This is a genomic window from Nocardioides sp. NPDC057772, assembly GCF_042798075.1.
In the GTDB taxonomy this organism is placed as follows: Bacteria; Actinomycetota; Actinomycetes; order Propionibacteriales; family Nocardioidaceae; genus Nocardioides.
This window is the reverse complement of record NZ_JBHVKN010000027.1, coordinates 1-41,000: the sequence shown is the minus strand read 5'-3', so window position 1 is coordinate 41,000 and position 41,000 is coordinate 1. Positions and strand designations below refer to the sequence as shown.

The window sequence follows — 41,000 nt, the reverse complement described above, 5'->3', positions numbered from 1 at the left end:
CGACGCCGGCGCAGAGGGCGCGTCCGGCGCCTCTGAAAGTGATACCCCCCATGGTTCACGGGATAGCACCGGCAGGCACCCCGCGCCATAGCCCGAGCTACTCATACCGCGGGTCATCCGTGCCTCAGTCGACCTCGACCGCGGCTTGCCCGGCGGCGTACGCACGCGCGCCGGAGGGGCGCCGCAGCACCACGCTCAGCGAGGCGATGATGCCGAGTCCACCGAGGATCGCGGCGGCGTAGAAGGCCTCGCGCATCCCCGGCACGACCTCGCCGGGAGTGCCGTTGGCGACGTAGACCGAGGCGATCACGGCCAGACCGATCGAGCCGCCGAGCTGCTGCATCGTCTGCACCAGGCCCGAGGCCGAGCCGGCGTGGGCCGCGTCGACACCCTCCAGGCCGAGAGCCGTGGTGGAGGTGAAGACGAGGGAGGCGAAGGCGCCGTTGAGGAGGAACGGGGCCAGGACGGCGCCGGCGTACGTGCTCGTCTCCGACAGCGTGCTCAGCCACAGGAACGACACCGTCAGGCCGGCGGCGCCCAGCACCAGCACCCGCGACATCCCGATCCGCGACGCGATGCGAGGCGCGATCCGGGACATCGCGAAGATCATCAGGGTGAGCGGCAGGAACGCCAGCCCGGAGGCGAGCGGCCCCATGCCGAGCACGCCCTGCAGGTAGATCACGGTCAGGTAGAAGGTCGCGAACTGCGCCCCGACCAGCCCGACCGCGGCGATGAAGGCAGCCACGCGGCGGTGGCTGTTGAAGAGGTGGAGCTGCAGCAGCGGGTGGGCGACCCGTCGCTCGGTGAGCACGAGGGCGACCAGCAGGAGCAGGCCGACCGCGATGCCGCCGATGGTGCGCGCCGAGGTCCAGCCGTGCTCCGGGGCGCCGATCAGCGACCAGACGATCGCGGCCGCACCACCGGTGGCGGTCACGGCTCCCACGATGTCGAAGCGTCCCGGTCGCCGGGCGGTCTCGGAGACGAGGCGGCCCACGAGGGCGAGCACGACGAGCCCGATGGGTACGTTGATGAACAGCGTCCAGCGCCACGACGCGATGTCGGTCAGGATGCCGCCGAGGATCAGCCCGATCGAGGCGCCGCTGGAGGAGACGGCCGCGAAGAGCGCGATCGCGCGTGCTCGGCCGGCCTCGTCCTTCGCGGACGTGGTCAGCAGCGCGAGAACCTGGGGCGCGGCGATCGCGGCCCCGAAGCCCTGCAGAGCGCGCGCGACGACCAGCAGGTCGTCGGTCGGCGCGAGGCCGCCGGCGAGGGAGAAGAGGGTGAAGACGGACAGCCCGGCCACGAACGTACGTCGCCGGCCGAAGACGTCGCCGAGGCGGCCGCCGAGCAGCAGCAGGCCGCCGAAGGCGAGGGTGTAGCCGTTGAGGACCCAGGTGAGTGCCGCCGGCGTGAACTGGAGGTCGTCGGCGATCCGGGGGAGCGCGACGTTCACGACCGCCGAGTCGAGCACGATCATCAGCTGGGCGACCAGGACCAGGGCGATCCCGGCGCCGGCGGCCTTGGTGGCCGCGGGTGGCGTGGGTGGTGCCACGGTGGATGTCATTCGAGAGCTCCTGTTGGAGACGGAAAAGGAGTACAGTGAAGCGGAGAAAGTCTCCGCTTGTCTAGGACACTACCGGAGAGTGTCTCCGTTTAGCAATGCATTTAGATGGGCGGGCGGTGGCTGCTGTTAACTTGAGGCCCCGCAGTGCAGCGGGGAGCCACCGAGGAGGTCCTGATGAGAGCCGACGCGCAACGCAACCGCGAACGGCTGATCGAGGTCGCCCATGCGGTCTTCAAGGAGCGCGGTCTCGACGCGCCCCTGGACGAGGTCGCCCGGCGGGCGGGCGTCGGTCCCGGCACCCTCTACCGCCACTTCCCGACGCGCGAGGCGCTCCACGAGGCGATCATGGCGACCTGGATCGAGGAGGTCTCCGCTCACGTCGAGAAGGCGATGGCGACCGAGGGCGGGTGCCGCGAGAAGCTGCTCGCCTGGTTCGAGGAGTACGTCGCGCTGCTGACCCGTCACCAGGGCGCCGCCGCCAAGATCACGGCCTCCCTGGGCTGCCAGGACTCGCCGCTGCGCACCAAGTGCCAGACCTACGCCGACGCCAACGAGAGTGTCCTCGCGGAGATGGCCGAGCACGGCGTGCTGCGCGAGGGCGTCGACAACCTCGACGTCTGCCGTCTCCTCGGCGGCGTCGCGACCATGGCCGACCAGTCCTCGCTCGATGCCAAGGACGTACGTCCCATGCTCGACGTCATTGCGAACGGCGTCCTCAAATCCTGACCTGCCCTAGGGCAGACTGGGCGTATGTCCTTCCCCTCGCCGGTCGGCGGCCCGCAGAGTCCGCTGAAGCTGGAGTTCCCCCAGTCGCTCGCGACCTATGACGACTACGCGGCCGCGCAGAAGTCGGTCGACTTCCTCTCCGACAAGGAGTTCCCGGTCGAGAACTGCATGATCGTCGGCACCGAGCTGAAGCAGATCGAGCGGATCACCGGCCGCCTCACCTGGAGCAAGGTCGCGCTGGCCGGCGTGCTCTCCGGCGCCTGGCTCGGTGTCTTCGTCGGCCTGATCATGTCGCTCTTCGGTGGCGAGAACTTCCTGTTCATCCTGCTCTCGACGGTGCTCCTCGGCGTCGTCTTCGGCCTCATCTGGTCGCTGATCGGCTACGCCGCCACCCGTGGCACCCGCGACTTCTCGAGCGTCAAGATGATCGTCCCGACCAAGTACGAGGTCTTGGTCGAGCACAAGGTCGCCGCCCGCGCCCGCGAGCTCCTCGCCGACCTGCCCGGCGCCCTCCCCAACCCCTTCTCCTTTGGTTTTGTCATGCGAAGCGTGGCCCTTTGGTAACTTTGAGCTTCACGACCTCGGACTCAGCGGCCGTGGGCCAGGTCGTACCAGGTCACCTCGGTGGCCATCCCGGTCGCGGTGCGACCGAGGCGCTTCTGGTAGGCGACGAGGGCGACCTGGGTGTTCCAGTCCATGACGCCGGTGATCTTCGGACGCTCGGGCGCGGAGGTGGCGCTGAGGGCGCGCTGGAGGTCGCGGACGCTCTCGCCGGCGGAGCCACGCTTGAGGAGCGGTCGGCTGTTGGCGGCCCACAGCGTCTTCCAGGCGCCCTGGGTCCAGGTCTTGCGCACCGCCAGGCCGTGCGCGCGCTGCCAGGCGTTGACGGAGCTCACCAGCCCCGCGTCGTACGTCCCGTCGATGGGGCCCTTGAAGCCACCGCGCTCGCGGAGGATGCACTCGAGGGCCTTGGTGTAGATCGGCGAGGGGGTGTAGGAGCTGGTGCGCGGCCTCAGGGCGGGATAGCTGGTGAAGCTGACCGGCACGCCGCCGCAATGTGTCACCGGCCGCGCGTAGGAGCCTCGGCCGAGGTCGACGAAGTTGGAGTCGATCTCGATCGTGGTGCCGCCGTGGGTCTCCTTGTGGGGTCCGCGGTACTGCTTGACGCGGCGGTGCGGGTTCCACGGGGTGTCGGGGATGTAGCGGGTCGAGGTGCCGGGGCGGCCGTCCCAGTCGGCGATCCACAGGTCCGCGGGGTAGACGAAGCCGCGCGGCTGGGCGTGCCAGACGGCGTACATCGCCTTGATCCCGGAGGACGCGCTCGAGTACATGGCCGGTCGGTAGCCGAGCGCCTTGATCCGGTGGCTCCAGGCCGAGACGAACCACATCGCCGACTCCCGGCAGCGCTTGTTGCCGATGTCGAAGCCTTCGAGGTCGTAGAACATCGTGCTGCCGGCGGCGATGCCGTAGCGCTTGGCAGCCTCGACGGTGGCGTTGGCCTGGTTGACGCCCTGGCGCTTGGCCGTGGCGTACTGGTTGGTCGAGTTGGCGCTGATCCGCGGGTCGTCGCGGTAGCGCGGGAAGTGCGGGTTGCAGGATGCCTGCGGCCCGAGCGTGATCGGCAGCAGCCGCCACCCGCGGGCCTGCTGGGTGCGCACCCAGGTCGCACTCAGGTTGGTCTGGTTGCGGCAGCCGCGCGAGTTACCGGCGATGTAGATGCCGACGGCGCCGAAGTTGGAGTGTTTCCACCAGCGGTCCATCGCCGTCTGCGACGGCGCCTGGCACTGGTCGAAGCCGTAGCCGGTGAAGTTGCCCGGTGTGACCGGGTTCGCGGCGGCCGCAGGGCTGGGAACGGCCAGCCCCGCGACCCCGACGACGCCGGAGATCAAGCCGGCGCCGAGAGCCCGTCTGACGTACGTGAACCTGGTGAATTCCCCCATGATTTCGTCACGGTAGTCACAACTGTCACTCAGTTACCAGTGGACTCGCGCAGACGGCCGCCTTTGGTTGATCTGACATCCGAGCTCCGGTCGTCTCAGGAGTACGGCAGCAGCGTCTCGTCGATCTTCTCCCAGGCCGCCCGCAGCTCCGCCAGGTCCTCGGGTCGTCTCCGGGCCAGATCGGCCTGCTCGCGTACGTCCTGGCTGAGGTCGTAGAGGTGGTCGACGCCGTCGAGCCTCAGGTACTTGAGCGAGCCGCGGCGCAGCGCCCGCTGGCCCCGCATCCGCCAGAAGAGGTCCTGGGTCTCGCGCGGCCGGCCACCGAAGAGGAACGGGACCAGGCTGGTGCCGTCCAGCGGGTAGTCCTCCGCCGGGGTCGCGCCGGCGAGCTCCAGGAACGTCGCGGTCCAGTCGGTCGTCACCGCCGGCTCGTCGCTGACCTGGCGGCCGGGCAGGGTGCCGGGCCAGCTCAGGATGGTGGGCACCCGGATGCCGCCCTCGTTGAGCCCGGACTTCGCGCCGGTGAAGGGCCACACGTTGGAGAACCGCTCGCCACCGTTGTCGCTGGCGAAGAAGACGACGGTGTCGCGGAGCTGTCCGGTGCGCTCGAGGGCCTTGATGACCTGGCCGATCGACTGGTCCAGGTCCTCGACCATGGTCTTGTACGTGGCCAGCGAGCCGCCGTCGTCGTGGAAGAGGACACCCTTCTCGCCGCTCTCGATCCGGGCGGTCAGCTCATCGCTCACCGCCTTGTCCTCGGGTCCCTCCCAGGGCCAGTGCGGGGTGGTGAAGTTGAGGTTCAGGAGCCACGGTGCGTCGTGGTCGCGCTCGATGAAGCTGACCGCCTTCTCGGTCACGATCTCGGTGTAGTAGCGGAGGTCCTCGACCTCCACCTCGTCCTCGTAGAGGTCGTGGTCGCCGTTGTGGTTGACCTTCGAGAAGTAGTCGAGACCACCCGAGAAGTTGCCGAAGAACTCGTCCCAGCCGACCCGGGTCGGGCTGTACCAGGGCAGATAGCCGCAGTGCCACTTGCCGAACAGTGCCGTCCGGTAGCCCTGGTCCTTGAGCAGCGAGGCCAGGGTGGGGTGGTCGACCGGGATGCCGTGCAGCTCGTTGGGGGAGCTGATCGGCTCCGGCAGGCCGCCGGCGAGGCGACCGGGGTAGCGCCCGGTGTAGAGGCCGAAGCGGGTGGGGGAGCAGACCGAGGAGGCCGAGTACGCATCGGTGAACCGCACACCGGAGGCCGCGAGCCGGTCCAGGTGGGGCGTCTGGATGTCCGGGGAGCCGTAGGCGGACAGGTCGGCCCAGCCGAGGTCGTCGCCCAGGATGACCAGGAGGTTGGGCTTGCGCTTGGGCCGATCCACCTTCCGGGCCTTGAACGGCTCCTCGGTGGCGGCATTGGCCGGGGTGGCGAGACCGGTGGCGGCGATCGCGCCTGCCCCGGTGGCCAGGAGGCTGCGTCGGCTGAGCGTGCTGGGGGAGGACACTGTAGGGCCTTTCTTTAGTGAAAAACTACAAATAGAAGACTAAAGGGCTGCCTGTCCGCGGGGTGGGGATCTCGGCCGGCGGACGCATCGGGACCTTGGTCCTCGCCCAGATGGGCCCTAACCAAACCCGGTTGGCGGCGTTACCTTGGTAAAGACTTCGGTAAAGGACTGCTCGCAAGGGGGTGCGTGCCTGTGCAACGACGACGTGACCGGGTGACGCCGGTCCTCTTCGCGATCACCGTTCTGCTCGCGCTGGCGGTCGCTGGGATCATCCATGTCGCCCACGGCGGTGAGGTGGCCGCGCCGTTCGCGGCGGCCGACCCGGTCAGCTCGACCACGAAGCGGGTCAACACGCCCTATGTCTGCTGGGACGGCAACGGCTCCGGCTCGCTGACCCGGTGCCCGGACCCGCGCGGCGAGGACGGCATGAAGTGGGTCTTTCCCGGTTACGGCGATGCCGCCCGGAGCGGCGAGTGCATTCACGGCGACACCGGCCCGCGCGACCTGTTCGTCGAGTGCTCGATGTCCTGGCGCGGCGGCCAGGTCTACCTCCACTACGCCTACTGGAGCGAGTGGCGGACCGGCCGGCGGAAGTACGCGGCGGCCGGCTCCACCCCGCGGATCGAGCAGCGCTCCGACGGTGCCATGTCGCTCTTTTGGCGCCCGCGCCGGCTGCCCACCCCGCACGGAGAGGCCTCCTGGATCACCGCCGAGATGGTGGAGGGCCATGGCTGGAGCGTGGCGGCGTACGCCGGCGACGGCGAGGTCGCCCGGCAGGCGCTCGAGGAGTTCGGTGAGATCCGCGACCTGCGGGAGTGGCGCGGGCTGCCCAGATGATCAGCGCCTGCTGACGACTCGGGGGATTGGGCACTTCTGACGTAGATTTCTGCCCGTGACCGAGACTTCGTCCGCTGCCGTTGCGTCCGATCTTCCGCTCCTGGACACCGTGCACCACGCTGCCGGTGACCCCGACCGCGAGCAGCCCTGGGCCGAGCTCGGCCTGAAGGAGGACGAGTACGCCGAGATCAAGCGCATCCTCGGCCGCCGCCCGACCGGTGCGGAGCTGGCGATGTACTCGGTGATGTGGTCCGAGCACTGCTCCTACAAGTCCTCCAAGGTCCACCTCAAGCAGTTCGGCGAGATCCCGCAGGAGACCCCGGCCGGCAAGATGCTCGCCGGCATCGGCGAGAACGCGGGCGTGCTCGACGTCGGCCAGGGATACGCGGTGACCTTCAAGGTCGAGTCCCACAACCACCCCTCCTACGTCGAGCCCCACCAGGGCGCCGCGACCGGCGTCGGTGGCATCGTCCGCGACATCCTCGCGATGGGCGCGCGGCCGGTCGCCGTCATGGACCCGCTCCGGTTCGGCCCGCTGGCCGAGGAGGACACCCACCGGGTGCTGCCCGGGATCGTGTCCGGCATCGGCCACTACGGCAACTGCCTGGGCCTGCCCAACATCGGCGGTGAGGCCGTCTTCGACGCCTCCTACCTCGGCAACCCGCTGGTCAACGCGCTCTGCGTCGGCGTGCTCCGCCACGAGGACCTCCACCTCGCCAAGGCGTCCGGCGCCGGCAACCTGGTGATCATGTACGGCGCGCGCACCGGCGGCGACGGCATCGGCGGCGCCTCCATCCTGGCGAGCGTCGAGTTCGACGAGGACGGCCCCGCGAAGCGGCCCAGCGTGCAGGTCGGCGACCCGTTCATGGAGAAGCTGCTGATCGAGTGCACCCTCGAGCTCTTCGCCGCCGGCATCGTCCGCGGCATCCAGGACTTCGGCGCGGCCGGCATCTCGTGTGCCACCTCCGAGCTCGCCGCCGCCGGTGACGGCGGCATGCACGTACACCTCGAGCGCGTGCCGCTGCGTGACTCGACGCTCGCTCCGGAGGAGATCCTGATGAGCGAGTCGCAGGAGCGGATGATGGCGGTCATCGCGCCCGAGGACGAGGCGACCTTCATGGACATCTGCGCCAAGTGGGACGTCGAGGCGGCCGTCATCGGCACCGTGACCGGCGAGGGCCGGCTGCGCGTCGACTGGCACGGCGAGACCATCGTCGACGTCGACCCGACCACCGTGGCCCACGACGGCCCGGTCTACGAGCGCCCCTACGCCCGCCCGTCGTGGCAGGACGCTCTGCAGGCCGACGTCGCCGAGAAGCTCCCGCGTGCGACCTCCGCCGAGGAGATCCGCGAGACCATCCTGAAGCTGGTCGCCTCGGAGAACCTGTGCGACAAGTCCTGGATCACCGAGCAGTACGACCGCTACGTCCGCGGCAACACCGTCCTCTCCCAGCCCTCCGACGGCGGCATGATCCGCGTCGACGAGTCGACCAACCTCGGTGTCGCGCTCGCCACCGACGCCAACGGCCGCTTCGCCAAGCTGGACCCCTACGCCGGTGCCCAGCTGGCACTGTCGGAGTCCTACCGCAACGTCGCCTCCGTCGGCGCCAAGCCGCTGGCCATCTCCGACTGCCTCAACTTCGGCTCCCCCGAGGACCCCGACGTGATGTGGCAGTTCGCCGAGGCCACCCGTGGCCTGAAGGACGCCTGCCTCGAGCTCGGCATCCCGGTCACCGGCGGCAACGTCTCCCTCTACAACCAGACCGGCGACGTCGCCATCCACCCCACCCCGGTGGTTGCGACGCTCGGTGTGATCGAGGACGTCACCACGCGTACGCCGTCGCAGTTCCAGGCCGCCGACGAGGTCGTCGTGCTGCTCGGCGAGACCCACGAGGAGCTCTCCGGCACGGAGTGGGCCCACGTCGTGCACGGTCACCTCGGTGGTCTGCCGCCGAAGGTGAACCTGGCGGCCGAGAAGGCGCTGGCCGAGCTGCTGCTCGAGGCGCGCTTCGTGACCTCCGCCCACGACCTCTCCGACGGTGGCCTGATGCAGGCGCTGGCCGAGCCGGCGATGTCGTCGGGCATCGGCGTCTCGGTGACCCTGGCCGGCGACCCGTTCGTGGCGCTCTTCTCGGAGTCGGTCGCCCGCGCGATCGTCACCGTGAAGGCCGACGACGTCGAGCGGCTGACCTCGCTGGCCGAGCGCCACGGCGTCGCGGCGACGAAGCTCGGTGTCACCGGTGGGTCGACCTACGAGGTTGCCTTCGACGGCGGCAGCGTCGAGATCCCGCTCGAGGAGCTCACCGGTGTCTGGCGCTCGACGCTGCGGGACGCGCTGGCCTGACCGGCGCGCTCGGTGCGCCGGCGCGGCTTGCGGTGGATGATCCACTCGGCGATCAGCAGGTTCACCACCCAGCTGACCCACGCCGAGGCCGCGGCGGCACTGGCGAGGGTGGGGTCCTCGGTGCCGATGTCGGCACCGGTCATGACCTCCGGCACGAAGATCAGGATCATCACCATGCCCCAGAAGCGGTTGGCGACGATCGAGAACGCCATCGCGTAGCTGCGGTACATCCACTCACGATGGTCCCTGAAGCGCCGCTGCCGGGCGGCTCGGTAGCCGAGCACGGTGAACAGCAGGAACAGCACCGCGAGGAACGTGTTGCCCACCTGCTGTGACGGTCCCGCCGCGGGGAACTGGCTGGTGACCAGCGCCGCCACGCCCGTCGGGATCGCGGTGACGACATAGGTGCGGCCGGTCCAGCGGTGCACCCTCGGGTGGTTGCTGCGCAGCCACGGCCACAGCTGGAGTACGCCGCAGCAGAGCATGACCGAACCGAAGAAGATGTGCGTCACCAGGGCGGGGTAGAAGGCCGGCCCCCGGTCGGTGGGGACGAGCGACTGCGACGGGTCCAGCCCGACGTATCGCGGCAATGCGGTCACCAGGAAGATCACCGTCGCGGCGGCCAGCGGGAAGACCCACCATTGGCGCGCCAGAGGTCGTGGGGATGTGCTCATGGGTCGTCCGATCTAATAGCGTATGGCATTAACTGTTTATAGATTACGCAGATTGGTCGGGCGGTCAACCGCTTTCGGGAAGGAGCAGGGCATGATGGACGCGATGAGTTCTGACCTGATCCCTCGCCTGTGGGGCAAGCCTCCGGCCGGCCGGCGCGGCCCCAAGCCGGCGCTGAGCCTCGCCCAGATCGTCGAGGCCGCCTACGACATCGCCGACGAGCAGGGCCTGGCCGCCGTCTCGATGAGCCGGGTCGCGGAGGCGGTGGGCTGCTCGCCGATGGCGCTCTACCGGCACGTGAAGAACAAGGACGAGCTCCTCATCCTGCTCGCCGACCGGCTCTGTGCCGACCTGCCCGCGCCCGACCGCGACCTGGGCTGGCGCGAGGGCCTGGCGGCCTGGATGCGCGCCCAGGTCGACCTCGCCGTGCGCAAGCCGTGGTTCCTGGACCTGCCGGTCGCCACTGCGCTCCCCGGACCGAACCGCCTGGCCTGGATCGACCTGGGCTTCTACTACCTGCGCGAGGTGGCGCTGCCTGCCGAGGAGAAGCTGGCGATCGTCGGGATCATCGCGCAGTACGCCCTGGGTGAGGCGAAGATCGAGGTCGAGGCAGCGCTCTCCGACCAGGAGAACGCCTACGCCTCCTTCGAGCAGATGCTCGTGACGTACGCGGATCCGGAGCGTTTCCCGAACCTGATGGCCTCGATGGCCACCTGGCAGCCTGCCGCGCCCGGCGCGGCGTCGGACTCGGACGACCCGTCCGCGTTCGGGCAGAGTCTGCTGATGGCCGGGATCGCGGCCCACATCGAGCGCCATGTCGAGGGCGGCGCCCGAGAGTAAAGGTCGATACCCTGGCGGGGATGTTCCCCCACATGCATCGCCTCGCGTCCTGTGTCCTCGCTCTGATGCTGGCGGCCGTCGCGCTGCTCGTCGGCGCCGCTCCGGCCTCCGCGGGGGAGGGTGGTTCGATCAAGCGGCTGGCCAACGCGGCGCGTGCCGAGGCCGGCCTGGACCCGCTCACGCGCGACTCCGCGCTCGACGAGCTGGCGCGGAGATGGGCCTACGAGATCGCCGCCGACGGAGAGCTCTCCCACAACCCCGACCTCGCCGAGCAGGTGCCCGAGGGGTGGCAGGGTGTCGGGGAGAACGTCGCCATGGGCTACCCGACCGGCGCCGAGATGCACCGGGGCTGGATGAACTCCGACGGCCACCGGGCCAACATCCTGGGCGACTACACCCACATCGGGATCGCGTTCGTCGTGGTCGACGGCACCAGCTGGGGCGTCCAGGTCTTCGCGAAGTACCCGCCCGGCGTCCGCCCGACAGCGGAGCCGAAGGCTGCCGCGCCGGCGCCGACCGCTCCCGCCTCGACCAAGGCGCCGACCCCACGCCAGACCTCGAAGCCGAAGGAGTCGGCGACGGCATCGCCGACCCCGTCGCGTACGCCGTCGGGGTCGGCATCGCCGTCGACATCGCCCTCGGAGTCGCCGTCGGCGTCCGCGTCGGAGTCGCCCTCGGCTCTGGCGGGGGACTCGGAGACGGCAGGCCCGGTGACCTTCACCGACGCCTCGGAGTCGCCGAGCCCGGCCTCGAGCGGTCTGTTCGGTATCGGGTACGTCGAGATGGCGGTCGCCGTGCTCGGGCTGTCCGGTCTCGGGCTGCTCATCGCCTTCCTGCTGGCCCGGCGCTGGCGTCGCGAACGGCACCGTCGCGTTCTGGAGGCCTATCCGGCCCGGCACGTCCGCCCGGTCGGGCCCTACCCGGGTGGTGGCCCGGTTCACCGTGCCCCGGTCCACCGTGGCCCGGTCCCTCCTGTCCGGCCGCACCCCGGCCCGGGCTATGGTCCGGGCCGTCCCTACCCCTATCCCGGCGACGGCCGCCCGTGGTAGACGCTCAGTCGACGACCGCCGCGGCCACCGGCTGACGCCCGTCGGCAGGAGCCGGTCGCGCCGACGGCGTACGCCGGAAGGCGATGACCGCGATGACGGCTGAGGTCGCCATCATCGTGACCGGGAGCCAGAACGCGACCTGCAGAGCCTCGGCGGCCAGCGGAGCGACAGCGGCGAGCTCGGCCGGCGGGACGGAGCTGAGTGCCCCGACGCCGTCGTCGCCGAGCCCGGGGAGGCGGGAGGAGAGCGCGGCGGCGAGGAGCACGGAGACGCCGGCGGTGCACAGCGCGGTGGCGACCTGGTTCATCACGTTGATCATCGTCGATCCGGCCGGGATGGCGCTGTCCTCGAGGTAGCGGGTGGCGATGGTCATCGTCGGCAGCAGCACGAACCCTGCCCCCGCGGTCGCGATCGCCTGGGTCGCGACGATCGCGGCCATGGACGCGTCGGCGCTCAGCTGGAGCGCCAGGGCGCCGAAGCCCAGGGTGGCGACCACGATGCCGGAGCCGATCACCGGCAGCGGCGGGAAGCGGTCGATGAGGCGGCCGGAGATCTGGATCATGATGCCGGCCGCGATGCCGGCGGGAGCCATCAGCAGGCCCGCGGTGGTCGCGGACTCGCCGCGAACGACCTGCCAGTAGAGGGGCACCAGGATCATCGAGCCGAAGTAGCCGCCGGCGAAGCAGACCAGCAGGGCTGCGCTACCCCCGGTCAGGCGCCGGCTGAGGAGCCGGATGTCCAGGAGAGGGGCCGCGGCGCGGAGCGCGTGCCGGACGAAGAGCGCCACCAGGACGATCCCGGCCCCGATCGGGACCAGCACCTCAGGGGCGAACAACGTGCCCTCGGCGAACGAGGTGCCCAGGACGAGGAGCGCCATCGCGGGCGGGAGCAGGAGCAGGCCGCGTACGTCCAGGCGGGCGCTCGGGCCGGCCTCCAGACGCGGCAGGTTGCGCAGCCCGAGGATGACGCCGAGGACGCCGAGCGGCAGGTTGATGAGGAACATCCACCGCCACGACATGGTGTCGAGCAGCCAGCCGCCGAGCACCGGCCCGAAGACCGGGCCGACCAGCACCGGCAGCCCCATCAGAGCCATCAGCCGGCCGCGCTCCTCGGGCGGCGCCGAGCGCAGCGTCAGGGTCATCGCAGCCGGCATCACGAAGCCGCCACCGAGCCCCTGCAGCACCCGGAAAGCGATCAGCGACTCCACGTTCCAGGAGGCCGCGACGAGGCCGGAGCCGACCGTGAAGACGCCGATGGCGGTCAGGAAGACCTGGCGGGCGCCGAACCGGCTGATCGCCCACGCGGCGGCCGGGATGACCGTCGCGAGGGCGAGCGTGTAGCCGGTGGCGACCCACTGGATCACGGGTAGCGAAGCGCCCGTCTCCTGGGAGAGACGGGCGATCGCTACCGCGACGATCGTGATGTCGATCGGGATCATCACCGTGCCGGCGATGACGGTGAGCACGATCGTCGTCGGGCTCGGGGAGGTGCGGGATCCGGATGTCATGCGTCCAGTGTGGAAGCTAAAGTGAACTTGAGGTCAAGGAGTTTCGACCCGACCGTTCAGCTCGACCGCTCCATGGTCCGTACGCCGACGAGCACCCCGGCCACGGCGACGACTGCTGCGGCGATGAAGCCGCCGGCGACGACATCGGCCGGGAACTCACCGGCGAAGAGTGCCCGCTCCGCCTCCACGACGTACGTCATCGGGTTGATGTCGCTGAGGAACTTCAGCCACCCGGGAGCGCCGTCGAGCGGGAGGAGGACGCCGGAGAGGAGCAGCAGCGGGAAGATCAGCATCTGCTGCACCGTCCAGAAGATCCAGTCCTGCTCCTTCGCGGCGGTGGCCAGGGCGAAGCTGAACGCGCCCAGCCCGATCGCGAAGAGCGAGACGATGACGGCGCCGACCAGGACCCCACCGAGGTGGAGGTCGAAGCTGAACGGTGTCACCACGACGAGGATGACCGCGGCCTGGAACAGGACCGGCACGACCTCCTTCAAGGCCCGTCCGACCAACAGGGACGGCCGTGACAGGGGCGAGACCAGAAGCCGCTCGTGGGACCCGGAGCGGATCTCCGCGGTCAGGTCGGCGCCGGTCATCGAGGAGCCCATCAGCGCCGTCATGACGACGATGCCGGGCACGAACCACTGCAGTGCGCTGCCGTTCTCGACAGCGGGCAGGAGCGGCGCGAAGAGGCCCAGGAAGACCAGGGGCTGCACCATGGCGAAGAGCATGGAGGCGGGCTGGCGCAGCTTGGGTGTGAGCTCGCGGAGCAGCACGGTCCAGGTGTCGGCGAGGAACCCGGTCGGCTTGCTCAGCGGCTGGGTCGTGCGGCGGACCTGGGTGGCGGGGACGGTGAGGGTGGTCATGCTGCTGCTCCTTCGGTCTGGGTGGTGGAGTCGGCCGACTCGCGCAGGCTGCGGCCGGTGAGGTCGAGGAAGACGTCATCGAGGGTGGGGCTGTGGACCTCCATCCGGATCGCCGGCGTGCCGTGGGCGGCCAGGTCGATGGCCAGTGCCGGAGCACTGTCGGCGCCGCGCGGGGTGCGGATCGAGACCTGGGTGCCGGCGCGCTCGATCAGGCTCGGGCCGGACAGCGCCGACTCGGCCCGGGCGGCGGCGGACGTGGCGTCGGCCTCGGTGCCGAAGCCGAGCAGGACCAGGTCGCCGAGCCGCTCCTTGAGTCGCGCGGCGGTGTCGTCCGCGATCACCACGCCGTGGTCGACGACGATGACCCGCCCGGCGAGCGCGTCCGCCTCCTCGAGGTAGTGGGTGGTGAGCACGATCGTGGTGCCGTCCTCGTGGAGCCGGCGGATCTGCTCCTGCAGGTTGGCGCGGTTCTGCGGGTCGAGGCCGGTCGACGGCTCGTCGAGGAACAGCACCTCCGGGTGGTTGAGCAGCCCGATGGCGATGTCGAGGCGCCGCCGCTGGCCGCCGCTGAGCGTCTGGACCGGGCGGTCGGCGTACTCCTGCAGGTCGAAGGCGGCGAGCAGCTCGTCGATGCGGGCCTTCGCTGCCGCCCGGGAGATGCCGTGGGCGCGCGCCTGGGACATCAGCTCGTCGCGGCCGCGCTGCACGAACGCGGCGGCGTTGCCCTGGCCGACGTAGCCGATCGAGCGCCGGACCGCCGCGCGGGAGCGTACGACGTCGTGGCCGGCGACCTCGGCGGTGCCGGAGGTGGGCGGGATGAGAGTGGTCAGCATCCGCAGGGTCGTCGACTTCCCGGCTCCGTTGGGGCCGAGGAAGGCGACGAGCTCGCCCTGACGGATCTCGAGGTCGAGCCCGCGTACGGCCTCGACGGTCTTCTTTCCGCGGGTGAAATGCCTGGTCAGGGCCTGGGTGCGGATCACCGGTCGCTGGTTGGTGTGGTTCGTCATGCCTTCAGCCTCTGACCTCATCCGGCCAGTTTCTGTCCGCTTTTGAAAATTTTTTGCGTGATTCGGTTTAGAAGCCCGGCGAGTGGGTAAGAGGGAGATAGCGCGACGACGGTCGGCTCGAGGAGGGGGCGAGCCGACCGTCGCGCGATCTCGGGCTGGTTCTCCGGGAATCAGGTCACGACCTGGCCGCAATGACGCCTAGAGTTGACGGCATGAGCACGAGCGCCCGGATGCTGCAGCTGCTCTCGCTGCTGCAGACACATCGCTTCTGGCCCGGCACGGAGCTGTCCGTACGCCTCGAGGTCAGCGAGCGTACGCTGCGCCGCGACATCGAGCGGCTGCGCGATCTCGGCTACGACGTCGATGCCACCCGCGGGGTGGCCGGCGGTTACCAGCTCCGGGCCGGCAACGCGCTGCCGCCGTTGCTGCTCGACGACGAGGAGGCCGTCGCGATCGCGGTCGGGCTGCGCACCGCCGCGGCCGGTCTGGTCGCCGGGATGGGAGACACCTCCGCCCAGGCGCTGGGGAAGGTGGTCGCGCTGATGCCGCCGCGGCTACGTCGGCGGATGGACGCGGTCGCCTCGCAGACCGACTCGCTGCCGTGGGGCGGCCGGGTGCCGCTGGACGCCGGCGTGCTCGGCGTCCTGGCCCAGGCCTGCCGCGACGACGAGGCGCTCACCTTCACCTATCAGGCGCCCGAGGCCGAGCCGACGCAGCGCCGCGTCGAGCCCCACCGGCTGGTCACGATCGGCAACCGTTGGTACCTCCTCGCCTACGACCGGGTCCGCCACGACTGGCGCTCCTTCCGGGTCGACCGGATCAGCGACCCGACGACCACCGGCCAGATCTTCCGTCCGCGGGAGATCCCTGGCGGCGACGCCGCGAGCTATGTGCAGGCGGGGATCCGCTCCCGGGCGGCGGTCTACGACATCTGTGTCCTGATCCACGTCGAGCCCGACGTGGTCGCGCGGCGGGTGGGTCGCTGGGGTCAGGTCGAGGCCGCCGAGGGCGGCTGCCGGCTGCGGATGCAGGCCGACGACCTGGGCTGGCCGATGATGATCCTCGCCGGGGTCGAGGCCGACTTCAGGGTCGAGCAGCCGGCCGAGCTGGCCGAGCTGGTCAGGCAGGCGGGGGAGCGTTTCGTCCGCTCAGGCTCCGGAAGCGGCGGAGCGCCCTAGCCACTCCTCGCGCAGCAGCCCGTAGACCACCAGGTCCCGGCGCTCGCCCGGGTAGGCCTGCGCTCCGCGCAGGGTGCCCTCGTGGGTGAACCCGAGCCGCTCGGCGACCGCGCGACTGCGCTTGTTCATGACCGAGGTGTCGATGATCGCCCGGGCGATGTCGTACTCGTTGAAGAGCGTGTCGAGCAGCGCCGAGACGGCCCGGGTGACCAGGCCGCGACCCTCGTAGGCCTCGCCCAGCCAGTAGCCGATCGTCGCGGACTTCTCGTAGAGGTTGATCCGCGCGGTCGTGGCGCCGGCGACCTGGCCGTCCTGCCGGATCACGCACGGGATCGCCTCACCCTTGACCCACTGGGTGAGCAGGTAGGTGCCGAAGCTGGAGATGCTGATCATGGACTGGTCGCCGTGCGCCCACGGCTCCCACTCGCGCAGGTGCTCGAGGTTGGCGTTGATGAGCTGGTGGACGGCGAAGTCGGTCGATCGGTCGCGCAGGACCATCTCTGCGCCGTTCCCGAGGTCGATGCTGAACAACTGTTCTCCTACTGAGCCGGACCGGAACCTGGATCCTAGGGTCTAGCCGCCCTGCAACGCATCCAGGAGCAGCGTGCCGTAGGCACGCATCTGGCCCAGCACCGGGACGACCTCTCCCTCGAAGCGGCAGATGACCGCGTACGCCGCCCGCCGGCCACCGACGTCGAGGAGCCCGACCTCGGCGCGGACGCCGTCGTCGGTGCCGGTCTTGCTCCACACCCGCAGGTCCTGGCCGGGATCGGTGTGCGCCAGCGGGTCCAGGCCGAAGGCCGAAGACACCATCGACAGGTCGGTGGACGGCGCCAGCCAGGACATGACCGTGGGATGCGGCGTACGGAAGTAGGAGACCCAGTCGGCGGCGCAGCCGATGGAGAGCATCGGCGGGTCCGCCGGCGTCCGTACGTCCCGGACCGAGTCGTTCAGCATCGACCCGCCCGCGGCGAGCCGAGCGGCGACCGCCTGGACCGGGGCGAGACCGACGTGGTCGAGGAGCACGTTGGTGGCCAGGTTGTCCGAGACCGCGCCGACCAGGCGGGCGCAGTCGTTCATGGTCAGCTCCGGTGCGTCCAGGTACTGCCACAGCCCGCTGTCGGCCACCGGCACGACACTGTCCTTGCGCAGCATCAGCTGCCCGAGGGACGGGTCGTCGTCGAGCAGCTCGGCCAGGTGGTGCAGCAGGAAGACCTTCCCGACGCTGGCGGTGGGCAGGAGCAGATCCGGGGCGGACTCGACGAGGGTCTCACCGGAGCCGGTGTCGACCGCGAGGATCGACCAGTCCGTCCGTGAACTCATGGACCCGAGACTAGACAGAAGAAGCCGACTGGTCTTCGCGCAGCTCGCCCACGACCTGGATCTTCTGCCAGATCTTGCCGGAGAGATCGACGGTGAGACCCTCGACGGTGCTGACGGTGCAGACGGTGTCCAGCACGACGTTGTCCTGGGAGTCCTCGGCACACAGCGCGGCGGTCTGCCGACGAGGCTGAGCAGCTCCGAGCAGCTCGATCAGATCCTCCTTCACCAGACCGCGGGCGGGGAAGCGTGCCGCGATCCGGCCGTGCAGCGTCTCGGCGGTCCTCAGGGCCATCTCCGACTCGAGTCTCTCCAGTCCCACGTCACGGAGCGTAGTGCTCGCTCGCCGACCTGATGGGCAACTGCCGCAGATAGGGTGGCGACGTGCCAGCCCGACTCAAGCCCGCGGCCGCTGCCGACGTGGCCGAGGCTCTCGGTCGCGTACGCGCCGAGGAGCCCGCCAAGGCCGACCTGCGGCTCCTCACCAAGCACTATCTCGCCCTCCTCGAGCAGCGCGCGCCGGGGAAGAGCGTGGAGGTGCGGGTCCCGCCGTACGCCGCGGTGCAGTGCATCGAAGGGGTCAGGCACACGCGCGGCACCCCGCCGGCGGTGATCGAGACCGACGCGGCCACCTGGATCGCCCTCGCCAGCGGCGCGATGACCTGGTCCGATGCCGTCGACCAGGCCCGGGTCCGGGCCTCCGGAGAACGCACCGACCTGTCGCCTTATCTCCCCTTGTAATCTCACCCTATGACCCTCTCCACCGAAGACATCAAGACCCGTGTAGACGAGCTCTTCCCGGGGATCCGCAAGGACCTCGAGGACCTGGTGCGGATCGAGTCCGTGAGCGCCGATCCCGAGCGCCTGAGCGAGGTGGAGAAGAGCGCGGAGAAGACCCGCGACCTCTTCGCGGCCGAGGGCTTCGAGGTGGAGATCGTGCGCGCCTTCGACGGCGCCCCGCCGGCGATCGTCGGTGAGAAGAAGGGCCCCGAGGGTGCCCCGACGGTCCTGCTCTACGCCCACCACGACGTCCAGCCCGAGAACGACCACGCCGACTGGGACACCCCGCCGTTCGAGCCGACCGAGGTGGGCGACCGCCTCTACGGGCGCGGCGCGGCCGACGACAAGGCCGGCATCGCCGCCCACATCGGCGCCATCCGTGCTCTCGGCGACGACCTGCCGGTCACCGTGCGCCTCTTCATCGAGGGCGAGGAGGAGGTGGCGTCGGCCACCCTGCCGGAGCTGCTCGGCAAGTACCAGGACAAGCTGAAGGCCGACGTCATCGTCATCGCCGACTCCGGCAACTGGGACATCGGCGTCCCGGCGCTGACCACGTCGCTGCGCGGCCTCATCCGCGTCGACGTCGAGCTCCGCACCCTGGGCCACGCGGTCCACTCCGGGATGTGGGGCGGTCTGGCCCCCGACGCGATCATGGCTCTCGTACGCCTCCTCAACACCCTCTGGGACGAGGACGGCGCTCCGGCGGTCGAGGGGCTCGTCTCCGGCCCGGCGGCCGACGTCGAATACCCCGAGGAGCGGCTCCGTGCCGAGTCCGGGGCCATCGCCGGCCTGCAGTGGGTGGGCAAGGGCAGCGCGGTCGAGCGGATGTGGACGCAGCCGGCGATCACGATCACCGGTCTGGACGCCCCCAAGGTCGACGGCGCCTCGAACACGCTGTCCCCGAGCGCGCGTGCCAAGGTCACCATCCGGATCGCGCCGGGAGACACCGGCGAGAACGCCGTCGCCGCCCTCACCAAGCACCTGGAGAAGCACGTCCCGTGGGGCGCCGAGCTGACCACCAAGGTCGTCGACACCGGTGAGCCGATCGCCCTGGACGCGACCGGTCCGGCCTACGACGCGGCCCGTGCCGCCTTCACCGAGGCCTGGGACGGCACCGCACCGATCGACATGGGCGTGGGCGGCTCGATCCCGTTCATCGCGGAGTTCCTCGAGGCGTTCCCGCAGGCCAGCGTGCTGGTCACCGGTGTCGAGGACCCCGACACGCGTGCCCACGGCGCGAACGAGGGTCTCCACCTCGCCGAGTTCCGCCGGGTCGTCGTCGCCGAGGCGCTGCTGCTCCAGAAGCTGGGCGCGTCCCAGCCCTAGGACACGCCAGGCAGCGTCAGCGCCACCCGGGTGCCCTCACCGGGGCGGGAGTCGAGCTCGACCAACCCGTGGTGGCGGCTGGTGATCTGGTCGACCAGCGTCAGTCCGAGCCCAGCTCCGCGCGAACCGCCGAGCGCGGAGTTGGAGCCTCGGTAGAACGGCTTGTAGACCTCGGACTGCTCCTCGTAGGCGATGCCGACACCAGCGTCGGCGACGATGATGGTGACCTCGCTGCCGGCGCTGTAGAGCATCACCTGCACCCGTGATCCGCGGTAGCTGTAGGTCAGCGCGTTCTTCACCAGGTGGAGGAAGGCGGCCCGCAGCTCGCGCGGGTCACCGACGACGTACGCAGGACCGGTCGGCGTCGTCAGGACGCACTCGATGTCCTTCTGGGCGGCGTCGGGATCGAGCTCGTCGAGCACGTCGTCGAGCATCTCGGAGACCTCGATCGTGGTCTCTCCAGGGGCGTTGGCTGGGTCGCGGATCCGAGAGAGCAGCAGCAGGTCGCTGACGATGCCCTCGATCTGGGCGCTGCGTACGGTGAGCGTCTCCACCTGCACGATCCACGGCAGGGTGTTGGGCTGCTCCTCGCTCAAGGCGTTCAGCGAGGTGCCGAGCGCGTTGACCGGGATGCGGAGCTCGCGGGCGACGGCCTCGATCAGCTGGTTGCGTTCGCGGTCGGCGTCGGCGAGCTGTTGGGCGAGGTCGCGCTCTTTGGTGTAGGCGTTGGCGGTGAGCACGATGCGGCCGAAGTCGCGTCCCAGCTCCATCGCGAGCCGGCCCTCGGCATCGGTCCAGGTGGGCCGTCCGGGGGAGCGGAGCAGGACGATGTGGCCGAGCCACTCGTGGTCGGCGCCGACCGGCACGACCAGAGCGCTCTCCGCCCCGAGGGTCTCGAAGAACCTGTCGACGACCGGAGCCTGCTCGTTCCACTCCGCGGAGTCGGCGATCCGGTCGCGGCACAGGATGGAGTAGGTGCCCTCGGCCCAGTAGCGAGACGTGTTCCTCGACGTGAGCGCGGCCAGGCCGGGGTCGGGCTCCCAGTTGAGGCCCGGGGTCGCGTGCACGACCATCGCTCGTCGAGGCCCCTTGGTCGCCATCCAGATCCCGTCGGCGCCCAGGCCTCGGATCAGCGCGTCATGGCTGGCGTCGATCACGTCGGCGAGGCTGAGCTTGGAGCTCGCGTCGCGCAGGAACTCCTTGGCGGTCTCCAGGTTCGCGGCGCGCTCGTAGAGACGCTCGCGCTCGAGGTAGCCGAGCACGACCCGCCGGGCACGCTTCGCGAACCGGTTGAGCACCCGGCGCTGCGTGAAGTCGGGCCGGCGGCCGCTGACCGGCATGTCGATCGAGAGGCAGCCCTGGAGGGAGCCGTCGTCACCGTAGATCGGCGCGAGCAGCATGTCGTGGGGGTGCCAGGCGTCCGGGGCGTCGATCATGTTGGTGGTGGAGACCCAGCTGCCCTCGTGAAGGTTCACCCGCTCATGGGGGATGAACCGCCAGGCGCCCCAGTTCTCGCCCCGGGAGAGGTTGATCTGCACCTCCGAGAGCGGCCATCGGGCGCCGAGGACCTCCTCGGCGGTCTCCCGCCGCCCGTGCGCGGCGTTCAGGCCGCTGGTGAAGCCGTGGATCGCGACCATCTCGACCTCGTCGCCGCGGACCACGTTGATCGCGGCGATCCCGAACCCGAGCAGCTCGCAGATGCCTTCGGCGATCATCTGCAGAGCTGGGTCGACCACCGGCAGCGACGTCCTGCTCGGCGTGCTCGGCTGCACGTCGAGGGCATCGACTGACTGTGGTGGGGGCATCCTTGCTCTCAGGTAGGTCGGTCAGGGCGGGTGTTGCACGGGCGTGGCAGTCCTGAGGACCTGGGCACCACGGAGTGTTGCACGAATCACCCATCCTGTGCAGCCGTAGGGCCCTGTCTCGACCAGATTGTGACGTTCGGTTAACCGAACGAGACGGTGTCGTTGGCCAGCGGAAGAACGAGCGAGACCCGGGTGCCGGTGCCGGGCTCCGAGCGGAGCGTGACGCGGCCGTCATGGCGGCGCGCGACCCGGTCGACGATGCTGAGCCCGAGGCCGACGCCCTTCCGGCCACCGATCGCCTGGCTGGAGCCGCGGTAGAACTCGGTGAAGACCTGCAGCTGCTCGGCCGCGGGGATGCCGACCCCGTTGTCGGTCACCGAGATCGCCGCCTCGCTCGCGCTCTCGACGATGTAGAGGCGTACGTGACCGCCGCGGTGGGTGTAGACCAGCGCGTTGTCGACCAGCCGCAGGATCGCCGCCTTGATCTCGCTGCGATCACCCAGCACCTGGACGCTGTGGGAGGGCACGTCGAGACTCACCTCGATGCCACGCTTCTCCGACTCGTACGTCCTCTGCTCGAAGATCTCGCGGAGCAGAGGCACCAGGTCGACGTAGGTCAGGGTCGGTCGCGACGAGGGGTCGGAGAAGCGCGAGAACAGGAGCAGGTCGTCGACCATCGCGACCAGCTGGTCGGACCGGCTGATCAGGTTGCCGACCTGTTGGAACCAGGTGGGCGACCCGCGCTCCTCGTGACGCATCGCGTCGATGCCGGTGGTGAGGGCGGTGAGCGGGTTGCGCAGCTCCTGCGCGACCGACTCGATGAGCCGGCTGTGCACCTTGTCGGCGGTGGCGAGCCGCTGGGCGAGATCACGCTCCTGCGTGTAGGCGTTGGAGGTGAGGACGATGCGGCCGAAGTCGCGCCCGAACTCCATCGCCAGGCGTCCCTCGGCGTCGGTCCAGCGTGGCCGGCCCGACCCGCGCAGCAGCACGAGGTGGCCCAAGGCGGTGGTCTCCACGCCGATCGGCACGACCAGGAGCGAGTCGGCGTCGACCGCGTCGAGGAACTCCAGCCCGATCTTGGCGAACATCCGCTGCTCCGGGTCGCTCTGGTGCAGCCTGTGGCGGAGCAGCTCGCGGTTGACGATGGCGTGCTGGCCCTCGTTCCACAGTCGGGTGGCCTGGTAGGCCTGCCCGGCGGCGATGTTGCCGGTGTCGGCGGCGTTCCAGCGGAGGCCGGGCGTGGCGTAGACCACCGACCCGCCCTCACCGTCCTGCGCCTGCACGTAGAGACCGTCGGCGTCGAGACCCCGGCTCATCGCCTCCTGGGTGGCCTCGAGGACACCCTTGAGACCGAGCTGGGAGTTGGCCTCGCGCAGGAAGCTCTGCGCCTCGAGCAGGTTGTTGGCCCGCTCCTCGAGATATTCGCGCTGCAGGGTGAGCAGCACTGCTCGCTTCGCCTGACGCGCGAACCGGTTGAGGATCCGCTGCTGCCGCCTGCCGGGCCGGCGGCCGTTGGTGGGGCGGTCGATCGAGAGTACGCCGACGAGCTCGCCGTTCTCGTCGTAGAACGGCGCCAGCAGCTCGTCGAGGCGGTGCCAGTCCTGCGGGTCCTTCAGGATGTCCTCGTCGGTGTCGGGGACCCAGTAGCCCTCCGCCTCGCCGATGGTGTTCTTCTCGTGCGGGACGAACTTGATGTCGCCCCAGTCCTCCGACATGTCCAGCAGGTCGGTGACGACCGAGACCGGGAACCGGGTGCCGAGCATCTCGGCGACGGTCATCTCGCCCTCGACCGTGTGACCGGTCTCGTCACCGTAGGCGGCTACTATCTCGAACTCGTCACCTCGCCGGATGTTGATGACGGCGGCGCCGAAGCCGACGAGCTCGGTGACCCCCTCCGCGATCAGCTGCAGACCGGGGTCCGGGGTCGGGTACGCCTCGGAGGCGCCGTCTGGCACGTCCGGACCCTCTGAGGGCGTACTGGTCATGAGTTCTCCGCCGAGATGAAAATGCAACCCGTTCCCGGGGCGTAAGGTTAAACAATGGGCAGCGTCACACGGAATGTGCTTCCCACGCCAGGGGTCGAGTCGACCGATATCAGCCCCCCACGGCGGCTGACGATGCGCGACACGATCGTCAGCCCGAGGCCGGTGCCCGGCTGTTTGAGGGCGGTCGGGTTGGTCGAGCGGAAGAACTCGGTGAAGAGTCGGTCCTGGTCCTCGGGGGAGATCCCGAGGCCGTGGTCGGTCACCCGGAGCTCGAACCAGCCGGGGCTGGTGCGCGTGCTCACGATGACCTGACCGCCCTCGGGGCTGTATTTGATCGCGTTGGTCACCAGGTTGATCACGACCCGGTCCAGGTCGCCCGGGGCCAGGGTCACGTGCACGTCGTCGGGCGGCATCTCGAAGACGAGCTCGTGAGCGTCGCTGGTGGGCATCTCGGCGCTGAGCTGGCTGTAGATCTCCTCGAGCACGCCCGCGACCTGGATCGGCACCGCGGTCGGCAGGTGGTCGGGGTCGGAGACCTTCGACAGCATCGCGAGGTCGGCCACGATCTTCTCGGTGCGGTCGCGGTTGCGGGTGAGCGCGGTCAGCACCTCGGCGTACTCCTCCTCGGACTCCGCGTAGGGCAGCGACTCGATGTTCCACCGGAACGCGGACAGAGGGTTCTTCAGCTCATGGGCGACCGTCGCGATCAGCCGGCTCTTGTGGGCCTCGAGCTCGCGCAGGGAGTCGACCGCCGCCTTCTGACGCAGGTAGGCCCGGGAGTTGTGGACCACACGGCCGAAGTCGCGTCCGAGGTCGGCGGCCGTGATCAGCTCCAGCTCGCTCCAGTGCGGCTTGTCGGGGCCACGGCCGAGGAGCATCGCGCCGTACCAGGTCTGGCCGGAGCCGATCGGGACCCCGACGATCGAGCCGACCTTGTAGTGGCGGATCCACTCGGTGATCCGCTGCTGCGCCTCCGGGTCGGGATGAGGCAGGCGCTCGGCGCCGTCGGGCGTCTGGACGGTGATGCTGCGCTGATCCCACAGGTATTGCCCGTAGTCGACCATGAACGGGCTCGTCAGGTCATCGATCGGGAGCTTGAAGTCCTCCCGGTAGACCTTGGTGCGGATGCCCCGGCCACCCGGCTTGGACATGTGGAGCCAGAAGTCGGTCAGGTCGAGGACGTCGACCAGCCCGGTGCTCAGCGAGTTGAGGATCTCGTCGGGGTCCAGCTCGCGCCCGGCGCGGCGGATCACGTCGCGGGCGGCCTCGGCGAGGCGTACCTGCTCGGAGAGCTCCTCGCGCTCCAGGGCGAGCAGGATGGCGCGCTGCGCCTGCACCGCGTGACGACTGAGCACGGCGCGCTTCTCCCGGTCTGGGCGCAGCCCGTCGGTCGGTACGTCGACGATCAGGGTGCCGCGGAGCTTGCCGGCGTCGTCGCGCAGCGGCGCGACCAGCAGGTCGAGCGGGTTCCAGGCGCCGGCGGCGTCGATCGGCTTCATCGTGGGGATCCAGCCGTAGACGTCGGCGGTCGGATCCAGCCGCTCCGCCGGCACGAACTTGAAGATGCCCCAGTCGTCGGCGCGGGCGAGCTCGGCCTCCAGACGCTCGATCGGCGTGACGGTGCCGAGCAGGTCGGCGCGGGCGGACTCCTGGCCCGAGACCACCACCATGTGGAGGTGGCCGTCGGCCCGGGCGACGCTGATCGTGGCCATCTCGAAGCCGGCCAGCGCGGTCAGGCTGTCGGCGATCAGCTGGAGGTCGGAGAGGTCCTCGCCCGGGGTGAGGAGACCACCGATCTCGGCCAGATCGGTGGTGATCGTAGTCATCGTCGTGGTGAGGTCGCTCCTGGCGCGTTTCCCGCCCAACGGTGGTGGGGCGAATCCCGGAGGCACCGTCAGACGGTGACCGCCGGCGGGCTTGGGCGCAGGAGTTGTCATCGGATCGATTATCCGGGAAGAGAGTCCCGGGCGGTAGGGCAGACGTGGATAGTTCTTTGCATTCATGATTCCGAGACGTTCATGTGACCACTCTTACAGGACGGTCAAGGGTTCGTTGATCGCCAGAGTGCGGCCTTACACTCGATGCCGTGGTCAACCTCACCAGCTCAGGTAGGCACGTGTCCCGACGCAAGGGTGGCGACGGCCGGCTCACCGCCGCCCTCGACCCCCACGATCAGGGTCCTCAGGACCACTGCGGAGTCTTCGGTGTGTGGGCGCCGGGCGAGGACGTCGCGAAGCTGACGTACTTCGGCCTGTACGCCCTGCAGCACCGTGGCCAGGAGTCGGCGGGCATCGCGGTCAGCAACGGACGCCAGATCCTGGTCTACAAGGACATGGGCCTGGTCAGCCAGGTCTTCGACGAGCCGACCCTCGAGTCGCTCAAGGGCCACGTCGCCATCGGCCACGCCCGCTACTCCACCACCGGCGCCTCGGTGTGGGAGAACGCGCAGCCGATCTTCAAGCCGACCCCGGACGGCTCCGTCGCGCTGGGCCACAACGGCAACCTGATCAACGTCGCCGAGATGCGTACGGCCGTGGAGGCGCTGCCCGAGCACTCCGAGGGCCGCCACGCGCCGGTGTCCACCAACGACACCTCGCTGCTCACCGAGCTGCTCGCCTTCCACCCCGACTCCTCGCTGGAGGCCCGTGCGCTGGAGGTGCTGCCGACGATCCGCGGCGCCTTCTCGCTGGTGTGGATGAACGAGGACACCCTGTTCGCCGCGCGTGACCCGCAGGGGATCCGACCGCTGGTGCTCGGCCGTCTCGACCGCGGCTGGGTGATCGCCTCCGAGGACGCCGCGCTGGCCACCGTCGGCGCGAGCGTGGTACGCGAGGTCGAGCCCGGCGAGATGATCATCATCGACGAGTCCGGCCTGCGCTCGGTGCGGTTCGCCGAGGCCGACCGCAAGGGCTGCGTCTTCGAGTACGTCTACCTGGCCCGCCCCGACGCCAACATCGCCGGCCGCAACGTCCACGAGTCCCGGGTCGAGATGGGCCGCGAGCTGGCTCGCGAGTATCCGGTCGACGCCGACCTGGTCATCCCCGTGCCCGAGTCCGGCATCCCGGCGGCCACCGGCTACGCCCTCGAGAGCGGTCTGCCGTTCGGGCAGGCGTTCGTGAAGAACGGCTATGTCGGACGTACGTTCATCCAGCCGTCGCAGACCCTGCGCCAGCTCGGCATCCGGCTCAAGCTCAACGTGCTCGAGCACATGGTGCGCGGCAAGAAGGTCGTCGTGGTCGACGACTCCATCGTGCGCGGCAACACCCAGCGTGCCCAGGTGCGGATGCTGCGCGAGGCCGGTGCCCTGGAGGTCCACGTGCGGATCTCGAGCCCGCCCGTCAAGTGGCCGTGCTTCTACGGCATCGACTTCGCCACCCGCGCCGAGCTGATCGCCAACGGCCTCTCGGTCGAGGAGATCGCCGCCTCCGTCGGCGCCGACTCGCTGGGCTACATCTCGCTCGACGGGATGATCTCGGCGACCCGGCAGGAGCGCTCCTCGCTGTGCACCGCCTGCTTCACCGGTGAGTACCCCGTGGAGCTGCCCGACCAGAGCATGCTCGGCAAGCACCTCCTCGAGGTCTCGCTGCAGTCCCCGACCGCAGGCAAGGCCCTGCCGGTCCTGAACAACCCGTGATCGGAGATCCACCAGTGAGCCAGACCGAGCCGACCAACGCGTACGCCGCAGCAGGTGTCGACATCCATGCCGGTGACCGCGCCGTGGATCTGATGAAGGTCTGGATCGAGAAGTCCCGGCGTCCCGAGGTCCTCGGCGGGGTGGGCGGCTTCGCCGGCCTCTTCGACGCCTCGGCGCTGAAGGCCTACGAGCGGCCGCTGCTGGCCACCTCCACCGACGGCGTCGGCACCAAGGTCGCGATCGCACAGGCACTCGACAAGCACGACACGATCGGCTTCGACCTGGTCGGCATGGTCGTCGACGACCTGGTCGTCTGCGGCGCCGAGCCGCTGTTCATGACCGACTACATCGCCACCGGGAAGGTCGTCCCGGAGCGGGTCGCGGCGATCGTCAAGGGCATCGCGGAGGCCTGTGTCGAGGCCGGCTGTGCGCTGGTCGGTGGCGAGACCGCCGAGCACCCGGGGCTGCTGGCCGCCGACGAGTACGACGTGGCCGGCGCCGCCACGGGCGTCGTCGAGGCCGACAGCCTGCTCGGTGCCGACCGGGTGAAGGCGGGCGACGTCGTTCTCGCCATGGAGGCCTCCGGCCTGCACTCCAACGGCTACTCCCTCGTCCGTCACGTGCTGCTCAACTCGGGCGCCTACACGCTCGACCAGGACGTCGCCGAGTTCGGCCGTACGCTCGGCGAGGAGCTCCTCACGCCGACCCGCGTCTACGCCAAGGCCTGCCTGGAGCTGGCCCGCGGCACCCGCACCCACGCCATGTCTCACGTCACCGGCGGCGGCCTCGCGGCCAACCTGGAGCGGGTCATGCCCGCCGAGCTCTCCGCGCGTATCGACCGCACCACCTGGACCCCGGCCCCGGTCTTCGACCTCGTCCGCCGCACCGGCTCCGTGGCGCTGCAGGACCTGGAGATGACCCTCAACTGCGGCGTGGGCATGGTCGCGCTGATCGACCCCGAGGACGTCGACGAGGCCGTCCGCATCCTCGCCGGCTACGACATCCGCGCCTGGGCCGCCGGTGAGGTCACCGCGACCCCTGGCGGCAAGGTCGAGCTCACCGGGGCGTACGCGGGCTGGTGAGCTCGTAGGAATACCCGGTTAACCGGGTATTCCTGCACTTCTCTGGCATTGCAACACCTGAGAAGTGCAGGTTTCACCGGTTAACCGGGTATCCATCCAGCCGGTCAGGCCTTGAGCACCTGCACCACGGACGGCCGCGGGCCGGCGAACTCGCCCTTGCCGGCGGTGCCCTCGACGTAGTCGGGGAAGAGGGAGTTCGGCGCCTCCCAGGTCCCCTCCTCGCCCGGGTGCTGGACGGCGACGAAGACCGAGCCGTCGCGGTCGTGGATGACCGGGCCGCAGGTCTCGGCGTCACGGGGAACCGAGAGGAACTGCTGGACGTGGCCGCGCTCGCGACCCTCGAGCGGAACCTTGAACAGGCCGTCGTTCTTCTGGATCGAGCTCGGCTGGCCGTCGGTCGAGATCCACAGGTTGCCCTCGGAGTCGAAGGCCAGGTTGTCCGGGCAGGAGACCGGGGAGACCTTGTCCTTCGGGTAGCCCGCGAAGTAGGTGGACGCGTTGGTCGCCGGGTCACCGGCGACGATCATGAGGTTCCACCGGAAGACGCGCGAGGTCTGGTCGCCGTCGTCCTCGGTGATCTCGATGACGTGGCCGTCGCGGTTGGTGTTGCGCGGGTTGGCCTCGTCGGCCGCGGCCTTGCCGGTGGTGCCGCGCTGGGAGTTGTTGGTGCACGCGACGTACACCTTGCCGGTCTTCGGGGAGGGCTCGACGTCCTCGCAGCGGTCCATCTTGGTGGCGCCGGCCTTGTCGGCGGCGAGACGCGTGTAGACGAGCACCTCCTCGACGCTCATCCCGGAGACCTTGCTGCGGCCGTTGACGACGAGCGGGATCCACTGGCCGTAGCCGTCGAACTTGCCGTCGCTCGGCAGCGTGCCGGTGCCGTCGATCTCGGCGGCGGGGGAGTCGCCGTGGAAGCGGGCGACGTAGAGGCTGCCCTCGGTCAGCAGGTCGAGGTTCTTCGCCCGGTTGTGGGGGTTGTACGTCCCCTTGGAGACGAACTTGTAGAGGTAGTCGAACCGCTCGTCGTCGCCGGTGTAGGCCACGACCTTGCCGTTCTTGGCGATGACCACGTTCGCGCCCTCGTGCTTGAGGCGGCCGAGCATGGTGTGCTTGCGCGGCGTCGAGGTCGGGTCGGTCGGGTCGATCTCGACGATGTAGCCGAACCGGTTCGGCTCGTTGGCGTAGTCGGCCGAGCGCGCGTCGAAGCGCGGCTCGATGGCCTCCCAGCCGTAGGTCGAGGCCTTGTCGGCCAGGCCGTAGCGCTTCTCCTCCGCCGAGGTGCCGGTGGCGCGGAAGTAGCCGTTGAAGTTCTCCTCGCCCGACAGGATCGTGCCCCACGGCGTGGTGCCGCCGGCGCAGTTGCCGATCGTGCCCAGCGCGACGGTGCCGGTCGGGTCGGCGGCGGTCTTGAGCAGGTCGCTGCCGGCCGCGGGACCCGTGATCTTGAACGGAGTGGAGGCGGTGATGCGGCGGTTCTTCGGAGCCGAGGGGACGTACGTCCACTTCTCGCCCGGCGCGGAGCGCTCGAGCTCGACGATGCCGAAGCCGTGGGCCGCCATCGCGATCTTGAGCTGCTCGGTGGCGTCGAGGCCGGGCGGGAACATGATGCTGGCGTTGACGTACTCGTGGTTGCAGCACAGCAGGGCCTTGGTGCCGGCCTTGTTGGTCACGATGACGTCGGTGTAGTCGTTGTTGTAGCCCCAGGCGAGCGCCTGCTTCTCGGCGGTCTGGTTGTTCACGTCGAAGGGGACGCCACCCGGCAGGATCGGGTCGCCCCAGCGGATGATCGGCTCCCAGGTGTAGCCCTGCGGGACCACGAAGGTGTCCTCGGTCGACGCGACCGGGGTGATCGCCTTGAACGGCAGGTTCGTACGTCCGGCCGAGCCGCGACCGGCGGCGAGACCCGCCTGGACGGGGCTGGCGGCGGCCGCCAGGCCGCTGCCGCCGACGGCGAGGGCGACGGCGCCCGCACCGGCGAGACCGAGCGCGTGGCGGCGGCTGAGCGCCTTGCCGGCGATGTCACGGAAGTAGCCGTTGTCGGAGGTGTTCGGCGCGGGCTTGGCGCACGCGCTGTCGCACTTGAGGGCACAGGTCACGGCGCTGCGCTTGCCGCGCGTGTGGCCGGCCATGGGCAGCAGAGCGCGGGGGGCGGGTGCGCCACCGTGCGCGTCGCTGCTGCACGAGGGACAGGCGGTGTCGGTCTGGATGTTGCTCAGTTCGGTCACTGCATTTCCGTTCAAGACGCGTTTTGTCAGGTCTCCCAAGAATCGGAAGGGAGGCTATGTGCGGCGAGACAACCGACCGGCCCCTCAATCTGTCGTCGAAGTGAACGGGGGATGACGAGTCTCCAGGCCCAGAATCGTGTGACGTCGGTAACATTCGCTGCCAGCGAACGCATTTTCGACACCCCGGCGTGCGGATTCTTGGGATTAACCGGTAGCGTTGTCCCTACGAGAAACCTGTGAACAGCCCGGGACTATCCCGGCCAAGTGCGACGAGGGGGCTGGACCCTATGGGGCGCGGCCGAGCGAAAGCCAAGCAGACGAAGGTCGCACGCGACCTGAAGTACCGGACCTATGAGACGGACTTCGGGGCCCTTGCGCGCGAACTTCACGGTGATGACGACACCAGTCAGAAGTCCGATCAGCAGCCGGACGACTATGACGACTGGTCGGACTACGACGCGGGATCCTCGCGCGGCTAGGGTCGGTCGGCCAAAGCGGTGACGCCTTGGCCGACACAACCTCAGACCGATCGGCCCTGTGTCGATCGGCTCAGGACAACCTCCCCGTGAGTGCCGTAGCCGGGTAGCCGGCCGCCGTGAGGCGTGCCGTCGAAGGCGACGTGCAACCACTCCTCCCCGAGCGGGATCAGGGTGGGCCACGGAAGGTTCGTGACGTACGCCGACCGGAGCTCTGCGACCTCGTTGAGGTCCAGATCGAAGATCGGGTAGCGAGCACGGACGCGACGCGGGTTGTCGCGTCCGTCGCTGGCGCCGACCACGACTGTGCCGCCCAGCGGGACAAGCGTGGTGCCCTCGGTGGCTGTCCGGTCGGTTCGTGCTGCCCGCATGCTGAGCGCGTCCAGGCTCGGCCCGCTGGCGATCACCGGATGGAAGTCGAAGTACTTCCTGGCGCTCACGTACCCGACCAGCCACTCGCCGTCGTGGCGCATCAGGTGAGGGTCCCAGACCCCGACCGACGCGACCCCGTCGGTGGGCAGCGTGAGCGGGGCCGCGTCGAGGACGTGCTCGCCCCGGGTCAGATCCTCGCGCGACCTCGCGATCACGACCTCGACCGGGCTCCACGGCTTGCTCGGATCCGTCTTGTCGGGCGCCTTGAACCCACCCCACGTGCTCGTCGTGACCAGCCATTCGTCCCCGTCGCGCACGACATGGGTGGCATGGTCGCCGTAGACCAGCCCGTCGCGGCGGAAGTAGAGCGCGCCCCGATGGACCAGGTCGTACGTCACCGGGTCCAGCCCCCACACCGAGGTGTGCGCGGTGGGGAAGAAGCCCGGTCCGGCGCTGGTGGCGGTGAGCAGGATGGTGCCGTCGGCGTCGTGGAACGGCGAGCCGTCGGCGTACGTCACGACCCGGATGTCGCGCAGGCCGAGCTGCCCGAAGGCGCCGGTGCGCACGTCCTCGGCAGCACCCTCGTGGCTCGCGGTCAGACCGGCGAGCCAGGACTCCTCGCGCGGCTCGACCCCGAGCTCGGACAGGTCGACCCGAGCCCGCGCCACCCACTCGTCGCCCTCATGGGTCAGCGCGGTCAGCATGGTGCCCGTCAGCGTCAGCGCGAACCGGTCGGCCCTGCCGCCGGCCCGACCGTGGCGCCGGCTCGCGTGAGACGTACGCCGCGACCCCGTCGTCACCTCCAAGAAGATCCGCCGCCCGTCGAATCTGCCGGTGAGCACGTCCCGGCCCGAGGTGAAGGTCAGCGTGACGGGGCCGGCACAGGCCGCCTCGATCGCGGCGTTGGCCGCGGGCCGGGACGAGCTGGTGGACTCGACCGCGATCGTGACGGGGCGCTGGCGACGTACGATCTCGAATTCGGGGAACATCGGCTCCAGTCTTCCGGGCGCCTGGGCACCGGTCTAACGCAGCCCCCGGACGTAGGCGGTCGCCCGCCGCAGGTCGTGGAGACGCGCTTCCCAGGTGATGCCGAGGAAGAGCAGCAGGAGGCCGGCGGCGCCGAGCACCCACCACTGCCGCAGCGACTCCGCAGACGGCATCTGCGCCAGGGCCAGGACCGAGGCGACCAGGGCACCACCGATCAGCGGCGCCGCCCAGCGAAGCCAGGCGCCGCCGATGATGAAGGCGAGGCACGCGATGCCGAGCACCGCGGTCCGCATCGAGACCGGGTCCTGGAGGGCCGCCGGGACGGACGGGACGAGCGCCAGGAAGACTCCGGGCCCGAGGACCGGCAGCGAGGCGACCTCCCGGTCGAGGCGGAGCTTGACCACACCGTAGGCGATCAGCGCGATCGCGGGCGGCAGGGTGTAGGACTCCCAGGTCGTGACCGAAGTGTCGACCAGCCGGATCCACAGCGCGATGGTGCCCAGCGAGAGTCCGACCCAGCCGAGCCAACGGCGCTCGGAACGGGCGATCGCGTGCGCTGAGACGCCGGCAGCGGCCAGGATCAGCAGGATGCTCAGCCAGGGGAGGTCGACACCACGCGATCCGACCGCGACCGGTCCGTCCGGGGTCAGCACGATGGTCGGACCGAGGCTGACCGTGCCGACGACGATCGTGACGACCGCAGCCACCGCGGCGGCGATCTCGACCGAGGGCAGCACTCGGAAGATCGTCACGAGGGTCAGGATGACGATGATCCCCGCGGCGGCGTGCGGCTTGGCGATGTCGTTGAGGTTGGCGAGCATCCAGCAGAACGCGGTCAGCGTGATGACCCAGTAGGGAGCGGTGACTGCCTTGGTCTGGTGCTCCGGCGAGAGGCGGTCGACCGCGATCGCCGCGGCGGTGAGCACCCCGGCCACGATCAGCGCGAGCAGCTCGTTGCCGAAGGCAGCGCCGAGCGAGCCCAGACCGAGCAGCCCGGCGACCGTGAGACGGGGGCCCGACTGCTGGGCCTCGTGGCGCAGGATCGTCGCGATGCACATGACGCCGGCGATCAGCAGCAGGATGGCCAGCCAGTCGGTGTCCAGCGCCCAGCCGTCGGTGAAGGCACCCAGGATGATCGACACGAGAGCGCCGGTAGCGGCCGCGGCCTCGGTGGAGGGGCTGCGGCGTACGAGCACGACGGCGCCCATCGCGACCACGATCACGACCGCGGTGTAGGGGCGCTCCACGTCGGCCAGCCGGGCCGCCTGCCAGACGGCGGCGGTCAGGGCGAGGATCCAGTAGGCGGTCGCGACCTCCTTGGTCGCGCCGGACTGCACCCGGTCGACGGTGACCGCGAGGGCGGTGAGGATGATGGTCACGGCCAGCGCCAGCACGTCGTTGGAGAGGACGGCGGCCGAGGCCGCACCGATCCCGACGGTGCCCGCCACGGCCAGCGCCGGAGGCTGGCGGTGGTGCAGGCCGATGGCCGCGGCCAGGACGGTGGCGATGATCAGCATGACCGCCGCCCAGGTGACGTCGACCGCGCCGATCCCGATCGAGATCGCGCCGCAGGCCGTCGCGGCCCACCATCCCGAGGCCCGGAACCGGAAGAGCGTGATCAGGCCGAGGACGGTGACGATCGCGCACGCCGCCCACTGGCGCTCCACGTCGATCAGCGGCGCGAGCGACCACAGGCCGAGGGTGAGGGTGGCGACCGAGTAGCTGGCGGCCACCTCGCGATCGGGGCCGAGCAGACCCTGACCGGCGTACGCGGCGACACCTGCCAGCACGAGCGCGACGACCACGGTCAGCAGGTCGCTCGGCAGCGCGGTGGCGAGCGCGACCAGGCCGAAGATGCCGGCCGCGAGGAGCCTCGGCCACCGCTCGGCCCACCAGGCCAGGCCGACGGCGACACCGAGCAGCAGCAGGGCCGGGACCAGCAGTGGCATGCCGTAGCAGGCTGCGGTGATCGCCAGTCCGGAGAAGCCGCCGGCGATGAGGATCCAGGTGATCGTGTCCCGGTAGCTGCGGAACGCGGGCGGGTTGAACCGGTAGTACCAGGCGGTCCCGAAGGCCATGATCGCGGCCATCGCGGGCAGGGTCAGCCAACCGGGCAGTAACGGCTCCGGACCGCTGACGCGGGCGAACGCGGACTCCGTCCACGGCACCGCCGCGAGCCGGACGGAGGCGGAGACCGCCAGGATCAGCACGGTGAGGCACAGGCCGACGGCGTACGGCGTCAGCGCGGCAGCGGCCCAGCGCCAGGGCCGTGGGAGCGCCATCAGCGCGCCGGCGGCGACCAGGGTGACCACGATCGCCACGGCGGTCAGCCTCACCGCGCCGTCGTCGAGGGCGGGCTGGGTGAAGGTGTAGGCCGCGATCAGGAGCGAGACCCCGACCATCGCGACCTTGGCGTCCTTGGGCAGCGGGAACAGGAGCGCGACGACGGTCAGCACCGCGGCGGCGCCGAGCAGCAGGGGCAGGGTGCCTCCACGCAGCAGCTCGGAACCGGTCAGCGCCGGGTCGGTCAGGCCGCGGAGGAGCAGCATCAGCCAGAAGCCCGCCATCACGACCATCGCGCCGATCGTCAGCGCTTGCAGCTCGGTCTTGCTCGCCACGATCACCACGACGAGCGCGATGACCGCTGCGACCAACGGGAACCAGATGAGGTCGGAGATGAGCTCGAGACCGATCAGGGCGGTGAGTACGCCGACGGCGGCCGCCACCTGTGGACCGATCACCGCGGTGAGCTTCTCGGTGCGCGCGCCCACCAGGGACATCGCTGTGCCTGCCAGGAAGACGACGACACCGACGATCACCAGGAAGCCACGATCCCAGTCGGCTCCTCCGAGCCAGCCGGCGTACTTCATCCCGGCTATGTCCAGGGCGAGCAGTCCCAGGGCCAGTGTCCAGACGCCTTCGGTGCCGGCTCGCAGCTCGAGATGCAGCAGCAGCGCGCCGCCGATCGTGAACAGCGCGGTGAAGACGAGCAGCATCGTGGTGCGGCCGCCGACGCCCATCGCGGCCCAGGCGACCGCGAGGAAGATGACCCCCGCGACCAGCAGGAAGAGCACGCCGACACCGACCAGGATCAGCGGCACCGTGATCGGCGCACGCCGCGGGACCGGAGCGCCGGCGAACGGCGCCGGAGCGGCGACGGCGCTGGCGGCCGGGTCGGCGAGCGGGACGGCGACGGGCTCGGGCTGGATCTGCGGCGGTGCCGCGGGCGGCCCGGCGACAGGCAGTGGTGCGGGTGCGGGCGGCGGGGTCGGCCGGGCCGCGCGCCTCGCCTCCTCGCGGATCGAGCGCAGCCGGGTCATGAGTACGTCGGCTCGCAGCAGCGTCCCGTAGAGCTCTTGGGCGACGGCGTTCTCCAGCGGCAGCCCACAGTGCGGGCACGGGCTGGTGCCGGGCTCGAAGGCCTCCCGGCAGTCGGGGCAGCGACCAGGATCGGCGTACTTCACAGCCAACCATCCTTGCGTAGTTCCGCCGATGAGCGTGCGGGAAACGCAGACCAACGAGACAGCGTCGCGAAATGACAACCGGCTCCGACCGATAACTGCTGGTCGGAGCCGGCTGTTGCTTGTGGGCAGGGGCGGGGTCGAACCGCCGACCTATCACTTTTCAGGCGATCGCTCGTACCAACTGAGCTACCTGCCCAAGCGAGGTGAAACATTACCGGAAACGACCGCGACGTTCCGAATCGGGACCCGCAGGCGGACGTACGGCCTCGCTTTGGCGGCCTCGGACGCGGGCCTCTAGGATGTGCCGGCAGGCCCCCTTCGTCTAGCGGCCCAGGACCCCGCCCTTTCACGGCGGTAGCGCCGGTTCGAATCCGGTAGGGGGTACACAGTCTCTTCATGTCTCGAGTCTCGTCGCCGCGCGACGCCGCAGTATCCGCACGGATACTCATATCGAAGGCGTACGCCGCTGGGTTGGTGCCACACTTCGGTCTGTGAGTGCGTGGACGTCCCCGGCGGCGATCGAGGTCGAGAGCCGGCTCTTCCGTGCTCTCGCGGTGCTGCGGGTGGTCGTGCTCGTCAACGCCGTCGGGCTGACGATCTACCGCGCCGGCAACTTCGTCTCGCCCGCAGCAGCGGTGGTCTGCGCGCTCGTGATGATCGGCTGGACGGCCTTCGTGGTCTGGGCGTACGCAGCCCCCAGGCGCCGCACGGCCGTGCTCGTCGGCGCAGACCTGGCGATCGCGCTCGGGCTCCTGCTCGTGACCCCCGTGGTGAAGAGCCCGGCGTTCCAGGCGAGCGTGCCGGGGTTCTGGGTGAGTGGTGCGCTGCTCGCGTGCGCGATCCACTACCGCTGGGTTGGTGGCCTGCTGGCCGGTGTCGTGCTGGCGGCGGCCGACCTCGGGCTGCGGCAGGAGATCGACCAGTCGATCTACGGCAACGCGTTCCTGCTGGTCATCGGGGGCCCGGTGGTCGGCTACATGTGCGGGTCGGTGCAGCGGATGGCGATGGAGCGCGACCAGGCCGAGCGTGCTGCCGCGCGGGCGGAGGAGCGGGCGCGGCTGGCGCGGGCGGTCCACGACGGCGTGCTCCAGGTCCTCGCGCTCGTCCAGCGTCGTGGCGGCGAGCTCGGCGGTGACGCTGCCGAGCTGGGCAGGTTGGCGGGCGAGCAGGAGCGCGAGCTGCGCGCGTTGATCCGCGGCGAGCAGCCCGGGCGTGGCCTGGGAGGTGGACTGGCTCACGGGACGGTCGACCTGGCCGCGGCACTCGCCGAGCTCGAGACCGGCACCGTGACCGTCTCCGGACCCGCGACGGCCGTCGAGATGCCCGCCCACCCGGCCGAGGAGATCGTCGCCGCGACCCGCGCGGCCCTGGACAACGTACGCCGCCATGTCGGTGAGGACGCCCGTGCCTGGGTGCTCCTGCAGGCCTTCCCGGACCATGTCGAGGTCTCGGTGCGCGACGAGGGCCCCGGGATCCCCGACGGCCGCGTCGCGGAGGCGGAGCAGAACGGCAGGCTCGGCATCGCCGGCTCGATCCGTGGCCGGATCCTCGATCTCGGGGGCACGGCAGAACTCATCACAGGAGGGACGGGAACGGAATGGGAACTGACAGTTCCGCGAGGGTGATGGTCGTCGACGACCACCCGATGTGGCGCGATGCGGTCGAGCGCGACCTGGCCACGGCGGGTTTCGAGGTCGTCGCCACCGCCAGCACCGGCCGGGAGGCGATCACCCGGTTCGCCGCGACGCGCCCGGAGGTCGTCGTGCTCGACCTGCAGATCCCCGAGCCCGACGGTGTCCAGGTCACCACCGAGGTCATCGCCCTGCATCCCGCGACCAAGGTGCTCATCCTCTCCGCGTCGGGCGAGCAGAACGACGTGCTCGCCGCGGTCAAGGCCGGCGCGACGGGCTACCTGGTCAAGTCGGCCTCGCGCGAGGAGCTCCTGGAGGCCGTGGAGCGTGTCGCCGCCGGCGACCCGGTCTTCACTCCGGGCCTCGCCGGGCTGGTGCTGGGGGAGTTCCAGCACAGCGCCGCCACCGAGGTACGCGGCGACAAGCCGACCCTCACCGACCGCGAGACCGAGATCCTCAAGCTGGTCGCCAAGGGCCTGAGCTACCGCCAGATCGCCGATCGGCTCGTCCTCTCCCACCGCACGGTCCAGAACCACGTGCAGAACACGCTGCGCAAGCTCCAGATGCACAACCGGGTCGAGCTCACCCGTTACGTCATCGAGCAGGGCCTGGACGGCGACGACTGACCTGTATGCCGCCCGGCATGGGGGAGAATCCAGGGGTGGTCTCGCTTCTCTATCTTCACGGTGTCGGCAACGGTGACCCGCGCGACGCCTGGCGCCGTGCCCTGGACAAGTCGTTGCAGGACATCGGCTATCCCGGGCTCGACGAGGTCGAGGTGATCGCCCCGAAGTACCCCGACGTGCTCCGCACCGACGACGGCGACAAGACCATCAAGATCCCGCCGATCACGGCTCCGCGGCTGAGCGCCGAGGAGCAGCGGGCCGTACGCCGCCGGGTCGAGCGCGCCACCGCCGAGCTCGAGAAGATCCTCGGCGAGCCGGTGCCCGCCTCCCCGGTCGGCGTCACCGACTCGTTCGCGCCGATCGTGCTGCGGGTGCTCCGCCAGGCCCACAACTACGTGACCAAGCCCGGGATCCGGGCACGTACGCTGCGGATGGTCCTCGACGAGCTCCCGGAGGAGGGGGAGATCGTGATCGTCGGGCACAGCCTCGGCTCGATCATCGCAATCGATCTGCTCCGCCGGCTTCCGCCGAAGCTGACGGTCGTCGGGCTGGTGACGATCGGCAGCCCGGCCGCCCACCCCAACCTCCACGAGGACTCCGACCGGCTGGAGATGAAGGCGCCGGTCGACCACGTCGGCTGGTGGGTCAACGTCTGGAGCAACGGCGACGCGGTGACCGGTCTGCGCGGCATCTGGCGTCACTTCCCGTGGGCGCTCGATCTCCAGGTCGGGCTCGGCCTCGACCACCGCACCACCACCTACCTGCGCTCCAAGCCGGTCGCCACCGCGATCGGCCGTGGCCTGTTCGGCTCCCTCACCAAGGAGATCGCCGTCGTCGAGGGCACGCCCGACGTCGCCCTCAACTCCCTCGAGGTGCGCCTGGCGCTCTGGCTCGCCTACGCCCAGTTCGTCCGCGACCACCTCAAGGGTGCCACCCAGGAGCGCTTCGGTGCCGCCCTCTGCGTCGTCCAGCACGAGGTCCTCGAGCGCCTCATCGAGAACTACCAGGCCGATGACGTACGCATCCCACAGCAGCTCCTCGACCTGCGGGTCTCACCCACGGTGCACCTCGAAGGCCCTGCCGACCTGCCCCGGCCCAAGCCGCTGACCCAGCTCTCCAAGGAGGAGGCCGTCCTCGCCCTGGTGGCGCTGGCGACCGCCAACCCGGTGCGGCCCTATGAGATCGACGTGCCCGATGACGTACGCCGCCAGGCATTCCACGACCTGACGGTCTGGATGGGGCTCGGCGGCGGGCTCGGCGAGAACCTGCACATCGCGATGCAGTCCGCGTCGAAAGCGGTCTACCCCGTCGACCAGTGGAAGCTGTGGGTCGGCATCGGCATCGGTGCGGCCGTGCTCGTCGCCGGCCCGATCGGGCTCGCCCTGGCCGCGCCCGCGGGGTTGGCCGGGGGAGCGGCGATCATCGGCGCGCTCTCCGCCTTCGGACCCGGCGGGATGGTCGGCGGGCTCGTCACCGCCGGAGCGATCACCACCACCGGCGCCGGCACCATCGCCGCCACCCTCGTCTCCAGCTCGTCCACCGCCGAGGACGTCGAGGTCACCGTCATCCAGCTCCTCACCGCCGCGATCCTGCGTTCCCGTGAGGGCCTCGAGCAGGACCTCGGGGTGTGGCTCGCACTGTCGGAGATCCAGCGCCAGACCGGTCGTGAGGTCGCCCGTCTCGCCGCCTACAGCGATGAGAAGGCCCCCGGTGTCGAGGCCCTCCGGCGCAAGGCTCGCGCGGCCGAGCGTGCCATGGCGTACATGGTCAAGAACCGTCTCGTGGAGGGCCTCACTGACGAGGAACCGAAGGGCGAGGAGGCCTTCGAGGAGTAGGACGCGTCCCCGATTGTGAATCCTCCGCACCCATGGGCTATGTTTTTCCCGTTGCCGCAGAGAGCGGAAACAACAAGGCCCTGTAGCGCAGTTGGTTAGCGCGCCGCCCTGTCACGGCGGAGGTCGCGAGTTCAAGTCTCGTCAGGGTCGCGGACGAATCAGAGAGGACGTGTGTCGCACATGGCGACCACGTCCTCTTCGTCATTTACATTGCGGCCTTCGGCCGCGGCGGGGATATCCCCGCACCCCTTAGTTGCTCGGGGTGGGTGTGTCGGGGTCGGGCTGGTTGTGTGGGTTACCCGGTCGACCGGGGAAACCTGGGGTTGGTGGGCACTGAAACACCCGTCAAGTGCAGGGATACCCGGTTAACCGGGTATCCCTGGGGCTGGTGTTACAGGTGCGATCTCGTGTTGTTCTGGGACGCGTGACACGCCGGGCCGTGGCGAGCGCGAGGGGGCTCGAGCGTGGGAGGGTGGTCGTCCTGCTTCGGTAGGAGTCTCGGGCCAGAGATTCCCCAGATCTCACCCCCCGGCTCGGGCCGTTCGACCCTGTGGGATATAAGCCGATTTGGCGGTAACGTGCAGGCTGCTGTCCTCTCGTGAGAGTATTCAGCCGCTTGTGTCGACGTCGCAGCTCGGCATGGCACGGGGGAACGACTAAGACGTTCGGTATTCAGGAGGCAACACCACCATGTCGTCGTACTACCCGCATCGGCCGCCCCATGCGGCGAGTGCGGACGAGCTTGCGTCACGGATGCAGACGAACGGTGCTTACCGCACCCCGGCCGCGCCGGCGCAGCAGCCCTCCGCTCTCGGGTGGGACCAGCGTCCGCAGCAGTCTCAGGCCCAGCCGCAGTACCAGGAGCCGGCGATCCAGCAGCCGGCCGTGATGGCGCAGACGACCGGCACGCACTGGCCGCAGTTCGTCAACAACAACCGCCTCATCGGTGCTCTCGTCGCCGGCTTCGGTGCCACCCAGCTCGCCACGATGTTCGGCTACTGGATCTACGGCCTCGGCATCATGGAAGGCCCGCTGGACTTCGCGTTCTTCAATGGCGTCATCCTGACCCCGAACGCCACCGCCAACGAGGCGGGCTTCGCCGTCTCGCAGTGGTTCGCCGGTATGGGCTTCCACTACTTCAACGGCATGGTCTTCGCGCTCGCCTACGCGCTGATCATCTTCCCGTGGCTCGGCAAGACCCACACCACCTCCAGCAACCTCGCGCGTTCGCTCGGTATGGGCATGTTTCTCGCCACCGCCTCCTGCGGTTGGTGGATCCCGGCCCTCCACCCGGAGGACGTCATCGGCATCGACCCGGGCTTCTTCTCGATCAACCTCGGGTGGGGCACCGTCCTGGGTGTCTACCTGTGGCACGTCGTCTGGGCGGTCGAACTAGGTCTGTTGTTGAAGACGAATGTATGATTGTATATATAGGTTG

At 69.9% G+C, this 41,000-nt stretch carries 32 protein-coding genes and 3 tRNA genes; 18 read left to right on the top strand and 17 right to left on the bottom strand.

Annotated features, from left to right (window positions below):
* Positions 1-124: 124 nt before the first annotated feature.
* Positions 125-1,564, bottom strand: a complete 1,440-nt coding sequence (locus ACFVJS_RS07520; protein ID WP_378878301.1) for an MFS transporter — start codon at positions 1,562-1,564, stop codon at positions 125-127.
* Positions 1,565-1,738: 174 nt separating this feature from the next.
* On the opposite strand from ACFVJS_RS07520, the gene ACFVJS_RS07515 reads away from it, so the two are divergent.
* The gene (locus ACFVJS_RS07515) at positions 1,739-2,290 is read left to right on the top strand and encodes a TetR/AcrR family transcriptional regulator (protein WP_328528693.1); all 552 of its coding nucleotides are present in this window, start codon (positions 1,739-1,741) and stop codon (positions 2,288-2,290) included.
* A 24-nt stretch (positions 2,291-2,314) separates the two neighbouring features.
* Complete coding sequence (locus tag ACFVJS_RS07510) at positions 2,315-2,854, top strand: general stress protein (protein ID WP_378878300.1); 540 nt, start codon at positions 2,315-2,317, stop codon at positions 2,852-2,854.
* 23 nt (positions 2,855-2,877) lie between these two features.
* Here ACFVJS_RS07510 and ACFVJS_RS07505 read toward each other — a convergent pair whose 3' ends face one another.
* Both ACFVJS_RS07505 and ACFVJS_RS07500 read right to left on the bottom strand, forming a co-directional pair.
* Positions 2,878-4,230, bottom strand: a complete 1,353-nt coding sequence (locus ACFVJS_RS07505) for a glycoside hydrolase domain-containing protein (RefSeq protein WP_378878299.1) — start codon at positions 4,228-4,230, stop codon at positions 2,878-2,880.
* 95 nt (positions 4,231-4,325) lie between these two features.
* Positions 4,326-5,717, bottom strand: a complete 1,392-nt coding sequence (locus ACFVJS_RS07500; RefSeq protein WP_378878298.1) for a sulfatase-like hydrolase/transferase — start codon at positions 5,715-5,717, stop codon at positions 4,326-4,328.
* A 192-nt stretch (positions 5,718-5,909) separates the two neighbouring features.
* On the opposite strand from ACFVJS_RS07500, the gene ACFVJS_RS07495 reads away from it, so the two are divergent.
* Both ACFVJS_RS07495 and purL read left to right on the top strand, forming a co-directional pair.
* The gene (locus ACFVJS_RS07495; protein WP_378878297.1) at positions 5,910-6,554 is read left to right on the top strand and encodes a hypothetical protein; all 645 of its coding nucleotides are present in this window, start codon (positions 5,910-5,912) and stop codon (positions 6,552-6,554) included.
* A 55-nt stretch (positions 6,555-6,609) separates the two neighbouring features.
* A complete protein-coding gene (purL, locus tag ACFVJS_RS07490; protein WP_378878296.1) occupies positions 6,610-8,898 on the top strand; it encodes a phosphoribosylformylglycinamidine synthase subunit PurL in 2,289 nt (762 codons plus the stop codon).
* On the opposite strand, the gene ACFVJS_RS07485 is transcribed toward purL, so the two are convergent.
* Positions 8,805-9,572 (bottom strand): DUF2306 domain-containing protein, encoded by a 768-nt coding sequence (locus tag ACFVJS_RS07485; RefSeq protein ID WP_378878295.1) that lies wholly within the window; start codon positions 9,570-9,572, stop codon positions 8,805-8,807. The genes purL and ACFVJS_RS07485 overlap by 94 nt on opposite strands.
* Positions 9,573-9,675: 103 nt before the next feature.
* On the opposite strand from ACFVJS_RS07485, the gene ACFVJS_RS07480 reads away from it, so the two are divergent.
* Together ACFVJS_RS07480 and ACFVJS_RS07475 are read left to right on the top strand one after the other, a co-directional pair.
* Entirely contained in the window at positions 9,676-10,410 is a 735-nt protein-coding gene (locus ACFVJS_RS07480) for a TetR/AcrR family transcriptional regulator (protein WP_378878294.1), read from the top strand.
* A 20-nt stretch (positions 10,411-10,430) separates the two neighbouring features.
* Positions 10,431-11,459 (top strand): CAP domain-containing protein, encoded by a 1,029-nt coding sequence (locus ACFVJS_RS07475; protein WP_378878293.1) that lies wholly within the window; start codon positions 10,431-10,433, stop codon positions 11,457-11,459.
* 4 nt (positions 11,460-11,463) lie between these two features.
* Here the strand turns inward: ACFVJS_RS07475 and ACFVJS_RS07470 are convergent, their stop codons facing one another.
* Genes ACFVJS_RS07470 through ACFVJS_RS07460 form a run of 3 tightly spaced genes read right to left on the bottom strand, consistent with a single transcriptional unit; the run spans position 11,464 to position 14,836 of the window.
* A complete protein-coding gene (locus tag ACFVJS_RS07470) occupies positions 11,464-12,966 on the bottom strand; it encodes a DHA2 family efflux MFS transporter permease subunit (protein ID WP_378878292.1) in 1,503 nt (500 codons plus the stop codon).
* A gap of 56 nt (positions 12,967-13,022) precedes the next feature.
* Positions 13,023-13,829 (bottom strand): ABC transporter permease, encoded by an 807-nt coding sequence (locus ACFVJS_RS07465; RefSeq protein WP_378878291.1) that lies wholly within the window; start codon positions 13,827-13,829, stop codon positions 13,023-13,025.
* Positions 13,826-14,836, bottom strand: coding sequence for an ATP-binding cassette domain-containing protein (locus ACFVJS_RS07460; protein ID WP_378878290.1), 1,011 nt, complete (start codon positions 14,834-14,836; stop codon positions 13,826-13,828). Before ACFVJS_RS07460 ends, ACFVJS_RS07465 begins: the two co-directional genes overlap by 4 nt.
* A gap of 212 nt (positions 14,837-15,048) precedes the next feature.
* On the opposite strand from ACFVJS_RS07460, the gene ACFVJS_RS07455 reads away from it, so the two are divergent.
* Positions 15,049-16,014 (top strand): helix-turn-helix transcriptional regulator, encoded by a 966-nt coding sequence (locus ACFVJS_RS07455; protein WP_378878289.1) that lies wholly within the window; start codon positions 15,049-15,051, stop codon positions 16,012-16,014.
* On the opposite strand, the gene ACFVJS_RS07450 is transcribed toward ACFVJS_RS07455, so the two are convergent.
* Genes ACFVJS_RS07450 through ACFVJS_RS07440 form a run of 3 tightly spaced genes read right to left on the bottom strand, consistent with a single transcriptional unit; the run spans position 15,985 to position 17,656 of the window.
* On the bottom strand, positions 15,985-16,545 hold the full coding sequence (locus tag ACFVJS_RS07450; RefSeq protein WP_378878288.1) for a GNAT family N-acetyltransferase: 561 nt from the start codon (positions 16,543-16,545) through the stop codon (positions 15,985-15,987). The two genes, ACFVJS_RS07455 and ACFVJS_RS07450, sit on opposite strands and share 30 nt — an antisense overlap.
* A 42-nt stretch (positions 16,546-16,587) precedes the next feature.
* Positions 16,588-17,337 carry a serine hydrolase gene (locus tag ACFVJS_RS07445; protein ID WP_378878287.1) on the bottom strand — a complete coding sequence of 250 codons (750 nt, stop codon included), beginning with the start codon at positions 17,335-17,337 and terminating at the stop codon, positions 16,588-16,590.
* Between the two features lie 10 nt (positions 17,338-17,347).
* Positions 17,348-17,656: a hypothetical protein gene (locus tag ACFVJS_RS07440; RefSeq protein WP_378878286.1), complete on the bottom strand. Its 309-nt coding sequence runs from the start codon at positions 17,654-17,656 to the stop codon at positions 17,348-17,350.
* Positions 17,657-17,718: 62 nt separating this feature from the next.
* Here ACFVJS_RS07440 and ACFVJS_RS07435 point away from each other — a divergent pair, with 62 nt between their 5' ends.
* Both ACFVJS_RS07435 and ACFVJS_RS07430 read left to right on the top strand, forming a co-directional pair.
* Positions 17,719-18,075 (top strand): sterol carrier family protein, encoded by a 357-nt coding sequence (locus tag ACFVJS_RS07435; protein WP_378878285.1) that lies wholly within the window; start codon positions 17,719-17,721, stop codon positions 18,073-18,075.
* A 9-nt stretch (positions 18,076-18,084) separates the two neighbouring features.
* Positions 18,085-19,440 (top strand): dipeptidase, encoded by a 1,356-nt coding sequence (locus ACFVJS_RS07430; RefSeq protein ID WP_378878284.1) that lies wholly within the window; start codon positions 18,085-18,087, stop codon positions 19,438-19,440.
* On the opposite strand, the gene ACFVJS_RS07425 is transcribed toward ACFVJS_RS07430, so the two are convergent.
* The 3 genes from ACFVJS_RS07425 to ACFVJS_RS07415 all read right to left on the bottom strand — a co-directional run bounded on the left by ACFVJS_RS07425 (position 19,437) and on the right by ACFVJS_RS07415 (position 25,056).
* Positions 19,437-21,245, bottom strand: coding sequence for an ATP-binding protein (locus tag ACFVJS_RS07425; protein WP_378878283.1), 1,809 nt, complete (start codon positions 21,243-21,245; stop codon positions 19,437-19,439). The genes ACFVJS_RS07430 and ACFVJS_RS07425 overlap by 4 nt on opposite strands.
* Positions 21,246-21,385: 140 nt before the next feature.
* On the bottom strand, positions 21,386-23,230 hold the full coding sequence (locus ACFVJS_RS07420) for a sensor histidine kinase (protein WP_378878282.1): 1,845 nt from the start codon (positions 23,228-23,230) through the stop codon (positions 21,386-21,388).
* Positions 23,231-23,277: 47 nt separating this feature from the next.
* Entirely contained in the window at positions 23,278-25,056 is a 1,779-nt protein-coding gene (locus ACFVJS_RS07415) for an ATP-binding protein (RefSeq protein ID WP_378878281.1), read from the bottom strand.
* Between the two features lie 290 nt (positions 25,057-25,346).
* On the opposite strand from ACFVJS_RS07415, the gene purF reads away from it, so the two are divergent.
* Both purF and purM read left to right on the top strand, forming a co-directional pair.
* The gene (gene purF / locus ACFVJS_RS07410) at positions 25,347-26,864 is read left to right on the top strand and encodes an amidophosphoribosyltransferase (protein WP_165111352.1); all 1,518 of its coding nucleotides are present in this window, start codon (positions 25,347-25,349) and stop codon (positions 26,862-26,864) included.
* A gap of 14 nt (positions 26,865-26,878) precedes the next feature.
* Positions 26,879-27,946: a phosphoribosylformylglycinamidine cyclo-ligase gene (gene purM / locus ACFVJS_RS07405; protein ID WP_378878280.1), complete on the top strand. Its 1,068-nt coding sequence runs from the start codon at positions 26,879-26,881 to the stop codon at positions 27,944-27,946.
* Positions 27,947-28,050: 104 nt separating this feature from the next.
* Here purM and ACFVJS_RS07400 read toward each other — a convergent pair whose 3' ends face one another.
* Entirely contained in the window at positions 28,051-30,171 is a 2,121-nt protein-coding gene (locus tag ACFVJS_RS07400) for a PhoX family protein (protein WP_378878279.1), read from the bottom strand.
* A 287-nt stretch (positions 30,172-30,458) separates the two neighbouring features.
* Here ACFVJS_RS07400 and ACFVJS_RS07395 point away from each other — a divergent pair, with 287 nt between their 5' ends.
* On the top strand, positions 30,459-30,650 hold the full coding sequence (locus ACFVJS_RS07395) for a DUF3073 domain-containing protein (RefSeq protein WP_378878278.1): 192 nt from the start codon (positions 30,459-30,461) through the stop codon (positions 30,648-30,650).
* A gap of 41 nt (positions 30,651-30,691) precedes the next feature.
* Here ACFVJS_RS07395 and ACFVJS_RS07390 read toward each other — a convergent pair whose 3' ends face one another.
* From ACFVJS_RS07390 to ACFVJS_RS07380, 3 genes are all read right to left on the bottom strand, one after another.
* Positions 30,692-32,008, bottom strand: coding sequence for a hypothetical protein (locus ACFVJS_RS07390; protein WP_378878277.1), 1,317 nt, complete (start codon positions 32,006-32,008; stop codon positions 30,692-30,694).
* A 33-nt stretch (positions 32,009-32,041) separates the two neighbouring features.
* Positions 32,042-35,470, bottom strand: coding sequence for an SCO7613 C-terminal domain-containing membrane protein (locus tag ACFVJS_RS07385; protein WP_378878276.1), 3,429 nt, complete (start codon positions 35,468-35,470; stop codon positions 32,042-32,044).
* A gap of 122 nt (positions 35,471-35,592) precedes the next feature.
* Positions 35,593-35,666: transfer RNA gene (locus ACFVJS_RS07380), tRNA-Phe, on the bottom strand.
* A 115-nt stretch (positions 35,667-35,781) separates the two neighbouring features.
* On the opposite strand from ACFVJS_RS07380, the gene ACFVJS_RS07375 reads away from it, so the two are divergent.
* The 6 genes from ACFVJS_RS07375 (at position 35,782) to ACFVJS_RS07350 (ending at position 40,984) form a co-directional block, all read left to right on the top strand.
* Positions 35,782-35,854, top strand: a tRNA-Glu gene (locus ACFVJS_RS07375).
* Positions 35,855-35,961: 107 nt separating this feature from the next.
* Positions 35,962-37,095 carry a MacS family sensor histidine kinase gene (macS, locus tag ACFVJS_RS07370; protein ID WP_378878275.1) on the top strand — a complete coding sequence of 378 codons (1,134 nt, stop codon included), beginning with the start codon at positions 35,962-35,964 and terminating at the stop codon, positions 37,093-37,095.
* Positions 37,068-37,727 (top strand): response regulator, encoded by a 660-nt coding sequence (locus tag ACFVJS_RS07365; RefSeq protein ID WP_378878274.1) that lies wholly within the window; start codon positions 37,068-37,070, stop codon positions 37,725-37,727. Before macS ends, ACFVJS_RS07365 begins: the two co-directional genes overlap by 28 nt.
* 17 nt (positions 37,728-37,744) lie before the next feature.
* Positions 37,745-39,562 (top strand): hypothetical protein, encoded by a 1,818-nt coding sequence (locus ACFVJS_RS07360; RefSeq protein ID WP_378878273.1) that lies wholly within the window; start codon positions 37,745-37,747, stop codon positions 39,560-39,562.
* Between the two features lie 76 nt (positions 39,563-39,638).
* Positions 39,639-39,712 (top strand) — tRNA-Asp (locus ACFVJS_RS07355).
* A gap of 603 nt (positions 39,713-40,315) precedes the next feature.
* Positions 40,316-40,984 (top strand): hypothetical protein, encoded by a 669-nt coding sequence (locus ACFVJS_RS07350; protein ID WP_378878272.1) that lies wholly within the window; start codon positions 40,316-40,318, stop codon positions 40,982-40,984.
* Positions 40,985-41,000 lie beyond the last annotated feature (16 nt).

Bases quoted from the DNA above. Each gene is read 5' to 3' on its own strand.
- ACFVJS_RS07455 (WP_378878289.1), top strand. From the start codon at position 15,049: ATGAGCACGAGCGCCCGGATGCTGCAGCTGCTCTCGCTGCTGCAGACA.
- ACFVJS_RS07460 (WP_378878290.1), bottom strand. From the start codon at position 14,836: ATGACGAACCACACCAACCAGCGACCGGTGATCCGCACCCAGGCCCTG.
- ACFVJS_RS07415 (WP_378878281.1), bottom strand. From the start codon at position 25,056: ATGACTACGATCACCACCGATCTGGCCGAGATCGGTGGTCTCCTCACC.
- ACFVJS_RS07465 (WP_378878291.1), bottom strand. From the start codon at position 13,829: ATGACCACCCTCACCGTCCCCGCCACCCAGGTCCGCCGCACGACCCAG.
- ACFVJS_RS07510 (WP_378878300.1), top strand. From the start codon at position 2,315: ATGTCCTTCCCCTCGCCGGTCGGCGGCCCGCAGAGTCCGCTGAAGCTG.
- ACFVJS_RS07425 (WP_378878283.1), bottom strand. From the start codon at position 21,245: ATGCCCCCACCACAGTCAGTCGATGCCCTCGACGTGCAGCCGAGCACG.
- ACFVJS_RS07350 (WP_378878272.1), top strand. From the start codon at position 40,316: ATGCAGACGAACGGTGCTTACCGCACCCCGGCCGCGCCGGCGCAGCAG.
- ACFVJS_RS07445 (WP_378878287.1), bottom strand. From the start codon at position 17,337: ATGAGTTCACGGACGGACTGGTCGATCCTCGCGGTCGACACCGGCTCC.
- ACFVJS_RS07475 (WP_378878293.1), top strand. From the start codon at position 10,431: ATGTTCCCCCACATGCATCGCCTCGCGTCCTGTGTCCTCGCTCTGATG.
- ACFVJS_RS07485 (WP_378878295.1), bottom strand. From the start codon at position 9,572: ATGAGCACATCCCCACGACCTCTGGCGCGCCAATGGTGGGTCTTCCCG.
- ACFVJS_RS07420 (WP_378878282.1), bottom strand. From the start codon at position 23,230: ATGACCAGTACGCCCTCAGAGGGTCCGGACGTGCCAGACGGCGCCTCC.
- ACFVJS_RS07480 (WP_378878294.1), top strand. From the start codon at position 9,676: ATGAGTTCTGACCTGATCCCTCGCCTGTGGGGCAAGCCTCCGGCCGGC.
- ACFVJS_RS07515 (WP_328528693.1), top strand. From the start codon at position 1,739: ATGAGAGCCGACGCGCAACGCAACCGCGAACGGCTGATCGAGGTCGCC.
- ACFVJS_RS07390 (WP_378878277.1), bottom strand. From the start codon at position 32,008: ATGTTCCCCGAATTCGAGATCGTACGTCGCCAGCGCCCCGTCACGATC.
- ACFVJS_RS07360 (WP_378878273.1), top strand. From the start codon at position 37,745: ATGGGGGAGAATCCAGGGGTGGTCTCGCTTCTCTATCTTCACGGTGTC.
- ACFVJS_RS07520 (WP_378878301.1), bottom strand. From the start codon at position 1,564: ATGACATCCACCGTGGCACCACCCACGCCACCCGCGGCCACCAAGGCC.
- ACFVJS_RS07430 (WP_378878284.1), top strand. From the start codon at position 18,085: ATGACCCTCTCCACCGAAGACATCAAGACCCGTGTAGACGAGCTCTTC.
- ACFVJS_RS07470 (WP_378878292.1), bottom strand. From the start codon at position 12,966: ATGACATCCGGATCCCGCACCTCCCCGAGCCCGACGACGATCGTGCTC.
- ACFVJS_RS07365 (WP_378878274.1), top strand. From the start codon at position 37,068: ATGGGAACTGACAGTTCCGCGAGGGTGATGGTCGTCGACGACCACCCG.
- ACFVJS_RS07395 (WP_378878278.1), top strand. From the start codon at position 30,459: ATGGGGCGCGGCCGAGCGAAAGCCAAGCAGACGAAGGTCGCACGCGAC.
- ACFVJS_RS07505 (WP_378878299.1), bottom strand. From the start codon at position 4,230: ATGGGGGAATTCACCAGGTTCACGTACGTCAGACGGGCTCTCGGCGCC.